At 61.6% G+C, this 51,677-nt stretch carries 53 protein-coding genes and 4 tRNA genes (1 of these 57 running past the window's edge); 19 read left to right on the forward strand and 38 right to left on the reverse strand.

Annotated features, from left to right (window positions below; translation table 11 throughout):
- From DNK49_RS13720 to uvrC, 5 genes are all read left to right on the forward strand, one after another.
- Nucleotides 1–233 carry the 3' portion of a type II toxin-antitoxin system VapC family toxin gene (locus DNK49_RS13720; RefSeq protein ID WP_110525476.1) on the forward strand. It extends 148 nt beyond the left edge of the window, so only the last 233 of its 381 coding nucleotides appear in the window; its start codon lies off the left edge, out of view; the stop codon is at nt 231–233.
- Between the two features lie 202 nt (nt 234–435).
- Complete coding sequence (locus DNK49_RS13725) at nt 436–1,191, forward strand: pyridoxine 5'-phosphate synthase (RefSeq protein WP_110525479.1); 756 nt, start codon at nt 436–438, stop codon at nt 1,189–1,191.
- Between the two features lie 12 nt (nt 1,192–1,203).
- Nucleotides 1,204–1,584 (forward strand): holo-ACP synthase, encoded by a 381-nt coding sequence (acpS, locus tag DNK49_RS13730; RefSeq protein WP_110525481.1) that lies wholly within the window; start codon nt 1,204–1,206, stop codon nt 1,582–1,584.
- Nucleotides 1,581–2,726, forward strand: a complete 1,146-nt coding sequence (nagZ, locus tag DNK49_RS13735) for a beta-N-acetylhexosaminidase (RefSeq protein WP_110525485.1) — start codon at nt 1,581–1,583, stop codon at nt 2,724–2,726. Before acpS ends, nagZ begins: the two co-directional genes overlap by 4 nt.
- On the forward strand, nt 2,719–4,536 hold the full coding sequence (gene uvrC, locus DNK49_RS13740) for an excinuclease ABC subunit UvrC (protein ID WP_110525488.1): 1,818 nt from the start codon (nt 2,719–2,721) through the stop codon (nt 4,534–4,536). The genes nagZ and uvrC overlap by 8 nt, the downstream gene beginning before the upstream one ends.
- A 42-nt stretch (nt 4,537–4,578) precedes the next feature.
- Here uvrC and DNK49_RS13745 read toward each other — a convergent pair whose 3' ends face one another.
- Both DNK49_RS13745 and DNK49_RS13750 read right to left on the reverse strand, forming a co-directional pair.
- Nucleotides 4,579–5,157, reverse strand: a complete 579-nt coding sequence (locus tag DNK49_RS13745; RefSeq protein ID WP_110525490.1) for an NnrU family protein — start codon at nt 5,155–5,157, stop codon at nt 4,579–4,581.
- A 166-nt stretch (nt 5,158–5,323) separates the two neighbouring features.
- On the reverse strand, nt 5,324–7,561 hold the full coding sequence (locus DNK49_RS13750) for an NADP-dependent isocitrate dehydrogenase (RefSeq protein ID WP_110525493.1): 2,238 nt from the start codon (nt 7,559–7,561) through the stop codon (nt 5,324–5,326).
- A gap of 570 nt (nt 7,562–8,131) precedes the next feature.
- Here DNK49_RS13750 and pgsA point away from each other — a divergent pair.
- The 5 genes from pgsA (at nt 8,132) to DNK49_RS13775 (ending at nt 10,292) form a co-directional block, all read left to right on the forward strand.
- The gene (pgsA, locus tag DNK49_RS13755; protein WP_110525496.1) at nt 8,132–8,704 is read left to right on the forward strand and encodes a CDP-diacylglycerol--glycerol-3-phosphate 3-phosphatidyltransferase; all 573 of its coding nucleotides are present in this window, start codon (nt 8,132–8,134) and stop codon (nt 8,702–8,704) included.
- A 62-nt stretch (nt 8,705–8,766) separates the two neighbouring features.
- Nucleotides 8,767–8,842 (forward strand) — tRNA-Gly (locus DNK49_RS13760).
- Between the two features lie 65 nt (nt 8,843–8,907).
- Nucleotides 8,908–8,981 (forward strand) — tRNA-Cys (locus tag DNK49_RS13765).
- An 8-nt stretch (nt 8,982–8,989) separates the two neighbouring features.
- A tRNA-Gly gene (locus DNK49_RS13770) sits at nt 8,990–9,065 on the forward strand.
- A 24-nt stretch (nt 9,066–9,089) separates the two neighbouring features.
- Nucleotides 9,090–10,292, forward strand: coding sequence for an alkaline phosphatase family protein (locus tag DNK49_RS13775; protein ID WP_243632366.1), 1,203 nt, complete (start codon nt 9,090–9,092; stop codon nt 10,290–10,292).
- A gap of 302 nt (nt 10,293–10,594) precedes the next feature.
- Here the strand turns inward: DNK49_RS13775 and DNK49_RS13780 are convergent, their stop codons facing one another.
- Complete coding sequence (locus tag DNK49_RS13780) at nt 10,595–11,038, reverse strand: DUF1178 family protein (RefSeq protein ID WP_110525501.1); 444 nt, start codon at nt 11,036–11,038, stop codon at nt 10,595–10,597.
- 58 nt (nt 11,039–11,096) lie between these two features.
- Nucleotides 11,097–12,107 (reverse strand): DnaJ C-terminal domain-containing protein, encoded by a 1,011-nt coding sequence (locus tag DNK49_RS13785; protein ID WP_110525504.1) that lies wholly within the window; start codon nt 12,105–12,107, stop codon nt 11,097–11,099.
- A gap of 105 nt (nt 12,108–12,212) precedes the next feature.
- Between DNK49_RS13785 and DNK49_RS13790 the strand changes: the two genes are divergently transcribed.
- A tRNA-Leu gene (locus DNK49_RS13790) sits at nt 12,213–12,297 on the forward strand.
- Between the two features lie 48 nt (nt 12,298–12,345).
- Here DNK49_RS13790 and minE read toward each other — a convergent pair.
- The 9 genes from minE to DNK49_RS13835 all read right to left on the reverse strand — a co-directional run bounded on the left by minE (nt 12,346) and on the right by DNK49_RS13835 (nt 23,429).
- Nucleotides 12,346–12,606: a cell division topological specificity factor MinE gene (gene minE / locus DNK49_RS13795; protein WP_110525507.1), complete on the reverse strand. Its 261-nt coding sequence runs from the start codon at nt 12,604–12,606 to the stop codon at nt 12,346–12,348.
- Between the two features lies 1 nt (nt 12,607).
- On the reverse strand, nt 12,608–13,420 hold the full coding sequence (gene minD / locus DNK49_RS13800; protein WP_110525510.1) for a septum site-determining protein MinD: 813 nt from the start codon (nt 13,418–13,420) through the stop codon (nt 12,608–12,610).
- 34 nt (nt 13,421–13,454) lie between these two features.
- Nucleotides 13,455–14,219 carry a septum site-determining protein MinC gene (minC, locus tag DNK49_RS13805; protein WP_110525513.1) on the reverse strand — a complete coding sequence of 255 codons (765 nt, stop codon included), beginning with the start codon at nt 14,217–14,219 and terminating at the stop codon, nt 13,455–13,457.
- 88 nt (nt 14,220–14,307) lie between these two features.
- Nucleotides 14,308–15,168 carry an Hsp33 family molecular chaperone HslO gene (gene hslO / locus DNK49_RS13810; protein ID WP_110525516.1) on the reverse strand — a complete coding sequence of 287 codons (861 nt, stop codon included), beginning with the start codon at nt 15,166–15,168 and terminating at the stop codon, nt 14,308–14,310.
- Nucleotides 15,168–15,536 carry an ArsC family reductase gene (locus DNK49_RS13815; protein ID WP_110525519.1) on the reverse strand — a complete coding sequence of 123 codons (369 nt, stop codon included), beginning with the start codon at nt 15,534–15,536 and terminating at the stop codon, nt 15,168–15,170. The genes hslO and DNK49_RS13815 overlap by 1 nt, the downstream gene beginning before the upstream one ends.
- Before the next feature lie 25 nt (nt 15,537–15,561).
- Nucleotides 15,562–17,907: a Tex family protein gene (locus DNK49_RS13820; protein ID WP_110525522.1), complete on the reverse strand. Its 2,346-nt coding sequence runs from the start codon at nt 17,905–17,907 to the stop codon at nt 15,562–15,564.
- 126 nt (nt 17,908–18,033) lie between these two features.
- A complete protein-coding gene (locus tag DNK49_RS13825; RefSeq protein ID WP_110525525.1) occupies nt 18,034–18,879 on the reverse strand; it encodes a D-hexose-6-phosphate mutarotase in 846 nt (281 codons plus the stop codon).
- A gap of 4 nt (nt 18,880–18,883) precedes the next feature.
- Complete coding sequence (locus tag DNK49_RS13830) at nt 18,884–21,571, reverse strand: bifunctional acetate--CoA ligase family protein/GNAT family N-acetyltransferase (RefSeq protein ID WP_110525528.1); 2,688 nt, start codon at nt 21,569–21,571, stop codon at nt 18,884–18,886.
- A gap of 196 nt (nt 21,572–21,767) precedes the next feature.
- On the reverse strand, nt 21,768–23,429 hold the full coding sequence (locus tag DNK49_RS13835) for a sensor histidine kinase (RefSeq protein ID WP_243632367.1): 1,662 nt from the start codon (nt 23,427–23,429) through the stop codon (nt 21,768–21,770).
- Nucleotides 23,430–23,585: 156 nt separating this feature from the next.
- Here DNK49_RS13835 and DNK49_RS13840 point away from each other — a divergent pair, with 156 nt between their 5' ends.
- Nucleotides 23,586–24,182, forward strand: a complete 597-nt coding sequence (locus tag DNK49_RS13840; RefSeq protein WP_110525534.1) for a class I SAM-dependent methyltransferase — start codon at nt 23,586–23,588, stop codon at nt 24,180–24,182.
- Here the strand turns inward: DNK49_RS13840 and mnmH are convergent, their stop codons facing one another.
- Nucleotides 24,183–25,235: a tRNA 2-selenouridine(34) synthase MnmH gene (gene mnmH, locus DNK49_RS13845; protein ID WP_110525640.1), complete on the reverse strand. Its 1,053-nt coding sequence runs from the start codon at nt 25,233–25,235 to the stop codon at nt 24,183–24,185.
- Between the two features lie 55 nt (nt 25,236–25,290).
- Here mnmH and selD point away from each other — a divergent pair, with 55 nt between their 5' ends.
- On the forward strand, nt 25,291–26,331 hold the full coding sequence (gene selD / locus DNK49_RS13850) for a selenide, water dikinase SelD (protein WP_110525537.1): 1,041 nt from the start codon (nt 25,291–25,293) through the stop codon (nt 26,329–26,331).
- A gap of 17 nt (nt 26,332–26,348) precedes the next feature.
- On the opposite strand, the gene DNK49_RS13855 is transcribed toward selD, so the two are convergent.
- Nucleotides 26,349–26,972, reverse strand: coding sequence for an arylesterase (locus tag DNK49_RS13855; protein ID WP_110525540.1), 624 nt, complete (start codon nt 26,970–26,972; stop codon nt 26,349–26,351).
- Here DNK49_RS13855 and DNK49_RS13860 point away from each other — a divergent pair.
- Nucleotides 26,956–27,672: an ABC transporter ATP-binding protein gene (locus DNK49_RS13860; protein ID WP_110525543.1), complete on the forward strand. Its 717-nt coding sequence runs from the start codon at nt 26,956–26,958 to the stop codon at nt 27,670–27,672. The genes DNK49_RS13855 and DNK49_RS13860 overlap by 17 nt on opposite strands.
- A 148-nt stretch (nt 27,673–27,820) precedes the next feature.
- Here the strand turns inward: DNK49_RS13860 and hpnE are convergent, their stop codons facing one another.
- The 3 genes from hpnE to hpnC are packed head-to-tail and all read right to left on the reverse strand — an operon-like array spanning nt 27,821 to nt 30,802.
- Entirely contained in the window at nt 27,821–29,128 is a 1,308-nt protein-coding gene (gene hpnE / locus DNK49_RS13865) for a hydroxysqualene dehydroxylase HpnE (protein WP_110525546.1), read from the reverse strand.
- Between the two features lie 7 nt (nt 29,129–29,135).
- The gene (gene hpnD, locus DNK49_RS13870) at nt 29,136–29,969 is read right to left on the reverse strand and encodes a presqualene diphosphate synthase HpnD (protein ID WP_110525549.1); all 834 of its coding nucleotides are present in this window, start codon (nt 29,967–29,969) and stop codon (nt 29,136–29,138) included.
- Nucleotides 29,966–30,802 (reverse strand): squalene synthase HpnC, encoded by an 837-nt coding sequence (hpnC, locus tag DNK49_RS13875; protein WP_110525552.1) that lies wholly within the window; start codon nt 30,800–30,802, stop codon nt 29,966–29,968. Before hpnC ends, hpnD begins: the two co-directional genes overlap by 4 nt.
- Before the next feature lie 133 nt (nt 30,803–30,935).
- Here hpnC and DNK49_RS13880 point away from each other — a divergent pair, with 133 nt between their 5' ends.
- The 3 genes from DNK49_RS13880 to DNK49_RS13890 all read left to right on the forward strand — a co-directional run bounded on the left by DNK49_RS13880 (nt 30,936) and on the right by DNK49_RS13890 (nt 35,394).
- A complete protein-coding gene (locus tag DNK49_RS13880; protein ID WP_110525644.1) occupies nt 30,936–31,613 on the forward strand; it encodes an ABC transporter ATP-binding protein in 678 nt (225 codons plus the stop codon).
- The gene (locus tag DNK49_RS13885; RefSeq protein ID WP_110525555.1) at nt 31,610–34,126 is read left to right on the forward strand and encodes an FtsX-like permease family protein; all 2,517 of its coding nucleotides are present in this window, start codon (nt 31,610–31,612) and stop codon (nt 34,124–34,126) included. The genes DNK49_RS13880 and DNK49_RS13885 overlap by 4 nt, the downstream gene beginning before the upstream one ends.
- A 164-nt stretch (nt 34,127–34,290) precedes the next feature.
- The gene (locus DNK49_RS13890; protein WP_243632368.1) at nt 34,291–35,394 is read left to right on the forward strand and encodes a lipocalin-like domain-containing protein; all 1,104 of its coding nucleotides are present in this window, start codon (nt 34,291–34,293) and stop codon (nt 35,392–35,394) included.
- Between the two features lie 18 nt (nt 35,395–35,412).
- Here the strand turns inward: DNK49_RS13890 and DNK49_RS13895 are convergent, their stop codons facing one another.
- The 20 genes from DNK49_RS13895 to DNK49_RS13990 form a co-directional block, all read right to left on the reverse strand.
- Entirely contained in the window at nt 35,413–37,362 is a 1,950-nt protein-coding gene (locus tag DNK49_RS13895) for a diguanylate cyclase (protein ID WP_243632369.1), read from the reverse strand.
- Nucleotides 37,363–37,487: 125 nt separating this feature from the next.
- Nucleotides 37,488–38,198, reverse strand: a complete 711-nt coding sequence (locus tag DNK49_RS13900; protein ID WP_165843332.1) for an ABC transporter substrate-binding protein — start codon at nt 38,196–38,198, stop codon at nt 37,488–37,490.
- A gap of 635 nt (nt 38,199–38,833) precedes the next feature.
- Nucleotides 38,834–39,883 carry a tyrosine-type recombinase/integrase gene (locus tag DNK49_RS13905; protein WP_207806981.1) on the reverse strand — a complete coding sequence of 350 codons (1,050 nt, stop codon included), beginning with the start codon at nt 39,881–39,883 and terminating at the stop codon, nt 38,834–38,836.
- 7 nt (nt 39,884–39,890) lie between these two features.
- Nucleotides 39,891–40,106 (reverse strand): DUF4224 domain-containing protein, encoded by a 216-nt coding sequence (locus DNK49_RS25155; protein WP_110525567.1) that lies wholly within the window; start codon nt 40,104–40,106, stop codon nt 39,891–39,893.
- Entirely contained in the window at nt 40,096–40,659 is a 564-nt protein-coding gene (locus DNK49_RS13915; RefSeq protein WP_110525650.1) for a hypothetical protein, read from the reverse strand. The genes DNK49_RS25155 and DNK49_RS13915 overlap by 11 nt, the downstream gene beginning before the upstream one ends.
- Before the next feature lie 7 nt (nt 40,660–40,666).
- Complete coding sequence (locus DNK49_RS13920) at nt 40,667–40,876, reverse strand: hypothetical protein (RefSeq protein ID WP_110525570.1); 210 nt, start codon at nt 40,874–40,876, stop codon at nt 40,667–40,669.
- Complete coding sequence (locus tag DNK49_RS13925) at nt 40,873–41,088, reverse strand: hypothetical protein (RefSeq protein ID WP_110525573.1); 216 nt, start codon at nt 41,086–41,088, stop codon at nt 40,873–40,875. The genes DNK49_RS13920 and DNK49_RS13925 overlap by 4 nt, the downstream gene beginning before the upstream one ends.
- Before the next feature lie 72 nt (nt 41,089–41,160).
- Nucleotides 41,161–41,397: a hypothetical protein gene (locus DNK49_RS13930; RefSeq protein WP_110525576.1), complete on the reverse strand. Its 237-nt coding sequence runs from the start codon at nt 41,395–41,397 to the stop codon at nt 41,161–41,163.
- 96 nt (nt 41,398–41,493) lie between these two features.
- The gene (locus DNK49_RS13935; protein ID WP_110525579.1) at nt 41,494–42,987 is read right to left on the reverse strand and encodes a hypothetical protein; all 1,494 of its coding nucleotides are present in this window, start codon (nt 42,985–42,987) and stop codon (nt 41,494–41,496) included.
- A gap of 10 nt (nt 42,988–42,997) precedes the next feature.
- The gene (locus DNK49_RS13940) at nt 42,998–43,177 is read right to left on the reverse strand and encodes a hypothetical protein (RefSeq protein ID WP_110525581.1); all 180 of its coding nucleotides are present in this window, start codon (nt 43,175–43,177) and stop codon (nt 42,998–43,000) included.
- Nucleotides 43,174–44,982 (reverse strand): AAA family ATPase, encoded by a 1,809-nt coding sequence (locus DNK49_RS13945; protein WP_110525584.1) that lies wholly within the window; start codon nt 44,980–44,982, stop codon nt 43,174–43,176. Before DNK49_RS13945 ends, DNK49_RS13940 begins: the two co-directional genes overlap by 4 nt.
- Nucleotides 44,979–45,230: a hypothetical protein gene (locus DNK49_RS13950; RefSeq protein WP_133255106.1), complete on the reverse strand. Its 252-nt coding sequence runs from the start codon at nt 45,228–45,230 to the stop codon at nt 44,979–44,981. The genes DNK49_RS13945 and DNK49_RS13950 overlap by 4 nt, the downstream gene beginning before the upstream one ends.
- 26 nt (nt 45,231–45,256) lie before the next feature.
- Nucleotides 45,257–46,183 carry a recombination-associated protein RdgC gene (locus tag DNK49_RS13955; RefSeq protein WP_110525589.1) on the reverse strand — a complete coding sequence of 309 codons (927 nt, stop codon included), beginning with the start codon at nt 46,181–46,183 and terminating at the stop codon, nt 45,257–45,259.
- A 76-nt stretch (nt 46,184–46,259) separates the two neighbouring features.
- Nucleotides 46,260–46,472 carry a hypothetical protein gene (locus DNK49_RS13960; protein WP_110525591.1) on the reverse strand — a complete coding sequence of 71 codons (213 nt, stop codon included), beginning with the start codon at nt 46,470–46,472 and terminating at the stop codon, nt 46,260–46,262.
- Nucleotides 46,473–46,491: 19 nt separating this feature from the next.
- Nucleotides 46,492–47,253: a hypothetical protein gene (locus tag DNK49_RS13965; protein ID WP_110525594.1), complete on the reverse strand. Its 762-nt coding sequence runs from the start codon at nt 47,251–47,253 to the stop codon at nt 46,492–46,494.
- A 5-nt stretch (nt 47,254–47,258) separates the two neighbouring features.
- A complete protein-coding gene (locus DNK49_RS13970; protein WP_207806982.1) occupies nt 47,259–48,413 on the reverse strand; it encodes a recombinase RecT in 1,155 nt (384 codons plus the stop codon).
- The gene (locus DNK49_RS13975) at nt 48,388–49,209 is read right to left on the reverse strand and encodes a RecB family exonuclease (protein WP_110525600.1); all 822 of its coding nucleotides are present in this window, start codon (nt 49,207–49,209) and stop codon (nt 48,388–48,390) included. The genes DNK49_RS13970 and DNK49_RS13975 overlap by 26 nt, the downstream gene beginning before the upstream one ends.
- Nucleotides 49,209–49,472 carry a hypothetical protein gene (locus DNK49_RS13980; protein WP_110525603.1) on the reverse strand — a complete coding sequence of 88 codons (264 nt, stop codon included), beginning with the start codon at nt 49,470–49,472 and terminating at the stop codon, nt 49,209–49,211. The genes DNK49_RS13975 and DNK49_RS13980 overlap by 1 nt, the downstream gene beginning before the upstream one ends.
- 3 nt (nt 49,473–49,475) lie before the next feature.
- Nucleotides 49,476–49,868, reverse strand: a complete 393-nt coding sequence (locus DNK49_RS13985; protein WP_110525606.1) for a hypothetical protein — start codon at nt 49,866–49,868, stop codon at nt 49,476–49,478.
- Between the two features lie 406 nt (nt 49,869–50,274).
- Nucleotides 50,275–50,553, reverse strand: a complete 279-nt coding sequence (locus tag DNK49_RS13990; protein ID WP_110525609.1) for a hypothetical protein — start codon at nt 50,551–50,553, stop codon at nt 50,275–50,277.
- A gap of 315 nt (nt 50,554–50,868) precedes the next feature.
- Between DNK49_RS13990 and DNK49_RS25160 the strand changes: the two genes are divergently transcribed.
- Both DNK49_RS25160 and DNK49_RS14000 read left to right on the forward strand, forming a co-directional pair.
- Complete coding sequence (locus DNK49_RS25160) at nt 50,869–51,081, forward strand: helix-turn-helix domain-containing protein (RefSeq protein WP_110525612.1); 213 nt, start codon at nt 50,869–50,871, stop codon at nt 51,079–51,081.
- A 318-nt stretch (nt 51,082–51,399) separates the two neighbouring features.
- The coding region (locus DNK49_RS14000) for a transposase (RefSeq protein ID WP_165843333.1) at nt 51,400–51,677 on the forward strand (278 nt) is incomplete at its 3' end.

The following is a 51,677-nucleotide window of genomic DNA, read 5'->3' on the forward strand; positions in this document are numbered from 1 at the left end:
TTCAGACCTTAGCTGATCTGGAAAAATTGCAACAGACGCAACAGGCAAGCGTCCGTGAGGTCATGGCATTCGTCGAGCGAGAGCGCTTATTCGGGATGGGGTGCGGTGTGATAGACATGCAACTGCTGGCATCGACCATGATGACCCCAGGCGTTGAACTGTGGACGTTGGGCAAGCGCCTGTCTGTATTGGCGGAGCGTTTTGGCGTGATGCACCGGCCCATTCTTTATTGAAGGGAAATCGCACGACGTGCTCCACCTTAGCACCACGGAAGTGCCGCACTTGCTTGCGCTGTATGGCTGCTTCGGAAGCTAAAATAACTTCAGCAGGCTTGCTTTGAGTAGCTAGATGAGTAGTTAAGTCAGTCGGATTAATGTTTTCAATATTCCGTAAACACGGGCACTTCCGCCCAGTAACTAGAGAGTTGCAGGAACTGTGATCGAACTCGGTGTGAATATCGACCATGTGGCCACGCTGCGCCAGGCACGTCGTACCTGGGAGCCAGACCCGGTCTGGGCTGCGGTTGAAGCGCATCTCGGTGGCGCTGACGGCATCACCGTGCATTTGCGTGAGGATCGTCGCCATATCAATGACAGCGATGTGCGCAAGCTACGCGAGCTGACCCAGGTCAAGCTCAACCTGGAGATGGGGGCCACCGACGAAATGGTGGGCATTGCCTGTGCGCTCAAGCCGGAGATGGCAATGCTGGTGCCTGAGGGACGCAACGAGGTCACCACCGAGGGGGGGCTGGACGTGCTATCCCAGGAAGCCAGGCTCAAGGAGGTCATTGCGCGGCTGGCGGATGCTGGCATCATGACCAGTGTGTTCATCGATGCTGATGTCGCCCAGATCGAGGCAGCCGCCCGGATCGGCGCGCGCGTGTGCGAGGTGCATACCGGCCCTTATGCCCATGCCTTCCATGATGCCGGACGTGATGTGGAGAGTCCGGCGGTCGTTGCCGAACTGGCCAAGGTCGCAACGGCGGGCGAGGCGATCCGTGCGCTGGGGATGCGTTTCAACGCCGGTCATGCGCTCAACTATTACAATGTGCAGCCAATCGCCCGTTTGCCCGGCGTACGGGAACTGCATATCGGCCATGCCATCGTCAGCCGTTCGGTGTTTACCGGTTTGCGTGCCGCAGTGGGTGAAATGAAGCGCCTGATGCGCGAGGCAGCAGGTTCGGTGCGTTAGCCGGGTGGCTGAATGATTTACGGGATAGGCACCGATATTGTCCGGATTGATCGTCTGAGGCGTGCGCTGGAGCGGCATGGCGAGCGATTCGCGCTGCGCATTCTGGCTGAGACCGAGCGCGCCGACTGGAAAGTCAGCGCCGATCCAGCGCGCTTTCTGGCCAAGCGCTTTGCTGCCAAGGAAGCTTTCGGCAAGGCCTTGGGCACGGGGGTCGCGGTACCCGCCACGCTGCATGCCGTAGCCGTGAGCCACGATGCGCTGGGCAAGCCGGTCTTCGCGTACGACGCACGTCTACAGTCTCACATGTCCGAACACGCCTTGAATGCGCACCTCAGCCTGAGCGACGAGACGGATACCGTCGTCGCCTTTGCCGTCATCGAGAGAAGATCATGAGCGCAGTGCGCAAACTTCCCCGTGGCCCGGTCATGATTGACGTGGCTGGCACCGAGTTGTCGGATGACGAGCGTGAGCGGCTGTGCGATCCGCTGGTGGGCGGGGTGATCCTGTTTGCACGCAATTTTACCGGGTCGGAGCAGCTTGGCGCGCTTACCGCAAGCATCCGGGCGCTGCGTGAGCCGACGCTGATCATTGCAGTCGATCACGAAGGGGGTCGGGTGCAGCGCTTCCGCAAGGATGGTTTCACGCCTCTGCCGGCAATGCGCACGCTGGGCCGGTTGTGGGACCAAGATCACGTTGCGGCTCTGGATGCGGCACGTGCGACCGGCCAGGTGCTGGCCTGGGAGCTGCTTGCACATGGGGTGGACCTGAGCTTCACGCCGGTGCTTGATCTTGATTACGGCGTCAGCCGGGCGATTGGCAATCGCGCGTTTCATCGTGATCCGCAAGCTGTGGCAGCGCTGGCCCAGGCGCTTGTAGCCGGCATGGCCGAGGCAGGAATGGGGTGTGTCGGCAAGCATTTTCCCGGGCATGGTTATGTCGAAGCCGACTCGCATCACGAGGTGCCGGTCGATGCGCGTGACTTCGATACCCTGTGGGCTCACGATATTGCACCGTATCGCCACCGGCTCGGCCGCCAGCTGACTGGGGTGATGCCGGCCCATGTGATTTACCCCGTTGCAGATCCGTCACCGCAGCCGCAACCTGCCGGGTTCTCGCCGTTCTGGTTAAAGGACGTGCTGCGTCAAAGGCTGGGGTTTCAGGGATTGATCTTCAGTGACGATCTGAACATGGAAGGCGCGCGCGTTGCGGGTGACATCGTCGGTCGCGCCATGGCGGCTTACGATGCAGGTTGCGACATGCTGCTGGTGTGCAATCGCCCTGATCTGGCAGCAGAACTGCTGGATCGTTGGGCTCCAGTGCTCGATCCCGCCAACCTGCGGCGCCTCGAGCGCGCCTTGCCCTCTTCGGTACGGGCTCCGTGGCTGGCTGACCCGTTTGCGCTCGAACTGCATGGCCCGTATCTGAAAGCGCGCGAACAGGTGGTTGCGGTGGACGTCGGGGACGATGCCGGTCCGTCGATGACGGCGGCGCAGATCGGCATGCAGCGTACCGAGTTGCTGAACGGACATGGCTGACAGTCAATCAGGCCAGGGCTTCGACGCCAAGGCCTTTCTGCGTACCGTACCTGAAGAGCCTGGCGTCTATCGAATGATCGGCGTAGACGACAAGGTGCTGTACGTCGGAAAGGCCAAGAACCTGAAGCGTCGGGTATCGAACTACTTCCAGCGCACCCAGCCCAGTCCTCGCATTGCAATGATGGTGGCGCAGATCGTTCGGGTCGACGTTACGCCGACGCGCTCGGAAGCGGAAGCGCTGATTCTCGAAAACAACCTGATCAAGAGTCTGGCGCCGCGCTACAACATCCTGTTCCGCGACGACAAGACCTACCCCTATATCGAGATCTCCGGCGACGCCTTTCCGCGCCTTGCCTATCATCGTGGTGCATTTGCCAAGGGGGCACGCTATTTTGGCCCGTTCCCCAATGCCTATGCGGTGCGCGAGAGCATTCACCTGCTGCAGAAGACCTTCCAGCTGCGTACCTGCGAGAACACGGTGTTCCAGAACCGTTCGCGGCCCTGTTTGCTGAACCAGATCAAGCGCTGTTCCGGGCCCTGCGTCGACCTCATCGATGCCGACAGCTACGCTGCTGACGTGAAGCTGGCTACCCGGTTTCTCGACGGACAAGCCAGCGAGGTCATCGATGACCTCACCACACGCATGCAGGCTGCAGCAGATCGGCTTGCATTTGAGGAAGCCGCAGCCTGCCGGGATCAGGTGCGGGTGCTGCAGGCGGTGCTTCACCGCCAGTTTGTCGACAGCCGCAAGGACGAAGATGTGGACATCCTGGCTGCAGTCGAACAGGATGGTACGGTGTGCATCAACATCGCCATGGTGCGTGGTGGCCGTCACCTGGGGGACCGTCCGCAGTTCCCATCGGGGGCGGCAGTTGCTGGGGCTCAGGACGCCTTGCTGGCCTTTGTCGAGCAACACTATGCCGAACATCCCATTCCAGCCCGCATCCTGCTGAATCAGGCGCTTGATCCAATCAGGGAGGCATTTGCCGAACTCAGCGAGCGCCCCCCAGGTGTGCTTGCGCCGCGTTATGCGGCGGAGAAGGCCTGGATGGAAATGGCGGAAAAGAATGCAGGTCTTGCCATTCAGGCGCGCGCGCGCGATACCGGGCGCATCGCCCAGCGTCTGGAGGCCTTGCGCGATGCGCTGGACTTGCTCGAGGCGCCGCAACGCATCGAGTGCTTCGATATCAGTCACACCATGGGCGAAGCCACGGTTGCCTCCTGCGTCGTTTGCGAGTCGGGGGCCATGAAGCGTGCCGATTACCGTCGTTACAACATCAGCGGCATTACGCCAGGCGATGACTTCGCTGCCATGCGTCAGGTGCTCGAGCGCCGCTACGGGAAGATTGCCGCAGGTGAGGGTCAGTGTCCTGACCTGATCCTGATCGACGGTGGCAAGGGACAGGTCAGCGCCGCTGCTGCCATTCTGGCCGAAGTCGGGCTGGAGCAGGTCGCCATGGTCGGTGTGGCCAAGGGAGAGGGCCGCAAAGCCGGGCTGGAAACCCTGATCTTTCCCGATGGGCGCGAGGGCTTGGCGCTGGGTGGTGCGTCGGCGGCACTGCATCTGATCATTGAGATCCGCGATGAAGCGCACCGTTTTGCGATCACCGGGCACCGCGCCCAGCGTGGAAAGGCGCGCATCGGTTCCAGGCTGGATGACATCCCCGGTGTAGGGCCGGCGCGGCGGCGCAACCTGTTGGCTGCGTTTGGCGGGCTCGACGGCGTACGCAACGCCACCGTCGAGGATCTGTGCAGGGTCGAGGGCGTCAGTCGCAAGCTGGCCGAGGATATACACGCGGCGCTGCGCTGACCGCCGCCCTTAACTCAGCCAGCCTTTGGCAATCCGGTTGTTTCAGCCGAAGGGCGCGATCCCGAACAGCATGACGTGAAGGTGCTTTGCAAACACGCCCCAGGCACCGACGCCGACGATCAGCACAATGAAGTCCCGTGACCAGCGGCCAGCGGAACGCGGAGTGGCTTGTACGCGATCGCGCTTGCGGGCGCTGGAGAAACAGGCGATGGACCACACTAGAAAGCTGCCAAACAGCAGCAGGTCGGCCAGTGTGCCATTGGCAAACAGATGTGCAGCCGCCCAGAGCTTGACGCCCAGCACCATCGGATGACCAAGTGCGGCCTTCAAGCGTGAGCCGGGAACATAGGCGGCAACCAGCAAGATGAAGGCGGGCAGGGTCAGCAAGGCAGCAAGGTGGCGCGTCCATACCGGAGGATGCCAGAGGTAGACCGGATCAAGCCGGGTCTGGGCATAACCCCAGATGATCAGGCCCAGGCCGATGATCGACACAATCGAGTAGGCAAGCTTCCACTTCTTTTCGCCGTAGTGAGCGATGTATTGCGCACGATTGGCCTCGGCAAAGATTCGGCTCGAATGGGTACTCAGGAACAGAAACAGGCCGATGATCAGCGCGGTCATCAGGAAACTCCAAAATGGGTGAGATAAGTGGGGCGACCGCCATCTGACGTCCCGGCATCGGACCACGACAGCCCCATACAGTTGCATCCCATATATAAAAAAGGGGATGTCCGTTACCGGTCATCCCCTTGCATGCCGACCGCCAGCGAAGCCGGCGGTGGTCAGCTTATGCCAGTGCTGCGTTCAGTACCGTATTGAAGGTTGCGCTCGGACGCATCACCGCTTCGCACTTCGCAGTGTCGGCCTTGTAATAGCCGCCGATGTCGACCGCCTGGCCCTGAACGACGGTAAGCTCCTCAATGATCTTCTGCTCATTGTCGGCCAGACCCTTGGCCAGCGGTGCAAACTTGGCTGCCAGTTCGGCATCTTCTGTCTGCGACGCCAGCGCCTGCGCCCAGTAGGTGGCCAGGTAGTACTGGCTGCCACGGTTGTCCAGCTGGCCAGTCTTGGGTGAGGGCGACTTGTTGTTGTCGAGCAACTTGCCGGTCGCCTCGTCCAGGGTCCTGGCCAGCAGCTTGGCCTTGGCATTACCGGTCTTGATGCCGAGGTCCTCGAGCGACACCGCCAGTGCCAGGAATTCACCCAGCGAGTCCCAGCGCAGATGGTTTTCCTGCGTCAGCTGTTGCACATGCTTGGGCGCCGAGCCACCTGCACCGGTTTCATACATGCCGCCGCCGGCCATCAGCGGGACGATCGACAGCATCTTGGCCGAGGTGCCCAGTTCCATGATGGGGAACAAGTCAGTCAGGTAGTCACGCAGGATGTTGCCAGTGACCGAGATCGTGTCCAGACCACGGGCGACACGCTCAAGCGTGACACGCATGGCGCGGACCTGCGACATGATCTGGATATCCAGACCGCTGGTGTCGTGGTCCTTGAGATACTTCTGCACCTTCTTGATCAGTTCGTTTTCGTGCGGACGGTAGGGGTCCAGCCAGAAGATGGCCGGCATGCCGGAGTTACGTGCGCGGGTGACAGCCAGCTTGACCCAGTCGCGGATCGGCGCGTCCTTGACCTGGCACATGCGCCAGATGTCGCCTTGCTCGACGTTCTGCGTCAGCAGCACTTCGCCCGTCGCAAGATCCGTAATGTTGGCCACGCCATCCTCCGAAATCTCGAAGGTCTTGTCGTGCGAGCCGTACTCTTCGGCCTTCTGCGCCATCAGGCCGACGTTGGGTACCGTGCCCATGGTGCGCGGATCGAAGTTGCCGTGCCATTTGCAGAAGTTGATCATCTCCTGGTAGATGCGGGCAAAGGTCGATTCCGGCATCACGCACTTGCTGTCGTATTGCTTGCCGTCGGCACCCCACATCTTGCCGCCCTGGCGGATCATCGCCGGCATCGAGGCGTCGACGATGATGTCGTTGGGCGAATGGAAGTTGGTGATGCCCTTCGCGGAGTCCACCATCGCCAGCGGGGGGCGGTGTTCCTGGCAGGCGTGCAGGTCACGGATGATTTCGTCACGCTTGGATTCGGGCAGGGTCTTGATCTTCTCGTACAGGTCGACCATGCCGTTGTTGACGTTGATGCCAAGCTCGTCAAACAGCTTGCCGTGCTTCTCGAACGCATCCTTATAGTAGATCTTGACGCAGTGCCCGAACACGATGGGGTGCGAGACCTTCATCATCGTCGCCTTCACGTGCAGCGAGAACAGGATGCCGGCTTCGCGGCAGTCCTCGAGTTCCTTCTCGTAGAACTCGCACAGCGCCTTCTTGCTCATGAACATCGAATCGATGATCTCGCCGTCCAGCAGCGAAACCTTGGGCTTGAGCACGATGGTCTTGCCCGACTTGGTGATCAGTTCCATCTTGACGTCGCGTGCCTTGTCGAGCGTCATCGACTTTTCACCATGATAGAAGTCACCGTGGTGCATGTGCGAAACATGGGTCTGCGACCACTGCTTCCATTCGCCCATCGAATGCGGGTGCTTTTTAGCGTAGTTCTTGACCGCGGCGGGGGCGCGACGGTCCGAGTTGCCCTCACGCAGAACCGGATTTACCGCGGAGCCGAGGCACTTGCCGTACCGCGCCTTGATGGCTTTTTCTTCGTCGGTCTTCGGGTCTTCGGGAAAGTCGGGAATGGCGTAGCCTTTTTCCTGAAGTTCCTTGACGCAGGCTTTCAACTGCGCGACCGAGGCGCTGATATTGGGCAGCTTGATGATGTTGGTGTCGGGCAGCAGGGTCAGGCGACCCAGTTCGGACAGGGTGTCAGGCACACGCTGTTCTTCGGTCAGGTATTCCGGAAACTCGGCCAGGACACGCGCTGCAACAGAGATGTCGGCTGCTTCGACTTCCACGCCGGCAGGGCCGGTAAAGGTACGGACCACCGGCAGAAACGCGCACGTGGCCAGAGCCGGTGCTTCATCCGTGAGCGTGTAGATGATCTTCGATTTTCCTGCAGACATTGAATCCCCCTCGATTTTGGTCTTCTGACGATGACCCGATCGCGACCCCCTGTCGCTCCGGGTCAGACTGACAATACTCCTGCAGCCGGTTCGGGAGCCAACGGGCACTGCCCTACCGGTGTTGCAAGTGGCGCAGTTGCCCGATGCTGTCCAAGCGTCCGTCTCCCGGGCATGTGGCCATGCCGAAGTCGAACTCTTATATCAGATGCAACGGAACACCTCTGCGCTTGGATCGTGATTGTAGTCCTCAGAGGCCGTTCTCTGCACGTGAACTCCGGTTTCATCTTGCGAAATTTGTTGTCTCCATGGATTGCGAGCGTCGCGCCGACTGGCCCGCGTGGGCCAAGGGAAGGGTAGAGCGATGTTTCGTTCGGGATTACACGGGTAAATGACCGGGCGTTGAGACTGCCCCCTGCCGGTAGTGTTCGAAGACGTATGATCGCCGATCGAGCATCGGGAATGCGCGGCTCGACTTTTTTGTACCGGACCGCAACGTAACGCTGGGGAGCATCGCCGCCTGCCGCTGATATACTCTTCGCGTAATAAACAGTACGCCGTCCGGCCGGCCTCATGATCAACATTCCCAATACGCTTACCTGGGCGCGAATTGCGCTGATTCCGATCTTTGTCGGGATCTTCTATCTGCCCGACAGCTGGGTCAGTCCGACGCAGAAGAACCTCTTCGCCACTTCGGTCTTCATCATCGCGGCGATCACCGACTGGTTTGATGGTTACCTGGCGCGGGCCCTGCAGCAGACTTCCGCGTTTGGCGCCTTTCTCGATCCTGTGGCGGACAAGCTGATGGTGGCTGCCGCGCTGATCCTGCTGGTTCAGCTGGCACGTGTGGATGCCATCATCGCCGTCATCATCATCGGTCGGGAAATCACCATTTCGGCGTTGCGCGAATGGATGGCGAGGGTGGGGGAGTCGGCCAGCGTGGCGGTTGCCTATATCGGCAAACTGAAAACTGCAGCACAGATGACAGCGATTCCGCTCCTGCTATACAATGCGCCCCTGTTGTCGATTGACCTCCGCGAAGTAGGCAGCATCTTGATCTACATTGCGGCGGCACTGACGCTCTGGTCGATGGGGTATTACCTTCATCGGGCGATGCCAAAGCTGGCAAAGCACATGGATCGTTAGAAAAACTTTTCAAATAAAGTTGACACACAGAAAAAGCCGTCTATAATGGCGGTCTTCCCAGAGCGGGAGTAGCTCAGTTGGTAGAGCGCAACCTTGCCAAGGTTGAGGTCGCGAGTTCGAGACTCGTCTCCCGCTCCAAAGATTCAGGGTCAGGTGCTTGCACCGGATCGAGGCGCCAGCAGGTGCCGACCTAAGCAGTACAAGGCGCGATAGCAAAGCGGTTATGCACCGGATTGCAAATCCGTGTAGGTCGGTTCGACTCCGGCTCGCGCCTCCAGCGGTTTTGCGGGAGTAGCTCAGTTGGTAGAGCGCAACCTTGCCAAGGTTGAGGTCGCGAGTTCGAGACTCGTCTCCCGCTCCAAATCAAAGGCCGGACAAGTTAATCTTGTCCGGCCTTTTTCACTTGATGGCTGCCATGTCGGACGTCTGCCTTCCTGTTGATAGCGTTCTGCCTGATTTTGACGGCGGCGGTATTCATGGTCTTGCCAACAGTCTTGCAAACTGGTTGGCCGAGCCTGGGCAAGCGCCCGCCTTTCTCCTGGATCGTGATGATCCACCACAGCGCTCCATCGTGCTGATCGTGATCGATGGTCTGGGCGATGGCTTTCTGCAGCGGCACGGACAGGGTAGCCATTTGTTGCGATATCGAAGTCGCCGGCTGACTTCGGTGTTCCCCAGCACAACGGCCAGTGCGGTGACGACGCTGATGACCGGGCTGTCACCGGCCGAGCACGGCCTTAATGGCTGGTATATCCACGATCAACGCTTTGGTGGCGTCATCCTGCCATTGCCGCTGCAATTGCGCGCGGGCGGGCCCTTGCGGGCACCGTTTCTGACCTGGCGGTTGTTTCCTTATCGGTGCATGTTTGCGCAGTCGCAGTTGCCGACAAGCTTCGTTTCGCCCGCGGAGATCGCGTTCTCGCCGTTTTCCAGACGCCATGCACGCGGCGCGCTCATTCGCGGCTATGACGGGCTGGACGGCTTCAGGCAGCAGATCTGCGCGGCAGTGGCGGCACAAGGAGCCCGAGGCTTTGTTCATGCCTACTATGCCCGGTTTGATGCCATGAGCCATCACTTCGGGCCCGATGCACCCGAAGTGATCGAGGAGTTCTGGCGTATCGACCGCTGCCTTGGGGCGGTGTTCGACGAGTTGTCCGGTCTGGGCACCGAGGTCTGGCTGACGGCGGATCACGGGTTCATTGATGCGCCTGAGTCCCGGCATGTGCATCTCGAAGACCATCCCGAGCTGGCGACCATGCTGAATGGACCCTTGTTTGGCGAACGCAGGGCGGCATTCTGCAAAGCGCGTGAGGGGGCGGAAGACGAGTTGCTTGCCTATGTCAGTACACGCCTTGCAGGCAAGGCGGTTGCGGCAGCGTCGCCGTCGTTGCTGGAGGCCGGATTGTTTGGCCCTGGTAAGCAGCATAAGCGCTTGCCTGAACGGCTGGGATCGCATGCGATCCTGATGGAACCGGGCTGGACGCTCAGCGACTCTCTTCCCGGAGAAAAGTCGCACTCGATGAAGGGTGTTCATGGCGGGCTGAGCGCGGATGAGATGTGGGTTCCGCTGGTTCAGCTACGGCCTTGAGTGTTCGGCAGATGGTTGCTAAAAGCGTGCCCCAGAAGGCTGCCGCCCTTGGCTTGGACTGATATGGTGTCACCGTGCAGTCATTGTTCGATCATCTGCCGGACATCTGAGGAACCTATCGTTCTGTCCATATGGGAGGGACGATATGGAACGAATGCTGTTGAATTGTTCAGCCTTGATCACGCATTTGAGGGGGCTCGTTCCCGCTTTGAACACCTGGTTGGATGGCTGTTTCCCTTTGCCTGAGGGGGACATCCAGCTGTGCTACATCGTCGACGCCTGCGCCGACGACGATGGACGCTTCAGTGCAGATCCTCACTGGGCGGAACGGGCAGCACCATGATGCCTTCTTCGAGCAGTTCGCTCAGTTCATCGGCGGATGCGGCGCCCCGGATGCTGCGGGCCTCGATTTCGCCATGGTGAATCTTGCGGGCTTCCTCGGGAAAGCGTTCGCCGACGTCCTCGGCGGTGCTGGCCAACTGGCGCAGGGCGGCGAGCAGACGGGCAGCCTGGTCGGACGTTACCGCGGGCACAGCGGACTCTGAAGATGCCGTTTCCGGCGGCGGTGCTGGCGTATGGCTGCCCGTCTGCACATATGGGGCGCTGGGCAGGCGGCGTACCTCGCTGCTACCGCACACCGGACAGCTCACCAGGCCAAGCGCGTGTTGCCGTTCGAACTCGGCTGACGACGCGAACCAGCCTTCGAAGCGGTGCGTATTGTGGCAGTGCAGGTCGAATACGATCACGGTCGGGGTCTCGCTGGGCAGCAGGTGTGTGGGTCGGCTGAGGTCAGGCGTGTTGGAGTCAGAGCGGTGGGAGCCATTGATGTTCCCAGGTGTCGAGCTCCGGTAACAGCATGTGTTGATCCTGCGTCAGTCGGCCCTGTATCGCACGATAGAGCTCGATGACTGACTTGTCGGAGGTGGGGGCCGGTGTCACGGGATTCAAGGACACGCACAATGCGCCGGCGGCAAAACCACTGCGTGCCGGCAACCCTGCGCCTTCAATGCGTACCGTGCGTGGCGCTGCAGAGCCCGCTTCGATGTTCAGTGTATGTGGCTCGGAGGGGCCGGGAACCCTGATCTGCCCTCCGCCCAGTAGCGTGAAGATTGACACGGGTCGCTCGATGACCACGTCTCGTCCGATCACACGATACAGGGGGTGGGGGCGCAGGCGGATACGTAGTAGCAGGTCGCCGGGCAGGCTGCCAGCGTCGCTGGCGGGCTCGCCTTCGCCTTCGAGGCGCAGCAGGTCGCCCTCTGCGATACCGGGCGGAATTCTCACTGTCAGGGTGCGGTGTCCGACGATCTGACCACTGCCATCGCAACAGGTACAGGGTGCCCGGTTGCTGTAGCCACGGCCATTGCAGACCGCGCAGGGGGTCAGTCCGTTTGCAGTTCGGATGCGACCCGAACCGTGACAGTCGGGGCACAGGCGGCTATGTGCCCGTGTTTGCCAGCCGCTTCCGTCACAGTCGCTGCAGGGACTTGGGATATCGAATACCAGGCTGGCCTCGCCACCCAGTACTGCCTGCTCAAGATCGATCTCCAGGTCACGTCGACGATCCGCTGCACGAGGCGCCGATGTGGCATGTCCGGCGTCTTGAGTTGAGGGGAGTGGGGTATCGGCCTCGAACGACTCAAGCAGGCTATCGTGTGCGGCACGCAGACGTTTGAAATGCTCCAGCGCGGCAGGGTCCGGATTACGGTCGGGGTGCCAACGCATGGCCAGGCGACGGAAGGCACGCTTGATCGATGCCTGTGTTGCGCCAGGTTCCAGTTCAAGCAACGAGAAGGCTTCGGACTCATTCACCATGGGGCCCTCGAGCAATGCTGAGCCGGCGTCACATGCCTGTCTGTTGCGCGGAAAAATGCCGAAGGGCTGGGCAGACAGGGCGCGGTGTGCGAGAATCCGCGTCCCGCCCGGGTGGTGAAATTGGTAGACACAGCAGACTTAAAATCTGCCGCCGCATGGCGTACGGGTTCAATCCCCGTCCCGGGCACCAGCATCGCGACGATGCGCGCATCACTGGCATGTGGCGGCATGGCCGGTTTCAGCGGTTGTTTTCCGGCAGGACGATGTTGACCTCGAGCACTTCGTAGTTGTCCTGCTTTTCGAGCTGCACCTTGATATCGTCAGGATTCACCGAGACGTACTTGGAGATCACCTCGATCAACTCGCGCTGCAGCGCCGGCATGAAGTCGGGCTGTGCCGACTTGCCGTCACGCTCGTGAGCGATCAGCAGCGACAGCCGGTTCTTGGCGATCTCTGCCGTGTTCTTTTTTTCGCCGAACAGGCGGGAGAGGAAGGACATCTCACTTACCCCCGAACAGGCGCTTGATCAGGCCGGGCTTTTCGTAGTTGACGTAGCGCAGGTCGCGGAACTCGCCCAGGAAGCGTGCAACGACGTCCGTGTAGGCCTCGGCAACGTCAGAGCCTTTAAGGTGGATGGCCGGCGTGCCCTGGTTGGAGGCGTGAAGTACGGACTCCGACTCAGGAATGACGCCGATCAGCGGCACCCGCAGCAACTCCTGCACATCCTTGTAGGACAGCATCTCGCCGTCCTCCACCCGTTTGGGCGAGTAGCGGGTGACCAGCAGATGTTCCTTGACCGGCTCGCCGCCTTCGCGCGCGCGCTTGGACTTCGACTGCAGGATGCCGAGAATGCGGTCTGAGTCGCGCACCGAGGAGACCTCGGGGTTGGTGGTGACGATGGCTTCGTCGGCAAAGGTCAGCGCCATGACTGCACCGCGTTCGATACCCGCGGGCGAATCACATACGACATACTCGAAGCCCATGTGCTCGAGTTCCTGCAACACCTTTTCGACGCCTTCCTCGGTCAACGCGTCCTTGTCGCGGGTTTGCGAGGCGGGCAGGATGAACAGGTTCTCGCAGTGCTTGTCCTTGATCAAGGCTTGATTGAGCTTGGCTTCGCCATTGACCACATTGACCAGGTCATAGACCACACGGCGTTCGCAGCCCATGATCAGGTCGAGGTTGCGCAGACCGACGTCGAAGTCGATGACCGCGGTCTTGAAGCCGCGCAGCGCTAGGCCGGACGAAAATGCCGCACTGGTGGTGGTCTTGCCAACACCGCCCTTGCCGGACGTTACGACGATGACTCTCACGTTGGATCCCCTGAATGTTCTGATGTGTGCGGGCTCAATCGAGCTGCAGCGGTTCGATTTCGATAGTCTGTTTGCCAGCCGTGTCACGCATGCGGACAACGGCGCCACGACCGGCAATGGATTCCGGAGTGCCTTGTTCAAACGTTCGATACACGCCCGCGATCGAGACCAGCTCCGGGCCGAAGTTGGTGGCAATGATGCGTGCGGCAGGGTTGCCTTGTGCACCGGCCAGCGCACGTCCGCGTAGCGGGCCAAAACAGTGGATGCTGCCGTCGGCGATGACCTCGGCACCGTTGCTCATGCCGGCGAGCAAAACCAGATCGCCGCCACGCGCATAGATTTGCTGTCCGGAGCGTAGCGGACGATCAACAAAGACCGTGCCGGCAGCAATTGGCGCCGGTGGTGGCGAGGCTTGCACCGGCGTAGCGACAGGAGCGGGGGCGGCAGGTGGTGGTGCAGCAGGGCGCTCGCGCAGTTCGATGCGGTCGAGCAGGGCCAGGCCTGCCTGACGTGCGGTTGCGGCAAATTCCTCGGGTAGCCCACGCACCCCGATGGGTTGCAGTTGATAGCGGCGCAGCAGCGACAGCAGGCCGGCCCAGTCGATGCGGCCGGGTAAGGACTCTGCTGCACTGAAATCCAGGATGGCGGCCTCGCCGCTGAAGAAATCCGGCATGCCGCCCAGCATCTTGTGCAGGGCATCTGCAAGCGGAACCGGTTCGGTGTCGCGCAAGAGCGCAACGGTGGTGCCGATCGTGGTGTTGCGGAACTCGATCGATCGACTGGACGCGGTGTTGGACATGGGCAGGCAGGCAGGTTAATCGCGCGAGTTTACTGATCGCCGTCGTTTACGGCAAGAAACCTGCATGTTCGATGCGTCGTCTGGGGGTTCAATGTAGCGTTGGCGGTCGAAACAGCGCGTCGATATCGTCGGCGTCGAAGCGGTAGGTGTGGTTGGAGAGCTCGTCGTGAACGCTGACCTCTCCATGTTCTGCAAGCACCTCGCGGACTTCGGCTTCGCCCAGGCTGTGCAGCATGGCGGCAATCTTTTCGGGCTCTGGAGGCCAGTTGTGGGTTACCGGGCGCGGGTCGTAGAGGCGGACGTCCTCTTCGGCAAACAGGCGACGCAGGATGGTTTCAGGCGGCAAACCCAGCAACTCGTCACTACGGATGGTGCTGGCCAGCTGCAGGACGCGCGACCAGCCATCGGCATCCCGTGCATCCGCACCGGGCAGGCGTTGGATGAAGAGCGCGGCACTGGCCTGTTCGTCACAGGCTAGCCACAGCCCGGTGGGTTGCTGCTCGGACTGCTCAAGGTAATGGGTGAACACGCTGGCAATACTGTCGCCTTCGAGCGGTACCAGGCTCTGGTAGGGCTGTTCCATCCCTTCGATGTCGAGCGACAGTTGCAGGCGGCCGTCACCCACCAGATCGTTCAGGGTGTCACCTGCCACTCGGCCCTCGCTTTTGGCGTAGCCGCGCAGATTGAGCGTTTCATTGCAGTCGACCACCAGCAGGCTGACCGGCCCGTGGCCCTGTACCTGGAAAGTCAGGCGGGCCTGTTGCTTGAGATTGCCGGTGATGACCGCACACACTGCAGACATTTCACCAAGCAGACGAGCGACCGCCTGAGGATAGGCGCGATCATGCTGCATGGCCTTCCACACATCGTCGAGCCGGACCACGGCCCCGCGGATGTCGAGGTCTTCAAGGAGGAAGCGCTGGACGTAACTGGAGGGCAGGGGGCTCATCAGGCTTCTCCTTGCGCGGGTTTGATGAAACTGGACAGCAGTGCGGGATCGAATCCGACCAATAGATGGCCTGATGCGGTTTCAATGACTGGACGCTTGATCAGGCTGGGGTTGGCCAGCATCAGCTGCACGGCGGCACTCTGGGTGTCGATTGCCTGTTCTTCGGGGCTGAGCTTGCGCCAGGTGGTACCGCGGGTGTTGATCAGGGTTTTCCAGCCAAGTGCCTTGCTCCAGTCGTGGAGCTTGCCCGAAGTGAGGCCGTCCTTGCGGTAGTCGTGAAAGCGGTAAGCGGCACCATGCTCTGCCATCCAGGCAAAGGTCTTCTTCATGGTGTCGCAGTTCTTGATGCCGTAGATCACGGTTTCCATCACGAAATCTCCTGATCGATCGGGATTACTTGCCGCGTGCGCGGGCAAAGGCTTCGGCAAAGGCATTGCCCGCAGCCGGGCTCGACTTGCCGCCGCCATCGTGCGGACGACGCGAGGTATGGTTCGCGCCCGATGGGCGGCTGCCACGCTCATTAGTCCGATCCTGACGAGCTGATGGTGCCTCGCTACGCTTGGCCGCCGGCTCGTCAGTCATCCGCATGGTCAGGGCGATACGGTTTCGCGGGATGTCGACCTCCAGCACCTTGACCTTGACCACCTGGCCGGCCTTGACCACGCTGTGAGGATCCTTGACAAAGGTGTTCGACAGCGCGGAAATGTGTACCAGACCGTCCTGATGCACGCCAATATCGACAAAGGCACCAAAGTTGGTGACATTGGTGACCACCCCTTCGAGCAGCATGCCCGGCTGCAGATCCTTGACGGTTTCGATACCCTCGCGGAAGGTGGCAGTTCGGAACTCTGGGCGGGGGTCGCGACCGGGCTTCTCCAGCTCGGCCAGGATGTCCTGCACGGTAGGCAGGCCAAACCGCTCGTCGGTGAACTCGGCGGGTTTCAGCGCTTTCAGGAAACTGCCGTTGCCCATCAGTTCGCGCACGCTTTTCTGCACCCGGCTGAGGATGCGCTCGACCACCGGATAAGCCTCGGGGTGAACCGAGGATGCGTCCAGCGGATTGTCCCCATTGGGAATACGCAGGAAGCCGGCCGCCTGCTCAAACGTCTTCGGACCCAGCCGCGGGACGGCCTTGAGCACGTCACGCGAGCGGAACGGGCCGTTGGCGTTGCGATACTCGACGATATTCGAGGCTAGGGTGTTGTTGAGACCCGAGATGCGGGCGAGTAAGGGCACCGAAGCGGTATTGACGTCGACACCAACGGCATTCACGCAATCCTCGACCACGGCGTCCAGGCTCTTGGCGAGCTTGCCCTGATTGACGTCATGCTGGTACTGGCCAACACCGATCGATTTCGGATCGATCTTGACCAGTTCGGCCAGTGGGTCCTGCAGCCTGCGGGCAATGGAGACGGCGCCACGCAGGCTGACGTCGACGTCGGGGAACTCCCGTGCGGCCAGCTCAGAGGCCGAATACACCGAGGCGCCGGCTTCCGACACCATGACTTTGGTCAGCTTCAGTTCCGGATGACGGGACATCAGTTCGGCCGCCAGGGCATCGGTTTCACGCGAGGCGGTGCCGTTGCCGATCGCAATGAGCTCCACGGCGTGCTTTTTTGCCAGCATTGCCAGCGCGGCGAGCGAGGATTCGCGGTCGCGGCGCGGCTCGAACGGATAGACCGTGGCGGTATCGACCAGCTTGCCGGTGGTGTCTACAACAGCGACCTTGACCCCGGTGCGGATGCCGGGGTCAAGCCCCATGGTGCAACGACTGCCCGCCGGTGCGGCAAGCAGCAAATCCTTGAGGTTGCGCGCGAATACGCGGATGGCTTCCTCTTCGGCGCGTTCACGCAACTCGCCCATCAGCTCGAGCTCGAGGTGTAGCGAAACCTTGACGCTCCAGGTCCAGCGTACGGTATCGGCCAGCCAGCGGTCAGCCGCCCGGCCTTGGTTACGGATACCGAAACGTGCGGCGATCCGACCTTCGCAAGGATGGGGGGCATCGGGGTCCGGGCGGTCAATCTCGAGACTGAGTCGCAGCACGCCCTCGTTGCGGCCACGCAGCAGGGCGAGGGCGCGGTGCGAGGGCATTGAAGCGATGGGTTCGCGGAAGTCGAACCAGTCGCGGAACTTGGCACCTTCGTTTTCCTTGCCCTCGATCACCGCCGAGCGGACCTCGCCGTGTTCGTGCAGGTAGGTCCGTAGCTCGCCGAGCAAGGTCGCATCTTCGGCGAATTGTTCCATCAGGATCTGACGGGCACCGTCGAGCACGGCCTTGACGTCGGCAAAGCCCGCTTCGGCGTTCAGATAGTTGGCTGCCTCGGTCTCGGGCTCCAGCATCGGGTTGGCGAGCAGGGCATCTGCCAGGGGGGCGATGCCGGCTTCGCGTGCGATCTGGGCCTTGGTGCGACGCTTGGGCTTGTAGGGCAGGTAGAGATCTTCCAGCCGTTGCTTGGTGTCGGCATGCTCGATCTCGGCACGCAGTTCGGCGGTCAGCTTGCCCTGCTCCTCGATCGAGGCAATGACGGTTGCTCGGCGATCTTCGAGTTCACGCAGATAGCCGAGACGTTCTTCCAGCATTCGCAGCTGGGTATCGTCCAGGCCGTTGGTGGCCTCCTTGCGGTAACGCGAGATGAAAGGCACGGTGGCACCATCATCCAGCAGTTGCACGGCCGCCATCACCTGGCGTGGAGTAACGCCGAGCTCTTCGGCAATTCGGTGTTCGATCGGGGGTAGCATGGGCATGTCCACCGGCGCAAGCACGGTGCATGAAATTTCAGGAAGGGCGCGATGGTGCAGCAAGCGTGCCCGCAGGGCAAGAGGCGACCCGCTTGGTCCGCCTCCATCCGAAATGGTTCGTGCTGATCAGAGCGCGATCAGGGTCTGGCGTCCCCACCACTGCTCACCGGCAGCGACGGTGATAGGCGTATCGGCAGCGGCTGCCTCCACGCACAACATGCGCCTGAAGCCGTTGTCCGGCATGTCGGCGAGGGCTGCACAGCGTGTTTCCCAAGGATTCCACACCACCACGTCGGGAAAGCCTTCGGTGTTGATACCCAGTGTGCGTGATCCGTCGCGCAGTAGCAGCGGCCGGTTGACCTGGCGATAGACACGATCGACTTCGGCGTCCACCATCAAGGCGTCGCCTGTTTCGCGCTTGATCGCATTGCCGTTGGCGGAATCACGATAGGTGAAGCCGTAGAGTCCCTCCAGCCGGGCTTCCTCGGCCTCACGTACGCGAAGGTAGGTGTGCAGCGCACCCGTAAAGGACAAGACATCGGTGCCGCGGTTATCCACTTCGAACTCGAGATCCAGCCGGTTGTCCTCGATGCTGATCGTCAGTTCGATCCCAAACGGGTGATTCCACAGCGCGCGCGTTTCCGCGCTGTCCTCCAGACGCAGTTGGATCAGGGCAAAATCCTTATCCACCCGACGGTCGGCAAGCATCCAGTCCACGGTACGCACAAAGCCGTGCTTGGGCAGTTTGCCTAGATCGGCGAACTGCGGAAAACAGACCGGAACGCCGCCTCGAATTGGCGTGCTGCGGTCGAACTTTGCGGTTTCGCTCAGATAGAGCCATTCCTTGCCGCCGCGCGGGGTCCACGACAAGACCTGGCCACCAAACAGGCTGACAATGGCGCTGGCGCCCCCCGCCTGCAGACGCAGTGCGGGCAGGCCATTGAAGTCGATGCTTTCGATACCGTGGGCCATCCGCTCAGTCCTGCAACGGCAGTACGCCGTGTTTGACGGTGTTGTCGTCGGGGTCGTTGGTCAGGATGAAGCCCAGCTTGGAAACGAACTTGAGCATGCGATCATTGTTCGACAGGAAGACGCCGTTCATGTAAGCCAAGCCACGGTTGCGCGCGGTTTCGATCAGCACGCTCATCAGCTTGCGGGCGAGACCGCGGTGCTGCCAGTCATCGGCCACAACCACCGCGAATTCGCAGGACTCGCCATCCGGGTTCACCGCGTAGCGACAGACGCCGATCTCGGTTTCGACGCCGTCAACATCCATGGTGGCAACAAAGGCCATTTCACGGTCGTAGTCGATCTGGGTCAGGCGCGCGACCATCGCCGGTGGCAGTTCGCGCATGGTGTTCATGAAGCGGTAGTACTTGGTTTCCTGCGAAAGCTTGCGCACGAACTCGATTTCGAGATCGGCGTCTTCCGGCTTGATCGGGCGGATGGTGACCACGGTGCCGTCGGGTACCGTCCACTTGCTGATCAGGTGCGACGGATAGGGGTGGATCGCCATGTGATCGTAGCGATCGGCCGTAGGCGATACGTTCTCGACGACGATGCGGGCGTCTACTGCCACGGCACCGTTTTCGTCCACGATCAGCGGGTTGATCTCCATGCCGGTGATCCACGGCAGCTCGCAGACCATTTCCGAGACCCGCAGCAACACCAGCTCCAGTGCATCCATGTCGACGGCCGGCAGGTTGCGGAACTCGGCCAGGCGGGTTGCGATCCGGGTGGAGCGGATCATGTCGCGCACCAGGTAGCTGTTGAGCGGCGGCAATGCGACCGCAATGTCGCGGTTGGCCTCGACCTGGTTGCCTCCTTCGCCAAAGCTGATCACCGGGCCGAACACGGGGTCTCGACGCACGCCGATCACCAGTTCGCGCCCGTTGCGCTTCTGGATCATCGGCTCGATCGAAATTCCATTGATGATGGCGTCGGGCTGGCTCTTCCTGACCGCCTCGAGGATCTCCTGATAGGCCGAGCGCACCGCAGCCAGGCTGGTCAGGTTCAGGCGCACGCCACCGACATCGGACTTGTGGATGACCGAGGCAGAGTCGATCTTCATGACCACCGGCAGGCCGATTTCCTCGGCCAGCACCATGGCTTCGGTGGCCGAGCGCGCAACGACGGTCTGCGCAATCGGAATGCGGAACGCCGCCAGCAGCGCCTTGGATTCCATCTCATTGAGACGGTTGCGGCGCTCGCCGAGCGCGGTCTCGATCACCAGACGGGCGCTTTCGATCGAGGGCGGGGACAGATGCGACAGCGAAGCCGGCATCTGCATCAGCAGCTTCTGGTTGCGATAGTAGGCCGAAATATGGCTGAACAGCTCGACTGCCGGTTCTGGCGTGCGGAAGGTGGGAATGCCGGCCTCAATGAACAGGCGGCGCGATTCACCGACCAGATCCTCGCCCATCCAGCAGGTGACTACCGGCTTGTCGGCAGCTTTTTCAAGCTCAATGACCATTTCCGCAACTTCGGTCGGCTTGGTCATCGCCTGCGGGGTCAGCATCACCAGTACGCCATCCACGTTCGGGCCGTCGAGTACGGCCTGCAACGCCTTGCGGTAACGTTCGGGGTCGGCGTCGCCAAGAATGTCGATCGGGTTGCCGCGCGACCAGCCTGCCGGCAGCGCCGCGTTGAGCTTTTCCATGGTGCTTTCGGCAAAATCGGACAGCGGAATGCCGATATCCACCGCCCGGTCGGCGGCCATGACGCCTGGCCCACCACCGTTGGTAATGATTGCCAGGCGATTGCCGCGCGGCCGGAAATGCGAGAACAGCGCGTTGGCAGCAGCAAACAGCTGACCCAGGTTGTAGAGACGGATGACGCCGGCGCGGCGCAGTGCCGCATCGAACACATCATCGTCACCGATGGGCGCACCAGAATGGGAAAGAATTGCGCGCGAAACGTCCGGATGGCGTCCGGCCTTGATCAACAGCACCGGCTTGACCCGAGCTGCGCCACGCAGCGCGCTCATGAACCGGCGGGCATCGCGAATACCCTCGACGTAAAGGAAGATGCTCTCGGTGCGTGGGTCCGAGATCATGTACTCGAGCACCTCACCGAAGTCGATGTCGCTGGACGAGCCGAGTGAGACCACCGCAGAAAAGCCGACGTTATTGGGGCGAGCCCAGTCAAGGATGGCGGCACAGAGTGCGCCGGACTGGGAGATCAGGCCAATGGTGCCCTTGCTGGCCGATGCATGGGCGAAGGTGGCGTTGAGGCCCAGTTCGGGACGCATGATGCCCAGGCAGTTGGGGCCGAGCAGGCGAATCTTGTGACGGCGGGCAGCTTCGATGACATGACGCTCCAGCAGCGCGCCGCGCGGGCCAGCTTCGGCAAAGCCTGCCGACAGGACGATGACGGCCTTGACGCCGGCACGGCCACAGCTATCGACGACGGATGCGACCTTGTCGGCACGGACGGCAATCACCGCGAGGTCGAGACGATGCGGAACGTCTTCCACCGACTTGTAACAGGGCACGCCCAGCACGGTTTCGTGCCTGGGGTTGATCGCAAACAGGCGCCCCTTGAAGCCGGCATTGAGCATGTTGTGGATGAGCACACTGCCCAGCGAGCCTTCGCGTTCGCTGGCGCCGATGACCCCCACCGAGCGGGGCTCGAGGAGCGGGGTAAGGTAGTGTTTTTCTTTCATGAGAGGAAGCCCTTGCGAGATTTGGGTCACGGAGCAGCGGGGCGTAACCTACAAAGTATAGGCATGGAGGAGAGGAGTTCAGGGAATTATACTGCAGTGCACAACGCGCAGGGGTTCGGGATTTCCCGAGGCCGTCATCTGCAGACCGACAGCGCTGTTCAGGGTGGCGAAACACTGCGTAGTGCATGACATTTGATCAGGTTCCGAAGGTGAAGCAGAACCGGGCTCCCTGGCCAGCCTCGGCTTCCGCCCAGATCGTGCCGCCATGTCGCTGGATGATGCGTTGTACTGTGGCCAGGCCAATGCCGGTGCCGGAGAACTCGGCATTGCTGTGCAGCCGACTGAACGGACGGAACAGGTTGGAGGCAAAGGCCATGTCGAATCCTGCGCCATTGTCCTGAATGCAGAACACCCGCCGGTCGTTCTTGAGGTCAACGGCAAACTGGATGCGTGCGGGTGTCCGTTCGCTGGAGAACTTCCAGGCATTACGCAACAGGTTCTCCAACAGCACGCGTGCCAATACGCGGTCGGCGTTGACCACGATGTCGCGGGTAATCTCGATTTCCACGTCGCGGTCGGGCTCTTCCGAACGCAGTTCGTCAACAATCTGCAAGGCCAACTCGGACAAATCGACCTGTTCCTTGTGCAAGGGCTGGCGGGTCAGGCGAGCCAGTTCAATCAGTGCGTCAATAAGGTGAGCCATGCGCTGAGTGGCACGCCGGATACGATCGAGATGTTCGGCCAGTGCGGTGTCGAGTCGATCGCCGAGGTCTTCCTCCAGAATGCGGGTGAAGCCATCGATGGCGCGTAATGGAGCGCGCAGGTCATGCGACACGGAGTATGAGAAGGCCTCCAGCTCACGGTTCGAAGCCTCGAGTTCGGCAGTACGCAATCGAACACGGGCTTCCAGCTCCTGATTGACGTTGCGCAGCGTCAGTTCAGCGACCTTGCGTGCAGAAATGTCGTCCAGCGTGCCGGCCAGCCCGCGATGGTGGCCATTGCTACCGGGCATCGGTCGGACGGCGGCCTCGATCCATCGGATTTCACCTTTGCGGGTGCGCAAGCGCAACTGGCAGCTGAATTCACCCAGTACGCCTGCCGTCACGCGTTTGAAGTCGGTTTCGATCGTCGGGCGGTCATCAGGATGCAGGAACTCGCCCAGTGGTCGCCCCAGGCTTTTCTCCACACGATATCCGCTGATTCGACGCCACGCGCCATTGAGAAAGGTCAGCGTCCCTTCGTTGTCGGTCTGAAAAATGACTTCCTTAACCGATTCGACCACTTCGTGGTAGCGCTGCTGGCTTTCGATCAGCGCCCGTTCAGTCTTCATCCGCTCGGTAACGTCACGGCCGATGCCGTGGTAACCGGAGAACGCGGGGCCGTCGTAATAGGGTTTGCCAAGCAGCTCGAACTGGCGCAGCTGGCCATTCGCGTCATGCCGGGCGAGCACGACGCTGACCACGTCCCGGCGACCCAAACGGCGTTTGTAGCTGGCCCAGAAGGCCTCGCCCAGACCATCCCAGGGAATGTCCCAAGGGCGCTGTCCAATCAAGCTGGAGGGGTCAAGCCCGGTCAGGTCGCGAAAGCCTTCGCCGATATGGGTGTAGCGGTGTGTGGTATCGGTCGCCCAACGCCAGTCCGACGTCATCGACAGCAGGTCATTCAAGCGATTGAGATCTTCATCACCCGCCGTTCGGCGCCCTGGTGTGATCCGTCCCGAGCGGAGCAGATACCAGAGCAGCCCTGCCAACACCACGACAGCGAGCATGGCGGAACCCGCCCCGTCTAGAGGGGTGTCTGCGTATGCCGATGGCGTGAATCCGGCGACGAAGAGGGTGGGCAAGCGGGGCATACGCATGAACTCGCGGGTCCGGGTCAAATCGAGGGCACTCGCTGACGATCTGGCGCGAAACGCGACGGCGGTGACTCTGTCATGGCGGACTCCCTTAGAATGGTGTTATCCACTGACGACCGGGACATTGTCTGCCCGGAATTATGCCTTCACAACAGAATCATGACTCAATTCGACTCGAACTTCATCAACCCTCGCCCAACCGAAGCACACGTTCCTCCACATGGGGGCGGGGACGTTTCCGATTGGGTCGCTCGTTGTGCGTGCCTGATCCGCCCGGGTGGGCGGGTGCTTGATCATGCCTGTGGCAGTGGCCGCCATGCTCGCTGGCTGGCACAGCAAGGGTATCAGGTCGATGCGGTGGATCGCGACCCGGTGGCCTTGTCCAGCGTGTCTGGCGTGCCCGGCATTCATGCCCGGCAGGTCGACCTCGAGTCCGGTGACTGGCCATACGAGTCCTCGTCCTTCGATGGCATCGTGGTGACCAACTATCTCTTTCGTCCGCGCCTTGAATTATTGCTGCAGGCGCTGGCACCCGGTGGCGTGCTGATCTACGAAACGTTCATGCAAGGTAATGAGCGTTTTGGCAAACCGAGTAATCCGGATTTTCTGCTGCAGCCGGGTGAGTTGCTGGTGCGCGTCGCCGGCTTGCATGTGGTGGCATTTGAGCAGGGCGTGGTGTCCGTTCCACGGCTTGCCGTGGTGCAGCGCATCTGTGCCGCACGCACCCAGGCAATTACAGAAGTGCCGCTCCCCTGATCAGGTCGGCAGGGCAGACAGGATGCGTTGCGCCGCGGCCTCCACGCCTGCTGGCGATAGATCGTCGACAAGGATGCGCGGAGCGCTGGACAACGTGACAAAGTTGCCGCCTTGCGAGCGCTGGTAGAGCGGATCGTAGTGCAGGGCGATCAGTTCGCCGAACAGGGTTTCAAGCTGGCCACTGCGCGCCAGATCGAGCCAGCGCGAGAGCGTCTCGTTGCTCTGCAGTCCGCGCAGACGCTCGATGTTGCGGCACAGCGCGGTTACGTCGTCACCCAGATAGGCATAGTCACGTACCAGAAAGGCCAGGCGTGCTTCGGGCGTGGCATCGATGGCGACGCAGGGCGAGCGCCGCATGTGCTCGATCAGCGCCTCTGGCAGGTGCAGACGGCCGATCTTGCGGCTCTCGGCTTCAACAAAGACGGGTTGGTCGGTTCTGAAATGGCGGATCCGGTCGTAGATGGCTGTTTCAAATGCTTTTTGGGCCGGCTGATCGCGGCTGGGCAGCGCCCCCAGTACCGACCCCTTGTGGGCGGCCAGATCCTCCAGATCCAGTACTTGTGCGCCTTGCCGCGCCAGTGCCTCAAGCACACGCGTCTTGCCACTGCCAGTTGCACCGCAGACCACACGCATTTGTAGCTGTGGCGTGAGTTGCTCGACCGTGGCGATGACGTGGTGACGAAAGGTCTTGTAGCCGCCGACCAGTTGGTGTGCGTCCCACCCTATCATCCGCAGCCAGGTAGTGAAGGCGCCGCTGCGTTGGCCTCCACGCCAGCAGTAGATCAGCGGGCGCCAGCGTTTGGGCTTGCCTTGCATGTACCCATAGACATGACGGGCAATGTTCTCGGCCACCATGGCGCCGCCAATACGGCGCGCCTCGAAGGGAGACTGCTGCTTGTACATCGTACCGACGACGATACGTTGTTCATTGTCCAGCACTGGCAGGTTCACCGCTCCGGGAATGTGATCCTCGGCAAATTCGGCGGGCGTGCGCGCATCGATGATCTCGTCAAACTCTTCCAGCTGTGCTACGGTCGCGGCGCCTTTCTGCATGGTTTTTACGACACTGACCAGCACCTGCGGTCAGTGTCGCATACTCCTTCCTGTCATGGATTCGATCAAACTTACCCAATTCTCCCACGGCGGCGGATGTGGCTGCAAAATTGCCCCCGGCGTGCTGTCCGACCTGCTGGCGCGGATGCCACCCGGTCTTTTGCCCGCTGACCTGCTGGTGGGAACCGCCACCGCTGACGATGCGGCGGTCTATCGCCTGAACGACCGTCAGGCGGTGGTGGCAACCACCGATTTCTTTACCCCGATCGTCGATGACCCCTACGATTTCGGCCGTATCGCTGCGACCAATGCCCTGTCTGATGTCTACGCCATGGGTGGCACACCGATCATGGCGCTTGCGATCGTTGGCATGCCGCTGGACAAACTGCCCGCTGAGGTCATCGGACGTATCCTCGAGGGTGGGGCGGCAGTCTGCCGTGAGGCAGGTATTCCGGTTGCAGGCGGACACTCCATCGACGTGCTCGAGCCCATCTACGGACTGGTCGGCATCGGTGTGGTCGACCCCGCGCGGGTGCGCACCAATGCAGGCGCGCGCGAAGATGATGTGCTGATTCTGAGCAAGCCACTGGGGGTCGGTATCCTCTCGGCCGGACTCAAGAAGGGTTTGCTGAGCGAGGCGGCGTACGCTGAGATGATCCGCTGGACGACGATGCTCAACCGTGCGGGCGCTGCGCTGGCCGAATGCGAGGCCGTCCACGCGATGACCGACGTGACCGGCTTTGGCCTGGCCGGCCATCTGCTCGAGATGTGCAGGGGCTCCGGCTTGCAGGCGATGGTCGATTTCGACGCCTTGCCCTTGATCGCCGAAGCGCGGGATCTGGTCAAAGGGGGTGTTGCCACCGGCGCGTCGACCCGCAACTGGACAAGCTACGGAACATCGATCCAGCTGGACGGTGCACTCGGTGAGTGGCAGCAAAAGCTGGTGACCGACCCACAGACCTCCGGTGGTTTGTTGATCGCCTGCGAAGCCAGTGCTGCGACTCAGGTGCTCGAGACGATCCAGCGCACTCAGGGTTCGGCTGGCAAGGTGATCGGTCGGATGGTTCGGGGCGATAGCGTGGTTCGTTTCGCCTGATTGGTGTGGCGCCCGCGTCAGCGTCTGGCACTGAGCGTCTTCAGCATGGGCTGAAGGCCGGCCCATACGGTGTCCAGAATGATGTGCTGGGCCTCGGCGGTGGGGTGAATGCCATCGGGCAGGAACAGTTCGGCACGGTCGCCAAAGCCCTCGAACAGGAAGGGCACCAGAGGCGTGTTGGTCGTGCGGGCGACATCGGTAAACGTCTGCGTGAACTGGCGAGTATAGGCCGGGCCGTAGTTGGGCGGCATCTGCATGCCGATCAGCAGCACCTTGGCGCCGATCTTGCCTGACTCGGCGATCATGGCTTCCAGATTCTGCGCCAGCAGCTTGGGCGGTAAGCCGCGCAGGCCGTCATTTGCGCCCAGTTCCAGAATCACGATGTCGGGTTTATGCTGGGCCAGAGCGGCGGGCAGACGCGAACGTCCGCCTGCCGAGGTTTCTCCGGATACACTGCCGTTGACCACACGATGACGGAACCCTTGGGCATCGAGCCGCGTCTGCAACAAGGTGGGCCAGGCTTCACCTGCTTTCAGGCCGTAGCCGGCTGACAGGCTGTCTCCCCACACCATGATCGTCGCCGCCTGGGCGGCGGTGGCAAACATTACCAGCAGGAATGCAAGCATGGATCGAAGCAGCATTGAATTCTCCAGTCCGGTCATCGAGGTCGAGGGTCTGCGCAAAAGTGTAACGATGGCAGATGGGCAGGGCGAGCTGTTGATTCTCGATAACGTGGGTTTTTCGGTGGGCAAGGGTGAGTCGGTAGCGATTGTCGGCGCGTCCGGCTCTGGTAAATCGACCTTGCTAGGATTGCTCGCGGGCCTGGATGTTCCGGTGGGGGGACGTGTTCGCATCCAGGGAACCGATTTGTTCGCGCTCAGCGAGGATGCCCGTGCTGCGCTGCGTGGCGAATCGATCGGATTCGTGTTCCAGTCGTTTCAGCTGCTACCTGCGCTCACCGCGCTGGAAAACGTGATGCTGCCACTGGAATTGGCCGATGCGGACGAAGCAGAGCCGATTGCGCGTCACTGGCTGGAACGGGTCGGATTGGGCAGCCGCCTGCGCCATTACCCCAAGCACCTGTCAGGCGGCGAACAACAACGCGTGGCGCTGGCCCGTGCCTTTGCCGCCAACCCTGCACTGCTGCTGGCCGATGAGCCCACCGGCAACCTGGATGCAGCAACCGGGCAGGCGGTCATCGAGCTGATGTTTTCGCTGAACCGTGAGGCGGGCACGACCTTGATCCTGGTCACGCACGACGAGTCACTTGCCCGTCGTTGCGGCCGCATCCTGAGGATGAATGCCGGACGGATGGTCGAGGTGATGCCGGAGCCGGCTTGAACACGCAGACTCTGGCCTTTTCGGGGGGCGGTTGCGAGCCGGACGGCAAGGCGTTCAGCCTGTGATGATTTCTCCTTGAAATACGGCAGATCAGTCTGACCCCAGACCGCATCCTGGCCGCTCACACGTATCGGGGTGGAGATTGCGCTCAGTTCGATTTGGGCAGGATGCGCAGCTTGATGGCGTCGGCGCAGGCTACGCCGGACCGGACTGCGGATTCCAGCGTGGCGGGGTAGTCGGATTCGATGTAGTCGCCAGCCAGCCACAGGCCGGACACCGGAGTCTGTATACCAGGCCGCATCAGTCCGGTGCGGCAGGCGAATGTGGCTCTTTTCTCGACGATGACCTGAGACCACTGCGGCGCGGGTAGCCGTGTGCCGAGTTCGCGCTCGAGCTGAGCATGGACGGCGACGATCAGTGCGTCATGTTCTACGTTTTCGTGCGCACCGCTGGCGCTGATCACACAGGCCAGCAGGCCAGCTGGCCCACCCAGGCGACCACGATCGAACGCCCACTGCGCGGGTCCGTCCGCCAGCCCGATCATGGCATCAGGCAGCTTTACGGTGTCGCCCAACGCGAGGTAGAGCGTGGTGATCGGTTCGTGGGGCAAGGCCTCGATCTGAGCTGCGAGGCGATCTGCCTGGCCTGTGGAGCGCAGTAGCGTCACCGTATGGTAGGGCGCAGTGGCCAGGACCACATGGGACCAGGACTGCCCGCTGGGGTCGCCGTCGAGCGTCAGGCCGTATTCGCCCGGGTGGATGCCGGCAATCGGGTTGCCGGTACGCAGCTTGCCACGACGGGTGGCGAGATAACGCGCGGCCTGAACCGGGAACAGCTCCGACAGATCAACACGCGGTATCAGGAGTTCGCTGGCCGCGGCAGACGCCCCCAGGCTGTCGCGCAGTACATTGGCAAAGATCTGCGCCGACGCTTCGGCGCTGGGTGTGTTGAGCGCGGCCAGGCAGAGCGGCACCCACACCAGATCGCGCAAGCGCGCGGTCTGCCGGGTCGTGGTCAGCAGCCCGTCCACCGTCAGTTCGGCAGGCAGGCGGAAGCGGTTGCGCTTGAGCATGCGCATCAGTCTGAGCATGGCCAGACGATCCCGGCCATCCAGGCCGCGGGCCAGCAGCAGACCGAGGGCTAGATGGAAAGGGGCCGGCAGAGGCGCAGCGCGCAGATTGAGATGACCCGGAAAATGCAGCGTCAACGGCAGGCGTTCGAGTTGGCGCGGGCTGCCGCCAGTCAGTCGCAGCAAACGGGTCAGTTCGGTATAAGCCCCGATCAGGATGTGCTGGCCGTTGTCGACCACCCAGCCGTCCTTGCGTACCACGCGAGCGCGCCCGCCCAACACATGCGAGCGCTCGAACACGGTGACATGGATGCCTGCACGCGCAAGCTCCACAGCACAGGCCATGCCCGCGTAGCCAGCACCGATGACTGCGACTGTCGGCACCATTTCGCGCTTATCCCTTCATCCAGGTCCAGCCAGCCAACCAGACCTTGCGCAGTGGGGTCAGTGATGTCCGCCGGTCCAGCACCAGAAAACCATCGCGGGCGATTTCGCGCAACAAGGTGCGGTAAATGGCTGCCATCACCAGACCGGGGCGTTGGCTCTTGCGGTCGACCTTGGGCAGCTGTGCAAAAGCCTGGTCGTAGAACTGCTGGGCACGTTCGTACTGAAACTGCATCAGACGACGGAAGTTGTCAGTGTAGCGGGCTTCGAGAATGTCCTTGGCAGGCACTTCGAAACGCTGCAGATCCTCGATGGGCAGGTAGATACGACCGCGCCGTGCATCTTCGCCGACGTCGCGGATGATGTTGGTCAGCTGGAAAGCCATGCCCAGGTCGTGGGCGTATTTTTGCGTCTGCCGGTCGGTGTAGCCGAAGATCTCGGCCGCCAGCAGGCCGACGACGCTGGCAACGCGGTAACAGTAAAGCTGCAGCCCCTTGAAGTCGAGATAGCGGGTTTGCTGCAGATCCATGGCCATGCCGTCGATGATCTCGAGCAATTGTTCGCGCGGCAGGTTGAAGCGGGTCATGATGTCCTTGAGCGCGTGGCCGACCGGATGGGTGGGCGTGCCATCGAAGACCCGGGCGATCTCCTGACGCCACCACTCGAGCTTGGTCTGGGCCAGGGAAACGTCATGGCACTCATCCACCACATCATCGACTTCACGACAGAAGGCGTAAAGTGCGGTGATCGCCTGGCGCCGTTCTGGCGGCAGGAACATGAAACTGTAGTAGAAGCTGGAGCCGCTGGCTGCAGCCTTGTCCTGGCAATAGTCGTGTGGGTTCATTGATCGTTCTTCTTCAGACACAGGGCATTCCAGGCCACCACCAGCCAATCGGCTCGCCCGAGTTTGGGGCGGTGGCGGAAGACATCGTACCCAGCCGCCTCGATGCGGGAAAGGATGCGCAAACCGCCCGCCACCACCAGGCGAAGCTCCAGCCCGATGCGGCCGGGCAGGCGGTGGGCCAGTGGGGCGCCCGCCAGCATCATCGCACGGGCACGCTCGACTTCGAACTTCAACAAGGCTTGCCAGCGTGCGTCACAACATTGCGCGTCGATATCCGCTTCGGTCACGCCGAATCGCTGGAGACTGTCCTGCGGCAGGTAAATACGCTGCTTGCGCCAGTCGATGGCAACGTCCTGCCAGAAGTTGATCAACTGCAGGCTGCTGCATATCCTGTCCGAACAGTTCAAGTTGTCCGGCGTCGCAGCGCCGTAAAGATGCAGCATCAGGCGGCCGACGGGATTGGCGGAGCGACGACAGTAGTCGAGCAATTCGTCGAAGTCGGCATAGCGGGTCTTGCCGACATCCTGGCTGAAGGCGTCGAGCAGGTCGCGCAGCAACTGCACCGGCAACTGGTGTCGGCGAATGGCGTCACCAAGGCGTGCGAACATCGCCGCCAGGCTCGGGTCGCTGACAGCTTGCCCACGCTCCACTGCGTTGAGCGCGTTGCGATAGTCGTTGAGCCGGGCCAGACGTTCGATCGGTTTGGCATCTCCTTCATCGGCCACATCGTCCGCGCTGCGAGCAAAGGCATAGATGGCCTCGACCGGCTCACGCAGATGCGCGGGCAGCAACAGGGAAGCGACCGGAAAGTTTTCGTAATGATCGACGGGCATGCGCTGGCGGTGGAGTGGGGCAGTCCTACGGTGTCCGTCAGCAGGACGATCCTGCTGGCGAGGGTAGGGCGGCCGGAGTATAAGCGATGTCGGCGTCCGGGCACTTCCGGCATCGTCTTTGGTCATTGCTGCCATGCTCAAAATACTCCAACTCGACAAAACACTCCCCGGCCCACCCACGCGGCAGATTTTTTCCGGTCTGGCACTCGAAATTGCCGCAGGTGAATGCGTAGCGATCACCGGCGAGTCCGGTGTCGGCAAATCGACCTTGCTCAACTGCATTGCTGGCTTGGAGCCGCCCAGCGCCGGCAGCATCCGGGTCGACGGAACGGAACTGGTCGGTCTGAACGACGATGCACTATCGGCGATCCGGCGTCAGAGATTCGGCTTTGTGTTCCAGGCTTTTCATGTGCTCCCCCACCTCAATTTGCTACACAACGTCGCCTTGCCCTTGTGGCTGACCGGACACACTGACAACGCCGCCGAGCACGTGGCGCAGGCCATGCTGACGCGGGTCGGTCTGGGACAGCGCAGCGGCGACTGGCCCAGTCAGCTGTCTGGCGGCGAGTTGCAGCGGGTAGCGATCGCACGTGCGCTGGTGCATCGTCCAGCGGTGGTGCTGGCCGACGAGCCGACGGGAAATCTGGACCCTGCGCGAGCGTCCGAAGTGCTTGATCTGTTGCTCGACAGCATCCGTGAAAGCGGAGCGGCCGGCTTGCTGGTGACACACTCGCTGCAAGCTGCGAAACGTGCAGATCGCATCCTGGAGCTCACTGCGGAAGGTCTGGTCGAACGGACGGATCACGCATGAACCGTAAGCTCGCAGGCTTGTTCATTGCCAGTCTGTTTCATCGCCCGTTCGCGAGCCTGCTGTCACTGCTCGCGATTGCGCTCGGTGTTGCCCTGGGTCTGGCCGTGCAGCTCATCCATGGCGCTGCGCTGGACGAGTTCGGCCGCAGCGCACGTGAGTTGGCTGGCGAGGCTGATCTACAGGTTGTTGGCAGCCGGGAAGGTTTTGACGAGTCGTTGTATTGGGTTCTTGCCCAGCGCAAGGAAGTGAGCGAGGCCAGCCCGGTGATCGAAGTCGAGGCCAGATTGCCGGGACGGGACCGGAGTTTGCGAATTTATGGTGTCGATGTGTTCCGGGTGGTGCATGTTCAAGCCGCGCTGGTGCCCCAGATTGATGAGGGGGGCGACCGTCTTGCGACGCTGGATCGGGACACCGTCTTCCTGACCGCAGCCGCCCGGGCCATGATGGATGGACGCGAGGCGTTTGAGGTGCAGTCGGGGGTGAATGTTCACACCTTGCGGATTGCGGGGGCCGTGCCAGGTGCAATGGCGGGGCAGGCGTATGGCGTGATGGATATTGCCGCCGTACAGCAGACCTTTGATCACCTCGGCCGCCTGAGCCGAATCGATCTGCGTCTGGCGCCTGGCGTGCGCCGTGAGGAGGCCCGCGTCACGTTGCTTGACTTGATGCCGCCGGGCGTCGAAATCCGTACGCCAGAGGCAAGCAGTGGCGAGATCATGGCCTTGTCGCGCGCCTACCGGGTCAACCTGACCATGCTCGCTGCGATTGCGCTGCTGACGGGAGGGTTTCTCATTTTCTCGACACAGTGGTTGTCGGTGGTGCGACGTCGCCGCGAGTTTGCCGTGTTGCGGGCGCTCGGCATGGCGCGTGCAGACCTGCTCAGGGGCGTGCTAATTGAAGGGGGGCTGACCGGGCTGGTAGGCGGTCTGCTTGGACTGGTGCTGGGACATGGGGTCACAGTGCTTGCCTTCGAGCTGATTGGTGGTGACCTGGGGGCGGGATACTTCACCGATATCCGGCCCGAACTGGTGATCTCGCCTGCAGTGAATGCGGCTTACCTTGCATTGGGCATACTCGCCGGGGTGGCGGGTGCATGGCTGCCTGCACGGGATGCGGCGCGGGCCCAGCCTGCCGTCGCGTTAAAAGCGGGTTCCGCCGAGGGGGTGGTGCAACAGATTGGACGTGGCCGTTCGCCGGCCGTGCTGGGCTGCCTGATGCTGGCAGCGCTGGTTTGCCAGCTGCCACCGATAGCCTGGACTCCAGTCGGTGGCTATCTTGCGATTGCACTGGTGTTGTGTGCAGCAGTGTTGGTGTTGCCTGGATGCACCCGGTTTGCAGTGCGGCTACTCGATTTTGGCAGAGGCGTGCTGTGGCGCCTGGCCCGAGGCCGTTTGTCGGCCATACCTGGGCAGGCGGTGGTGGCAGGCGCGGGCGTGGTGACAAGTGTGGCGCTCGCGGTGTCGATGGCAGTGATGGTGAGCTCGTTCAGGGTGTCGGTTGATGACTGGCTGAGCAAGGTGCTGCCGGCCGATCTCTATCTGCGGGCGTCTGCCTCGTCATCGACGGGCTATCTCGATGCCAGTGCGCTGGCCTGGATCAGCGGCTTGCCGGGGGTGTCCAGTCTTACGCCACTACGTGCGCAGACACTGCGCCTGATAGACGGTCGCCCACCCGTGACCCTGATTGCGCGCGACGTAGAGGGTGGCGTGGCCTTGCCATTGGTGTCCGTGGCAGCACCGGAAAAGGGGGGCGCGGCTGACGGTGAGGCGCTACCTTCGGTATGGATCTCCGAAACCCTGGTAGACCTGCTGGGGTTGGCGCCTGGCATGCGGCTTGATCTGCCCCTTGGCGGCAGCCGGGTAGGATTTCGGGTGGCTGGGGTGTGGCGTGACTACGCCCGACAGAACGGTGCTGTGATCATCGAACGCTCGATTTATCTCGAGTTGACCCGCGATGATCGGGTCAATGATGTTGCCATCGAGCTCACAGACCCTGGACTGGCAGATGAGATCAGTGTGGCGCTGAGGTCCCGGTTCGGCGCTGATCGAATCGAGATCGCCCGCCGCGACGAAATCCGGGCACTCAGTCTGGCAATTTTTGATCGTACGTTCCTGATCACCTATCTGATGGAGGCGGTTGCCATTCTGATCGGACTATTTGGTGTCGCAGCGACCTTTGCCGCGCTCGCCACCGCGCGCCGCGGAGAATTTGCGCTGCTGCGCCACCTGGGCGTGAGACGTCGGGAGATTGCGCGACTGATTGCGTTCGAAGGGGGGCTGACGGCCTTCGCAGGGGTCATGGTGGGAATGCTCGCAGGGGGGGCGGTGGCGTGGATCCTGATCGAGGTGGTGAATCGTCAGAGTTTTCACTGGAGCATGGACGTGCATGTGCCAACGCTGGGTTTGGCGCTGTTTGGGTTGAGCATGGTGCTGCTGGCGGCCTGTGTGGCACCGCTGGCTGCGGCGAATGCAATGCGGCAATCGGCCGTGCAGGCGGTCAAGGAGGATTGGTGAGTACAACAAACCGTGAAATGTCGCTTCGCCATACCTTTTGGGGAGGATTGTGCTCAATAGACGGCACCGTTTACAAGGATGTCTGGAAACGCATGTGCGGAACCTTGCGAAACGAGGTATTTGTCGCCTTGTGGCGGCTGCTCGCTGTCGGTGTATTGGGTCTCGTGTCCCCCCCGGGCGCCATCGCTGGGGGGGCGACAGACGAGACGTCGAGTACGCGCGCCGACGCCTATCCTGAGGTCATGAAAGGCATTGAGCTGAGCTTTCCACGGGATCATGGTGCCCATCCGGATTTTCGCACCGAGTGGTGGTATGTGACCGGTTGGCTCAATGATACCGATGGGCATGAGCGGGGCTTTCAGGTGACCTTCTTCCGGGTTCGCCCACGCCCGGAAAATCCCGGAGCGAGTCGTTTTGCGCCGGGTCAGTTGATCCTCGCCCATGCCGCCATCGCCGATCCGAAGTACGGACGCCTGCTGCACGCGGAGCGGAGCGAACGTTTGCTGCCACCACTGAACGATATTGGACTGGATCACACCAAGATCAAACTGCGCGACTGGACATTGGCATGGACGCAAGTGGACGGCGTAACGGGCGGGTATCGCAGCCAGATCGACGCCGGTGAGTTTGCACTGGATCTCAGCTTCATTCCGCAATCGCAGCCAGTGCTCAACGGAGCAGAGGGATACAGCCGCAAGGCACCGGACCCAAAGCTGGCCAGCTATTACTACAGCCGGCCACAGTTGCTGACTCACGGCAGTTTGCGGATCGGGGCGGGCGAGCATGTGGTTCGCGGGCTTGCATGGCTGGATCATGAATGGTCCAGCGAAATCCTGCCGCAGAATGCGCGAGGCTGGGACTGGATCGGCATCAACCTGCACGACGGAGGCGGGCTGATGGCGTTTCAGATGCGTGGCGAGGAAGGCAAGGCACTGTGGACCGCCGGCACCCATGCCATGGCAACAGGACAGCAGCAGACATTTGGCCCCGGTGAGGTTCGCTTCGAGCCGCTACGATACTGGCAGTCCCCGCGCACCGGTGCCCGGTATGTGGTGGAGTGGCGAGTGCACATCCCTCAGCGTGGCGGAAACTTGCCAGGCGATCTGCGCGTCGAGCCCTTGATGGACGATCAGGAACTGGATAGCCGGAGGTCCACCGGCGCGATCTATTGGGAGGGGGCCGTTCGATTGAAGGACGGTAACACCGGTGCGGAACTGGGACGCGGCTACCTGGAGATGACGGGCTACAGCCAGCGCCTGGACATGTAATGTCCCATCATCAAGGTCTCAATCCGGCAAGGGCTCGGTAGGCGAGATCAGCCGGCCCTGCGCATGCTGGAAACCATAATTATGCAGGGCGTCGCGTAGCAGTTCGTCTTCCACTTCCGATGCAACAGTCGGGATATCGAGCGCATCGGCCATTCCGCAAAGAGCCTGAGCAAGGTTGCAGCCGGCCTCAAGACCATAGGATTCGACAAGGGTCTTCAGGCTGATCTTGACATAGTCGGGCCGCAGGCTACGCAGCAGGCCAATGGATGCACCGTCGAGTTTCTCAAGTGCAATCGAGGCACCGACGCGGCGCGCTTCGCGAACGAACTGTGCGCATTCGTCCGGCGCCTGCTCGGCAATGCTGGTGCGGAACTCCACCACCAGACGATCCGCCGGCATCCCGGTCGTCTGCAGCAGGGACTCCATCCGCGTCCAGTAGCGGGACGCCTGGGTGATGGATGCTGCGCTCAGGTTCAGGCTGAAGCGTAATGTGGGCATTGATGAACCCGCTCTGCGCGAAAGCGCAAAGCAAACCTGTTCAGCAACCCACAGATCCAGTTCCAACAGTTTGTCCGACGGCTCGATGCTGGCCAGCAACTCCTTGGGGGAGGCGATCTCGTCGTCAGCACCGCGGGTGCGGAGCAGGATCTCGATCCACTCCGGCACATCGGCTCTGCCCAGGGTGACAATCTTCTGTTGGTGAAGACTCAGACGTCCGTACGGAATGCCACCGCTCAGTGGAGGGTCGTTGTTCAGGATGATATCGGTCTTGCGTCTGCCGCCGGATGCGTCGGGCTGGTACTCCACCACACGGTTCCGCCCACCTTTCTTTGCCGAATAGCAGGCTAGATCGGCCGCCACCAGCAGGTCGGCAGCACTGCTGGTTCTACCATCGATACGTACCAGACCGATACTGGCCCCAACCGAGAAGCGTCTTCCCTCCCACGTGAAGCGGAAGGTGGCGACGGCCTCGCGTAGCGACTCCGCCAAGCGGAGGGCGTCCTCCGGCCGGCAATCGTGCAGGATCAGCGCAAACTCATCGCCGCCAATACGGCAGATCAGATCCTCTGCCCTGACTCGCTGACGAATCAAGCGCGCAATCTGCTGCAGTAGTTCATCGCCAGCGGCGTGTCCGCACGTGTCGTTGACGATCTTGAAGCGGTCAAGATCGATAAAGCACAGGGTGCCACGATCACCTGCGCGGCGCGACTGCGCGATCGCTTCTTCAAGAGCCTGTTCGAATGCACGTCGATTCGGGAGGCCGGTCAGGGGGTCATGGGTCGCTTGATGGGCCAGTTGCTCGGTGGCCTCATCAATGCGCATCTGCAGGGTCTTTTGCGCTTGAGAGATGGAGTTGGCCATGGAGTTGAAACCCAGTTGCAGTGCGCGCAACTCGTCGCTGCTGGCATCCTCTCCAACGCGGACATCCAGGTCTCCCCCTGCGATGCGGCGAACGGCACCAACCAGGCCTGCCAGTGGCGCATTCACCGCACCCGCAAGGCGTGACGCAAGCACCCCGGCGAGCCCAAGCCCGATGAACAGGACAATGACCGTCGACAACACGATGTCACGCTTGTTGTTCGACAAGGTCATGGTGTCTAGCTCGACATAAACCCAACCGATTGACTCTACGGGAGCCCTTGGGGCACCGCGCAGGTGCGGCTCCAGCCAGTCATCGACAAACATGGGCGCAGATTCGACAGGTGCCGCAAATCCGGCACGGTCCTCACTGACGAACAGCTTTGTTGCGCTTTTGGTATTGGTCACCTCGTCACGATTGACAATTCTCGGACGGCCGCTGACCGCAAGCAAACTGCCTTCCCGGTCGTAAATGGCTGCAGCGACGACATCGGGCTGCTCGAGTACCGCCTGCAGCAAGCTGCTCAAGGTCATCTGGTTGCCGGAGATGACGGCATACTCCGATGCTGGCGCCAGAAAGCTGACGATGGCAACGCCTCGCTCACTCAAGGCAGAATCCATCGAATGCGTGCTTCGCACCAGGAAAAGCGTCGTCAACGCGGCGGCCAACAAGGCCGCTGGGAGCAACCCTACAGCCAACAGGCGCTTGCGAAGGGAGAGGCGGTTCAACAACATCATGGCCTCGAAGCCCCCTTGACCTGGTCGAGAAGCGCTTTGTCAGAGGCTATTTCAAGCCCCAGGGCGCGCGCAACCTGGCGATTGACCGCGATGGAAAATTGTCTGGGAGGTGACGACGTCGGCGGTGCCGCGATCTTCGTATTGAAGTCGGTGACCCAATCGGCAACATCCCTTGCGACGTCTTCTGGCGAGCTGTAAACGGCTGCCAGCGCGCCTGCTTCAACATAAGCTCTGGAGTACGCCAATATGGGTTTGCGATAGCGATAGCTGGTCAGCAGAATGGTGCGCGCTGACGACTGTGAGGCCAGGAGACTGTCGGGCAGTGTGAGTAGTACTGCATTGGCCTTCAACAAGCTATCCAGTTTTTGCAGCAACTCATCTGTTGAGCTGACCTCACGTACGTCCACAGTGACGCCTGTTTCGCGGGAGGCTGTGCGGATCTCGGGTAGAAGCGCTCCGTTATCAGGTCCGACAAGTACGCCGAGTTGAGCACCGGTGGGCAGGATTGCTGCGGCGAGCTTAAGTTGTCTGGAAATGGGTTGGTCAAGCACGATTGCCGACAAGGGTTTGCCAGGGTGTGCTCCGCGTAACGCAGAAAATTGTGCTTGACTCAACATGACCGCGAGCACGGGCTTGGAGGTTTGTGCCAGCACTTCTGCGGCCACTCTTGCGCCAACTGCAATGACGGCATCTGCGCGGTTCAGCACTGTCTGATCCAGGCCTGACTCGCTATCACCCAGATCGGACAGGCGATGCGGCAAACTGCTGGCCCGTGCCCTGATCGCTTCGGAAAACTGCTGGTGTGCGGGCGCGCTGCGGGTGAGCGCAATGGCAATCTCGGCAGCCAGCGCCCAACATGGCACACAGCCAAGCAGGACCCCAGTGACAAGAAAGACGATGCGCCGACTAAGTTTCATTCAGACCGAATCGGAATGAGTCGTCGCGCGAAGCCCGCGATGAAGACGGTTGGTCATTATGGAGCGTTGCCAGGAGGATGTAACCCAAGCGTGGCATGGTCGCAGCGCGGTGGTCAAGCCATAACAATAACCAGACGCCGAGTATTTATTTGAACGCCAGAAAATGCGCCTGCACCTACGATGACTGCCGCGCAAACCAACTTCCAATTCAAGTAAGGCGGGGCTCGCTCGTGGCACGCAACATGAAGACCTGTGGTGCGAGGGAAGAGACTCGAACTCTCACGCCTTGCGGCGCTGGAACCTAAATCCAAGAATAAAAACTATAAAAACAACTGGTTATTGTGTTTTTTGGTTATCGTTGATCAAGTTTATCCACAAGATAAGGTGTTGATTTTACACGGTGACGAGTTGTGATGAAAACCGGTTTATTTGGTCGGGCTGACCTTCGCGCCACGTCTTTTTCTGACGTAGTGCTCGGTCATCGTGACGGACGCATGCCCGAGTTGTTGCTGGGCCTGGCGGATATCACCTGCTGAGTCCGCTTTGTCGGTTGCCGCTTTTGCGCGAAGGTCACGAAACTGCATAGCGCGGATCCTGATCGCGGACTCCTTGTTTTTCGGGTTCGCTGCCGCGGCTTCGCGAGCGATGTCGAATCGTCTGCGCAGCATGGGCTTGGACATTGCAACGCCTTTCTCCGTGACGAGAAGCGCCAGGCTGCGGACTGAATGGGATCTCTTGTTCTCGATCAGCCGGGAGACCAGCTGGCCAAGCTCTCCGGTGAGCGCGATACGAAGAGGCATCCCCGTCTTGTTCTGCCGCAACTCCAGCGCGCCGTCTCGAATGTCTGTTTCGTTGAGCTTGAGCACGTCTGCCGGGCGCTGCCCGGTGAGGTAAGCGAGATCAATCGCGTCCTTGAGAGGCTGGCAGGCCTCGGCCTTGATCGCCTCGAGCTCTTCATCGGTGACATAGTGGGTGCGGCCCGTTTCCTTGTTGCGCCGTACGCCGGCGGTAGGGTTGGGGACATCGGTGATGCCGCGTTCGCGCGCCCAGTTCCAGATCACTGAGAACCATGCAATTTCTCGATTTGCGCGGACAGGGGCGGTCTTCGCGCGTCGGTCGAGATAGGCCCTGACATGCACAGGCTTGATGCCTGCGAAGGGAGCAGGGGGGTTATCGAAAAACTCCAGCAGATGCGGAAGGCTCCAGAGAATGTCCTTTTGGGTGGAAGGTTTTCGTTCTGCGAGCGCTTCAACCTGGAACCGACGCACAGCCTCTCCGAACGTCGCGGCGGGCTTCACCGCCTTGATCGAGAGATCAGCATACTTTCTGAGGGCTTCCAGATAGTCGGAGCCCAGGGGGACGAACGGGCGCGATCCATCCGACTGGATGCCTCGATCAAAGTAGTAATAGGTCTTCCCGCTGGACTTGCGCATGGCGCGCATGTGCGGCGGGAGGCGCGTTGTCTTTCCCTTCATAACCGACCTATCCGTTCAGTACCGCAGGTGACCATTCTGCAGGTTTTGCATGCGCGTCGCGACGGTTCCCGTCGATTGCTGATCTCGGCACGACGGGTTCACCTGCGGCGTTCTCGAGGTGAGCGATCCGCATTGCCCTGAGTGCCCGTAGCTGAGCGCTTTTACGACGTCGGCCGGTGAGGCGAACGAGTTCTTCGTCATCCAGAAACAGATCAGAGGCCATGGCCTGTCGTCTCCATCTCGATGCTGTCACACAACCCCGCTCGCTCGACCTCGATCCTGATGCACGTCTCGTTGAGATATGCACGTGCCTCGCCCAGCGTGAGCTCACCCGACAGTCGTCGGAGCATTGCCGAGCAGGTACGCACGTCGTCGATATCCTGCTGGGTAATCTCGTCATCGGACTCAAGCAGCCGAGCAATGCGGTGGATTGGCTCTGTATTGATCGTCCAGCCCTTGCGCCTGGCTGCGATCTCGTGAAAGTCCGCGATGCCGCGAATGGCCTGAGCGCTGTTGTGCCAGTCTGCAGTCCCGGCGTCGTAGAGCACAGGCTCGCCGCCAGACCATTCGATCGTTCCGTCCTTTTCGAGCCGATCAAGGATGGTGTCTAGCGGCGCCCAGACGCCGTGGATATTCCACGGGATCAGGCGCAACGGCAGATCTGTGCGCTTGCGATGGCGGTGGATTGTGGCCTTGGGCGCACGGCGCGCAGCTTTCTCGATGGCTCGGCGATGGGCGCGGGAGAGTGCAGGGGCTGCAGCTGTCTGGGCAGGCATGATCACCTCAGTTGTCAGGTTTGCAGAGATCCGCGAAGCCCGGCGGCATCAGCGCTGCCGCGCAGTAGGCTTGCACACGTTCTGCGTCAGTGATTGGGCTGGTTGCCGTAGGGGCGGCTGCAGGCGTCGCGCAGGCGGCGAGCGTCGCGGCGGCAATGATGGCGGCCATGGCCGGCGCGCTGAACAGAATAGGGCGTTCTTTGATCGGCGCCATCATTCCACCTCCAGCGCCCGGATGCCGGCGGCAATCTGATCGTTCGTGAGCCCTCGGCAGGCTTCCCAGCAGAGTACGATGCGCTCCGCCAGCAGTCTGCGCGTTTCCCGGTCGTCCCCGTAGGTGGCTGCGGCGCGCAGCCCATCCTGATCGACGATGATGTCCCAGTGGTCTTCGTCTACACACAGCGCCATGGCCTTGATCAAATCGCTCATCTCATCCTCCTGCGCCCAGCTCGGCGCTCAAATCGGACGCCATGCGGGCGCCGTTTAGCTCTGCGTTGGGCGTCACTTCACGCCGAGCGCGTTGCGGATGTCCTCGCGTGCCCTGTGCACCCCGGCCACCCGGCCTAGTGAGTAGGCATGTCGCATCGCCTCAAGCACCCACTCGTGCGGCACGAAGCTATCTGCCTGCTCCGGGGTTTTCGGCAGGTAAGAGTGATCCTCTTGCGAAAGCAGCGCCTCATCCCGCGCAACCCTTTCCAGCTTTGCCTGTTCAAACGGCAGCAAATTCCATTCAGCCATGTCACTTCTCCCACTCATGAATGTCGTCTGTGTAAAGGTTTCCTCTCGAAACCCAGTCGTTGCAGACCTCAAAGATCAGCGCGCGAATTTGGTCGTTCATTCCGCATCCCTCCACTCAGCCCCGCGCACGGCACGACCGACCGGCACCAGCGCCATCACCTCAGCCCGCCCGGCCACCTTCGCAGCAGCCAGCGCAGCGGCCCGGGCGCTCTCGGGCTTCGTGACCACGCGCGGGCGGCGCTTCGGCACGCGGATCAGATAACCGGTGGCCGCATCCTGCAGATCGACGGCGGGGTCTTCGGCCAGCGCGTTTGTGGTCATGCGCAGAGTGCAAACCATCTCGGCGAGCTTGCGCACGCGCTCCGCAACGATGCCTTCCGGCGCGCGGACATCGTCACAGGCGCGGTGAATCTCGCCGATCGCCTGCTCGTGGCTTGCCAACTGGTGTTCCAGCTTTTCGATCATGGCGCGGGCGTTGCGCAGCTCGCCCGATGCCCGCATGGCGAGTTCCTTGATGTCCATTTCGCACGGCTCGATTTCGCCACCTTCGACGACTTCGGCGAGCCATTCGGCGGCAGTCTCGATCTGGTGCTCGCGTGCCATCACGTCCTGACGATGCGCCTCGCTGAGTTGCAGCGCCTCGGAAATCTGCTGCGCTAGATCGCCGAGCATGATCTTGCCGAGGGGATCGCCGATGGCGCAGCGGATGTCGTAGATCACGGACATCAGGCCGGCGACATCCTGCCGGAGCTCGTCGGCTCGCGCCTTCTCTTCGATCCGCCCGTTGTAGTTCTTTACGGCGAGCTTAACGGCCTGCGTTGCATGGCTGTCGCCGGGCTCTGGGGTTGTGCCGCAATCGTCATGCTCCGCACTGGCCATCTGGTACGCCGAGTCGGCGACATTGATGTCGTCGAGTTGATGTGTATCGTCCACCGCAACCGGGGCCGCAGAGAGGGAGACTGCGGCATCCGGCGCGGGTTGATGGACGGCAACGCCCTCAGATGAAGTCGTCACGACATCCGATGCGCTGCTGCCGGTGATATTGCCCTCCGCCGGCTGGGGTTCGGTTGCCACGCTGGGGGCAGGCCTGGTGTAGAGATAGCCTTCGCTCGATTCGCTGACGCGCGCGATCTGGCTGCGCTGGTGCATCGTTGTCAGCACGGGCGCAATCAACCCGACGACCTTCTTTGCGCGCGCCGCGATCTCTCGCGCGGAGATGGGCGGCTCGCCATGCTCCGGCAGCACGCTCCAGATCTGCGCCGCCCGGGTGCCCTCGGTGATCCCTGCTGGCAGGCTGCCAACGATGACCGGCGTAGATTCCTTCGGCGCCTCCGCTGCCGGCGGCTCGATGCCGGTCACTTGCGACACTGGCACTGACAGCCAGTACGCCATCTCCTTCTTCTTGCCGCGCTGCTCGCACTCGATCAGGCCATCGGTGCGCATTGCATTCAACTCCTTGATGACCACGGACGGGTAATCCGCCTTGCCAATCGCCTTGGAAATCTTGTCAGCCGGGCTTTCGCCGGCAGCGTCCAGGTGGATAGCGATCAGGTTGCGCAGCGGGGTGAGGGTGTTCTCGCGGGCGTTCATTGTGTGATCCTCAGCACTTCGCCCCGGTGGCCCACTCAGTACGGCGGGCGCACTCGGCGCAGGGTTGTTCGGGGGTCTTTGCTGCTTCGATCAGGTCGAGCATTTCGCGCAGGATCAGCGCGGTGTTGCCGCTGATTTCGTTGCGTGCCGACTCGCGTGCGATGCGTTCGCGGATGGCGTCGGGGGTCATGCTGCCTCCCGTGCCAGTTCGTTGGTTTGAATGAGCGTCCCGCGCTCGATCCAGTGGCTTGCGATGTGTGCCGGCAGTGCAGCCGCCGGGGGTGCAGACTTCAGGGTGGCCAGCACGATGACGGTATCGATGTCACCGGCCTCGGCGATTTCAGAGAGCCAGTAAAGCGCATCCTCGCGGCCGGTAACGTCGAGCACGTCCATGCGATCGAGTACCGCGAAGCGCAGGCCCGACAGCACCGCAATGGCGACCGTGAGCAGGGCGTCAGCGCGCCACTTCTCCGATTCCGAGCACAGCCGATAATCGCGACCGCCAGCCGTGATGCCCATGTCTGCCCCGATGCGCACCGGCTGCCACTGGGCGAGCGCGGCGTGCTCCGACAGCAGCCTGTTCAGCGGGTCGAGCGCCTCGGCGATCATCTCGGCCTGGATGCCGTTCGGACTGAGCGCGTCGGCGATAGCCGACCACTGCTGCACGTCCTGGTGATGGCGGGTGGCGTCGCTGATCTGCTTGGCGCGGCGCTCTGCTGCTCCGGCAGCCTCGCGGTACTTGCGGGCGTCTGCCTGCCAGTCGGCGAGCCTGCGCTGAGCGTCAGCCAGTCGCGATTCGATGTCGGCCGTTTTCGGCAGTTCGAGCGGTGACTTCTCGAGCTCGACAAGCTCTGCGGCTGCGGCTTCGGCTGCAGCGAGGTCCCGGAGGGCATTGGCGGCGCCAGACTCAGCAGTAGCGAGGCCGCGGCGGATCTCTTCGGTGCGCGCAGGTCCGGCGGGTTCTGCATTCGGATCGCCGTGCAGCTTGCGGTATTCGGCGAGGTGGGCGCTCGCGCGGTTGATCAGTCCTTCGCACCTGGTTCGAAGGCCTTCTTCTTCGATGACGTAAATGGCTTCGTTCAGCGCCCCAGCCAGCCCGCGGAACAGGTAGCTCGCCGGAGCCTTCGGGTCTTCTCCGCCGGCCCTGGCAAGCTGAGCGCGGCATGCTGCGGCGTTCTCTTCGGCCGTGGCCAGTCGCGCCTTGATGCGGTCGATCATGCCCGCCTGTTCGAGCAGGCGTTCGACGCGCTGTGCGTGCTGGAGCGCATGTTGCTGAGCGGCTTTCGCGGCGCCGAGCTCTTGCTGTAGCCCCGCGATATGTTTCGTCAGTTCGCCAGCCTTGGCTTCCGCATTCTCGGCCAGGGTGACGGCGTCGCCGGCGACTTCGCGTGTTTCCGGCGCCCAGCCATCGGCCTTCTTGTCACCGTAGGCTTCACCGGTGACGGCTTTCCATGCGCCACGGGCCTGCGAGGCCTCGTCCTTGGCGTGCTTCTCTCCGGCAGCAAATCCAGCGCGCAGCACTGGCAGTACGGCTTCGGTCTTCTTCGTATCCAGCCCCTTGCGGGTCATGCGCTCGGCGATCGCCTTGTGGCTGGTCTCGATGCCGAGCAGGCCGAACAGCATGGTGCGGCGCTCGGTGTCAGTGAGGCGTGCGAAACGGGCGGCATCAAGCACGAAGGGTAGGGCCGGGTGCGGCTCGATGCCGGCGGCGCCGTCGGTGATCTTGCCGGCCTTGCTGATGACGACTTCGTAGTCGCGATCGCTGGTCTGCACAAAGACGCGGGCGGCGCTGGCGCCTTCACTGAGCAGCGCTGCGGCTTCGCCCTTCTTGCTGACGCGGCACAGTTCTGCGGTGAGCGCCAGGCTGATGGCGTCACGAATCGAGGATTTCCCTGCACCGTTCATGCCCGCCAGCAGGGTGATGGGTTGGGTGATGGGTAGATCGATCTGGCGGGCGCCGAGCAGGTTCTCGACGTGGATGTGATGGAGTTTCATGCTTCTGCCTCGTCTGTGATTTCGTAGCCGGGGCAACCGCCACCGGTGAAGTCGAACCCCTTGCAGCCGGCTTGCTTGCAAGGGTTCCCGCACTCGGCGGAGCAGGGTATGACTGTGTTGCCCTTGGCTTTTTCGGTGACCAGATACGTCAGCGCTTCATCTGGGCTCATTTCAGTCCCGTTGTCGCGCTGAAAGACGCCGAAGTCCTCTGGGTAGCGGTTATTACTCAGGAAGCCTTCGATGGACATGCAGATGTGAAATCGACGCCGCGTGGTCATGTCACCACCTTCGCCTGGCTGATCAAATCCTCTTCCTTGTGCAGATCACCGCCAAGGGCATCCACGACCGCGCTCAGCATTCGCGTCAGCTCACCGGTCATCAGCGCGAACTCAGCATCGAACAGTGCTGCAGCATCTTCAGGCTTGCCGATTTGCTCGGTCACGACATCAAGGAAGCTCAGGCGCTTGATCTCGAGCTTCTCGGTCAGCACGAAGCTGATGCGGTCATCGAACGTCAGCGCGAGCTTGATCGGCAGACATCCGTGCTCTAGATGCTCCATGATCTGCTTTTCGTCGATGCCGCGCCGGTAGGAGACTTCCTTGCGGTCTTCAGTGATGCTGCGGACAGTGCAGGCATCGTCGATGGTGAAGCCTTCCGGAGCCTCGCCTGCGGACATCCAGTCCGCCATTGCGCTCATTGGTGAGCGGTTGGTTCGGACAAGCGCAAGCGGGAACGTTTCGAGCGTATAGCGGAGCATCTCAATCACGTCTTCCGCCCTGCTTTTGCTGCTCGCATCGACCGCAAGCCAGCCGTTCACCGGGTCCATCCATGCATAGGTGCGCGAGACCTTGGCCAGCGCGGTCGGCAGCAACTCCATGGTGATCTGCTCGCAGAGTTCCTTCATCTGCTTGCGACCGAGCTTGTAGCCCTGGCGCTGGGCAATCTCATCGGCGCGTTCGTTCGCCATGCGCTTCACAACGGACGAGGGCAGGATCTTGGTTTCCGTCTGCAGGCAGATCAGCCACTGGCCGCCAACTGCGTGCACCAGTTCGCCACCGGCGGGCGATGCCCAGCCTCTGGATTCTCCATCCTGGCTGCCGCAGTGGCGGGCAGGGCGCTTTGCAAGTTGCTCGCGCAGGGAGTCGAGCGTAATCGGCCATTCGGTTGAGGTGCGGTAAATTTGTGCATTCTTGAAGTACATGTCGTTCTCGTGTTGGGTGGGGCAACCGCCGGCCGGTTGGGGGAGAGAGGGGAGGTAGCCGGCGGCGCCCCGTTGATCAGGCGCGGGCGCTGCGGTACTCGTCCGCGGTGGCCGAGGTCACGATGTCCGGCGGCACGTTGTCCTTGCGTGCGCGCTCCATCGCTTCACGTTGCTGGGCCGCAAGAAAGCGCTCGGCGTCCCAGACTCGGTGTTGCGTGACTGTCGATTTGCCGTCGCTGCGGGTGGTGCGGATGTAGGCGTCGCGCGCGATAATTTGTGTGGTGCTCATGGTGTTCTCCGGCGGCTGATCAGTCGTAAATGCCGTAGCTGAAATCGTCTTCGTCGCAGTCGATCACCAGCTTCGCGGCACCGAAGTACAGGGCAGCGATCAGGCGCTCCCAGCGGGTCCGGATGTTGAAGTCGCGGCCAATGGGGTTTTTGTCGATCTGCGCGGAATACACGGTGCCGATGTGATGGCCGTTCTCGTCGAGCTCCGGATTGCGAAGATCCCAACTCACGCAGATCCGGTGCTTGAGAGCCCATTCGCTGCGCTCGCGTGAGTAGAGACCTTCCCGATGCGAGGCCTCCGGCTCGGGGTCGAAGAAGATTTGCATCCCGCCATATTCGCTTTCGCGGAACCGGATCTCCGGGTGATTCCATTGGTGCTGGGCTGCATCGTCCTTGTTCTTTTCGACGAACAGATTGAGCAGCTCGCGCAGCGACACGCGCTCGGGGATTACGTCGTTCTTCAGCGCCTCGGCCATGGCCTCGTTTGCACGGCGCAGCATGTCACCCTCGACGCCGCTGCTCTCCCACTGCTGGCGCAGTGCATTGGCGACGATCGCGTTGTACCTGGTGAGCTCGAACATATCGGAGATGTTGGACGGCATCGCGGACTTGATCGCCTCGCCGACAGCTTTGCCCATATCGCCGTAGCTGCGGAATGCGTCCTTGATGATGTCCTTGAACATCGCCTCGACAGCGGCGTCGATGATTTCACGCGGACGGTCGCTCGCAGAGAACTCAGCGACGCGTGCAGACAGAAGGTCGTGCAGGGTCTGGTTGCTCATGTCGATCACTCCAGACCCAGCCCGCCCTGACTACGCTGACGGCCACGGCCGCGCACAGAGGCGTCCTGCTGTTGTTGATCGCCGCTCAGGTTGGCGATGGCCGCTTCGATCTGCTGGCGCTGCTGATCGGGCAGGCTGCGAGCGATGTCGCGCGCCAGGTCAAGATCACCGGATCGCACGGCGGCATGGGCGTCGGCGAAGGTGGGGGCGCCGTCGCCCTGCTGCTGGCCGCCGACAGGGTCGTTGATCTCTCCAGTTTCCGCGTCGTGATGGACGGCTTCCTGTGCGCGGGTCTGCTGCGGGATGGTGGTGGGCTGTTTCTGCTCGATCTGCTGCTGGTCTACTCCGCTTTCGCTCTTCTCGTCCGTTGAGATGTCGTCTCCGACGATGACGCAGTTGCCTTCGATGACGGCGCCCTTGCCGCGCTCGGCGGCATCGCTGATTGCGATGGCGTTTTGCACTTCAACCGAGCACGGCATGTACTTCAGTACCTGCAAGAGCGGGATTTTCCGGGCGTACATCTCCCAGTCGCGGAAGCTGTAATGCTTGTTGCCCTGCTTGTTGTACTTGTCCCGGTGCTTCTGGATCTTCGTGACGCGCCACAGTTCGATGATCGGCATCGCTGCATCCTTCACCCACCCGATCGCATACGCATGCGTAATGTCGCTAGGGTCGTCTAGGTCTGTCTCGTTGTGGATCACAAGGTCGCGGCGCGCGCCATCGGTGTAGGTGTATTCCTGATCCCTGAAGATCACGCCAGTGAAGACCGTCCCGCGACCGCTGCGAGACACAAGATCCACAAGTCCCTTCCAGCCGGGCACAAAGGTGCAGGTCCTGCCGTACGGCACGAGAAAGCCGGCGCCATTCACCCCCGGCTCAAGCCCAAGCTGTCCTGCGGTCATGATCGACGCAGCGATCGACTTCGGGTCGCACTCCTGCAGTTTCGGCGTCGTGCTGAAAGCGGTGAGCGCCAAGCGGGCCATGCGGTCTGCGGTTAGGTGCTTCGGCAGCGCCAGCGCCAGCTGAGGCTTAAGCTTGTCCATGAAGCTGCTGAATGCAGCGATCGGGTTGTTCGGCTTTTGTCCCTGCTTCAGGTCTGCAAGATTGGTAGCCATATCTCTCTCCAGTGTTTGTTCAATCGTGAAAGCGACACGTCGCATAGCGCGGGCAGTACTTTTCCGAGCAAAGCAACGACTTGGGATTGGGGTAAAAGCGGCCGGTCTTGAACATCTCGGCAGCGAACTCGATAAGCCCGGGTGCGCCATCGCCGCCGACCATCACGCGCTTTGCGTTGCGGATCGTCCCGGTACCGATCTCGGCCGCGCCTTTCGTCTTGAGGCCAATGATCTCGGCGTCGTCAGTGATGGGCTGGCCGGTGGTGTGCTCGTAGAGCAACTCGTAGGTGCCGATCTGCGGGCCATGTCCCTTCGTGACGGCTGCGCCTTTCTGGACGGCCGCGGATCCGCTTTTGAGGTCGGCAATCCCAACGCCGTCGCCCTGGCGGCGGATTCGTGCGCGGTCCATGGTTCCCGTCAGCCGCACAATCACGCCACTGCCGCAGTCGATGTCGAGCGGCTTCGTCTCCATCTCGACTGCAACGAAGTCGTAGCGCGGCGACACCTCGATGCAGTACTTCGATACCAGGGTGAGACCCACGCGCTCCGCCTCGGAGATCGTGATGTCGTCACGCGTCGGGTCGAACTCGTTTTCTGGGTCTCGCAGTGTGTCCACCATGGCGCCGGCTGCGTCATCGGCGGTAAGCCCGGTGCCATCCAGGCGAGATTGGTCGAACACGGCGGTACCGGCGTGGATCGCGGTACCCAGCGCCGCGCGAAGCCCGACAACGTTGCGCAGCTTCAGGAGGTGAATGCCCTCCCACCGGTAAGCGCAGTCGAAAAGACCTGCCCAGGAACTGGCCCGGACAGTGAGCGACGGCAGGTATTCAGGGGCATTCATCAGAGCTTCTCCAGGAGATCGAGAAAAAGGAAGGGGAGGGCGCCAGCGGCGGAAACCACGACAACCACGGCGTCCATCGACACGCGGCGCACCGGATGGCGGGAATCAAATCGATCAATCGCTTGTTCGGCGCGCCAAAGCGCTTTGCGCTTCTCGACGGCCATGTCGGGCGCGTGACGCAGGGCCCAGTCGAGATCGGCCGCTGCAATCGCCATGCGGGCGAGCAGGACGGCGCGGCGGATGCGACGAAGGAGGGCGGCCACGGCTCAGTACCCCATTCGTGCCACGACGGCTTCGGCCATGATCTGCGAGTCCTCGCGATCGACATCGGCCCGGGCCCGCTCCACGCACTCGGCCTGCAGCCAGTCGGTGGCCTTGGCAATGAGCCAGGCGCCGAGAAAGTCGGGGCCGTTGCTCGCCATCTGCCCGAGCTCGCCGATCTCGGCCTCATCCATGCAGCCCAGTACCTCGCTGATGGCTTCGTGCAGGCGATCGGCGCGTACCGGATCGCCGATGTTGCGGTCCCAGTAGTGCGCAGCAATGACCTGGATTCGATCGTCGCGGCTGGCTGTGCTTTCGGCGTCGTACCGCGGGTCGATGACGCTGGCCATCGGGACGATGCTGTAGTCCCCAGGTCCGTACTGTGTGATGTGCTGCATGTCGTGTCCCCCAGGCGTTGATGGTCACCATCGAGAAAAATACCGGGCGCGGTCTTCGCGGAGTCGCCCGGTGATCCAGCCGCGTCTGGCCTTCTCGGTGGTGTTGATCGGTAGTGCTTGGGATAGATATTAGTCCGACTGTTTTGTGGAAGCAATAGTCCGACGAATATTTTTATGCGATACTTCACTCACTCCCGAACGCCGGGCACAAAAAAGCCCGCACTGGGCGGGCTGAGAGAGGAAGCGATGGAAACTAAGGATGAGCCCGATCCGCTTGAGAGGCGGATTCAGGAGATGGCTGAACGCGCAAAAACGCTCTCAACTGCCGCGCAAGCAGCCGGAACACAGGCCGCAGCCGCTCTGAATGGGATGCCGCATTATGCTGAGTTAGCGATCTGCGAGATCATCAGCCAAGCTGTGTTCGTCTCTCGTTTGCGCACGCGCACGCGGATGCGATTGCGTCCTGGTATGCCTGAACGACTGCGTCAGGGCATCCGGAGGGCAGCATTCGTGCAACGCCAAGCTCAGTAAGGTGCTCAAGCTGATTCGCGATCTCATTCGGGTTCGGATGAGTATTAATGAGAGTGAGCGTGATCACTTGAAGTGCGGTCGTCATGCCGAGTATGGAGTGAAGGCGCTTCTCGAGATCGGCAACAGTTGTTGGCGAAACTTCGTCATTCTTCATGGTCTCTCCTTTACGGATAGGTGGCGGTGTAGGAGCCCTTATTCTATCCGCATCGGAGAGACCGCCCGTTCACCAAGCTGAAGGCGGGCGCTGCGACGCTTTCCAGCAAGTGTCTGTTTTTGTTCAACTAGGGGATTTTCCGCTGGCTGCTCCGGTAGCGGAGGTGCCTCGCAAACGTACATTGTGCGCCGATGCAGTTCCATGCAATATGCATTGCGTATTCCTTTGAGGCTACTAGAATATGCATTTTGCCGGAGTACGCACGTGACAAACTTCGACTCAGGGGCCTTGAGGCGTTACCGATTCAGCCGAGGGATGACTCAGAAGGAGTTCTGGCGGATCTTCGGGATTACACAGTCCGGAGGTTGCCGCTACGAGAGCGGCCGAGACATTCCTGAGCCTGTCCAGATCTTGCTGGGCTTGGTGTTATCGGATGAAGGCGAGGCCCAGCGACTACTCGGGAAGCTGCGCGCTGAGGCGAGAGAGCGTAGAGACATCCCTCGTGGCGAGTTACACAAAGAAGCGTAGATGCGGACCTGTATGGTGGATGGGCATCTCAGGCTGTAAAGATGTCAATCGATCAGGATCGTTACGGATGTGATCAATCGAATTACTCCTCAATGACAATGAACTGTTCCTGTACGGTTATCTGCGTGGCAACATTTCCCAGGCGGTGAGCTCTTTCGGCAACCTCCACCGTGCTGCAAATCTACCGGCTTCCCTAGAGCGATTGGCGCAGCGACTGGCATATCCGGAAAAGCGAGTGTGCCGATGATCACAGCAATACAAGTCCAGATGAATCGCCCCGGGTTTGGTGGAGGCTCTAGTTCTTGAGAAGATAGAGCCATGAAGAAGTCAGTGAAGTTCTCCCCCGAAGTTCGTGAGCGCGCCGTGCGCATGGTGGCCGAATGTCGTGGCGACCATCCGTCGCAATGGGCGGCAATTGAATCGATCGCCGCCAAGATCGGCTGCACCTCGCAGACCTTGCTGACCTGGATGCGTCAGCATGAGCGAGATTCCGGCCAGCGCGAGGGGCCGACCACCGCGGATCAGAAGCGCGTCAAAGAGCTGGAACGCGAGGTCCGTGAGCTTCGCAAGGCCAACGAGATCCTCAAGCTTGCCAG

Origin of the sequence: Parazoarcus communis SWub3 = DSM 12120 (assembly GCF_003226565.1) — a bacterium.
Classification (GTDB): Bacteria; Pseudomonadota; Gammaproteobacteria; order Burkholderiales; family Rhodocyclaceae; genus Parazoarcus; species Parazoarcus communis.

Excerpts from the sequence above, each read along its gene's own strand:
- acpS (WP_110525481.1), top strand. The coding sequence starts at position 1,204 with ATGATTTACGGGATAGGCACCGATATTGTCCGGATTGATCGTCTGAGG.
- nagZ (WP_110525485.1), top strand. The coding sequence starts at position 1,581 with ATGAGCGCAGTGCGCAAACTTCCCCGTGGCCCGGTCATGATTGACGTG.
- uvrC (WP_110525488.1), top strand. The coding sequence starts at position 2,719 with ATGGCTGACAGTCAATCAGGCCAGGGCTTCGACGCCAAGGCCTTTCTG.
- DNK49_RS13745 (WP_110525490.1), bottom strand. The coding sequence starts at position 5,157 with ATGACCGCGCTGATCATCGGCCTGTTTCTGTTCCTGAGTACCCATTCG.
- DNK49_RS13750 (WP_110525493.1), bottom strand. The coding sequence starts at position 7,561 with ATGTCTGCAGGAAAATCGAAGATCATCTACACGCTCACGGATGAAGCA.
- pgsA (WP_110525496.1), top strand. The coding sequence starts at position 8,132 with ATGATCAACATTCCCAATACGCTTACCTGGGCGCGAATTGCGCTGATT.
- DNK49_RS13785 (WP_110525504.1), bottom strand. The coding sequence starts at position 12,107 with ATGGTGAATGAGTCCGAAGCCTTCTCGTTGCTTGAACTGGAACCTGGC.
- minE (WP_110525507.1), bottom strand. The coding sequence starts at position 12,606 with ATGTCCTTCCTCTCCCGCCTGTTCGGCGAAAAAAAGAACACGGCAGAG.
- minC (WP_110525513.1), bottom strand. The coding sequence starts at position 14,219 with ATGTCCAACACCGCGTCCAGTCGATCGATCGAGTTCCGCAACACCACG.
- hslO (WP_110525516.1), bottom strand. The coding sequence starts at position 15,168 with ATGAGCCCCCTGCCCTCCAGTTACGTCCAGCGCTTCCTCCTTGAAGAC.
- DNK49_RS13815 (WP_110525519.1), bottom strand. The coding sequence starts at position 15,536 with ATGGAAACCGTGATCTACGGCATCAAGAACTGCGACACCATGAAGAAG.
- DNK49_RS13820 (WP_110525522.1), bottom strand. The coding sequence starts at position 17,907 with ATGCTACCCCCGATCGAACACCGAATTGCCGAAGAGCTCGGCGTTACT.
- DNK49_RS13825 (WP_110525525.1), bottom strand. The coding sequence starts at position 18,879 with ATGGCCCACGGTATCGAAAGCATCGACTTCAATGGCCTGCCCGCACTG.
- DNK49_RS13830 (WP_110525528.1), bottom strand. The coding sequence starts at position 21,571 with ATGAAAGAAAAACACTACCTTACCCCGCTCCTCGAGCCCCGCTCGGTG.
- DNK49_RS13835 (WP_243632367.1), bottom strand. The coding sequence starts at position 23,429 with ATGCGTATGCCCCGCTTGCCCACCCTCTTCGTCGCCGGATTCACGCCA.
- DNK49_RS13840 (WP_110525534.1), top strand. The coding sequence starts at position 23,586 with ATGACTCAATTCGACTCGAACTTCATCAACCCTCGCCCAACCGAAGCA.
- mnmH (WP_110525640.1), bottom strand. The coding sequence starts at position 25,235 with ATGCAGAAAGGCGCCGCGACCGTAGCACAGCTGGAAGAGTTTGACGAG.
- selD (WP_110525537.1), top strand. The coding sequence starts at position 25,291 with ATGGATTCGATCAAACTTACCCAATTCTCCCACGGCGGCGGATGTGGC.
- DNK49_RS13860 (WP_110525543.1), top strand. The coding sequence starts at position 26,956 with ATGGATCGAAGCAGCATTGAATTCTCCAGTCCGGTCATCGAGGTCGAG.
- DNK49_RS13855 (WP_110525540.1), bottom strand. The coding sequence starts at position 26,972 with ATGCTGCTTCGATCCATGCTTGCATTCCTGCTGGTAATGTTTGCCACC.
- hpnE (WP_110525546.1), bottom strand. The coding sequence starts at position 29,128 with ATGGTGCCGACAGTCGCAGTCATCGGTGCTGGCTACGCGGGCATGGCC.
- hpnD (WP_110525549.1), bottom strand. The coding sequence starts at position 29,969 with ATGAACCCACACGACTATTGCCAGGACAAGGCTGCAGCCAGCGGCTCC.
- hpnC (WP_110525552.1), bottom strand. The coding sequence starts at position 30,802 with ATGCCCGTCGATCATTACGAAAACTTTCCGGTCGCTTCCCTGTTGCTG.
- DNK49_RS13880 (WP_110525644.1), top strand. The coding sequence starts at position 30,936 with ATGCTCAAAATACTCCAACTCGACAAAACACTCCCCGGCCCACCCACG.
- DNK49_RS13885 (WP_110525555.1), top strand. The coding sequence starts at position 31,610 with ATGAACCGTAAGCTCGCAGGCTTGTTCATTGCCAGTCTGTTTCATCGC.
- DNK49_RS13905 (WP_207806981.1), bottom strand. The coding sequence starts at position 39,883 with ATGAAGGGAAAGACAACGCGCCTCCCGCCGCACATGCGCGCCATGCGC.
- DNK49_RS25155 (WP_110525567.1), bottom strand. The coding sequence starts at position 40,106 with ATGGCCTCTGATCTGTTTCTGGATGACGAAGAACTCGTTCGCCTCACC.
- DNK49_RS13915 (WP_110525650.1), bottom strand. The coding sequence starts at position 40,659 with ATGCCTGCCCAGACAGCTGCAGCCCCTGCACTCTCCCGCGCCCATCGC.
- DNK49_RS13920 (WP_110525570.1), bottom strand. The coding sequence starts at position 40,876 with ATGATGGCGCCGATCAAAGAACGCCCTATTCTGTTCAGCGCGCCGGCC.
- DNK49_RS13925 (WP_110525573.1), bottom strand. The coding sequence starts at position 41,088 with ATGAGCGATTTGATCAAGGCCATGGCGCTGTGTGTAGACGAAGACCAC.
- DNK49_RS13930 (WP_110525576.1), bottom strand. The coding sequence starts at position 41,397 with ATGGCTGAATGGAATTTGCTGCCGTTTGAACAGGCAAAGCTGGAAAGG.
- DNK49_RS13935 (WP_110525579.1), bottom strand. The coding sequence starts at position 42,987 with ATGAACGCCCGCGAGAACACCCTCACCCCGCTGCGCAACCTGATCGCT.
- DNK49_RS13940 (WP_110525581.1), bottom strand. The coding sequence starts at position 43,177 with ATGACCCCCGACGCCATCCGCGAACGCATCGCACGCGAGTCGGCACGC.
- DNK49_RS13945 (WP_110525584.1), bottom strand. The coding sequence starts at position 44,982 with ATGAAACTCCATCACATCCACGTCGAGAACCTGCTCGGCGCCCGCCAG.
- DNK49_RS13950 (WP_133255106.1), bottom strand. The coding sequence starts at position 45,230 with ATGTCCATCGAAGGCTTCCTGAGTAATAACCGCTACCCAGAGGACTTC.
- DNK49_RS13955 (WP_110525589.1), bottom strand. The coding sequence starts at position 46,183 with ATGTACTTCAAGAATGCACAAATTTACCGCACCTCAACCGAATGGCCG.
- DNK49_RS13960 (WP_110525591.1), bottom strand. The coding sequence starts at position 46,472 with ATGAGCACCACACAAATTATCGCGCGCGACGCCTACATCCGCACCACC.
- DNK49_RS13965 (WP_110525594.1), bottom strand. The coding sequence starts at position 47,253 with ATGAGCAACCAGACCCTGCACGACCTTCTGTCTGCACGCGTCGCTGAG.
- DNK49_RS13970 (WP_207806982.1), bottom strand. The coding sequence starts at position 48,413 with ATGCGACGTGTCGCTTTCACGATTGAACAAACACTGGAGAGAGATATG.
- DNK49_RS13975 (WP_110525600.1), bottom strand. The coding sequence starts at position 49,209 with ATGAATGCCCCTGAATACCTGCCGTCGCTCACTGTCCGGGCCAGTTCC.
- DNK49_RS13985 (WP_110525606.1), bottom strand. The coding sequence starts at position 49,868 with ATGCAGCACATCACACAGTACGGACCTGGGGACTACAGCATCGTCCCG.
- DNK49_RS13990 (WP_110525609.1), bottom strand. The coding sequence starts at position 50,553 with ATGAAGAATGACGAAGTTTCGCCAACAACTGTTGCCGATCTCGAGAAG.
- DNK49_RS25160 (WP_110525612.1), top strand. The coding sequence starts at position 50,869 with ATGACTCAGAAGGAGTTCTGGCGGATCTTCGGGATTACACAGTCCGGA.